This is a genomic window from Novosphingobium subterraneum (assembly GCF_000807925.1).
Lineage (GTDB): Bacteria > Pseudomonadota > Alphaproteobacteria > Sphingomonadales > Sphingomonadaceae > Novosphingobium > Novosphingobium subterraneum.
Genome location: NZ_JRVC01000028.1, coordinates 1 through 54,224 on the forward strand (window position 1 = coordinate 1; position 54,224 = coordinate 54,224).

A 54,224-nucleotide genomic window follows, 5' to 3' on the forward strand; every position below is an offset into this window, starting at 1 on the left:
AACCCCCACACCGGGGAAAAAAGACCCCCCGCCGGGCCGCGCGCCGCCTCCGCCGCCATCGGCCAGCCGCGAAACCCGCCAGGAAATGCAGGCTCGCCTGCTGCGCGAAGCCGAGGAAGCCCGCCTCGCTGCGCTGGAAGCGGCGAACCGTCGCGAGCAGGAAGAAAAGCTCAAGGCGATCGAGGAAGAGCGTCGCCGCGCCGAGGAAAAGGCCAAGGCTGAAGCGGCACCCGCACCTGCGCCAGAGCCGACCCCGGAACCGGAAGCTGCGCCTACTCCTGCGCCCACGCCAGTGGCGACGCCTGAAGTGGCCAAGCAGCCGGAAGCCGCGCCTGCTCCGGTCGAAGCCAAGGCTGCCGAGCCGAAGGCAGAGGAAGCCGCGCCGGTAATCCCGGCACCGCGCCGCTTTACCCCGGTTGCCTCGCCCGCGCCGATCAAGCGTCCCGAGCCTGCTGCGAAGAAGCCCGCCGCCAATCCGCGCGATCGCAAGACCGAGGACCGTCGTGGCGGCAAGCTGACCGTTACGCGCGCGCTCAACGAGGACGAAGGTGCACGCGCCCGTTCGCTCGCTGCGCTGAAGCGTGCCCGAGAAAAGGAACGCCGTGCGCACTTCGCCGGCCAGTCGCAGCCGCGGGAAAAGCAGGTTCGCGACGTGGTCGTGCCTGATGCGATCACCGTGCAGGAGCTGGCGAACCGCATGGCCGAAAAGGCTGCGGACCTCGTCAAGGCGCTGTTCAAGATGGGCATGATGGTCACCATCAACCAGACCATCGACCAGGATACCGCCGAACTGCTCGTCACCGAATTCGGCCACAACATCCAGCGCGTGAGCGACAGCGACGCCGATATCGATACGTCCTCGGACGTTGACGCCGAGGACACGCTGCAGGCGCGTCCGCCGGTGGTGACGATCATGGGTCACGTCGACCACGGCAAGACCTCGCTGCTCGACGCCTTGCGCGGCACCGACGTGGTGCGCGGCGAAGCCGGCGGCATCACGCAGCACATCGGTGCATACCAGATCAAGACCAAGGGCGGTGAGTTCATCACCTTCCTCGACACCCCGGGCCACGAGGCCTTCACTGAAATGCGCATGCGCGGCGCCAATGTCACCGACATCGTCATTCTGGTGGTTGCTGGTGACGATGGGCTCATGCCGCAGACGATCGAGGCGATCAACCACACCAAGGCGGCCGGCGTGCCGATGATTGTGGCGATCACCAAGTCGGACAAGCCCGAATTCAATCCGCAGAAGATCCGCGAGCGCCTGCTCGAGCACGAGATCATCGTCGAGGCGATGTCGGGCGACGTGCAGGACGTGGAAGTGTCGGCCAAGTCCGGCGCGGGCCTTGACGAGCTGATCGAGAAGATCCTGCTGCAGGCAGAACTGCTCGAACTGAAGGCGAACCCGGATCGCGCAGCGGAAGCCACCGTGATCGAGGCCAAGCTGGACAAGGGCAAGGGTCCGCTTGCGACCGTGCTGGTCAATCGCGGCACGCTCAAGGTCGGGGACATCCTCGTGGTCGGCACCCAGTCGGGCCGCGTCCGCGCCATGCTGGACGACAAGGGTCGTCAGGTGAAGGCGGCGGGCCCGTCGCTGCCGGTCGAAGTGCTCGGCATCGGCGGCGTGCCGATGGCCGGTGACACGCTGACCGTGGTCGAAAGCGAAGCCCGTGCCCGTGAAGTGGCGGCGTACCGCCAGGAACGCGCTACCGCCAAGCGCACCGTGCAGGCGCCTGCCAGCCTCGAAAATATGTTCTCTGCGCTGGCCGCGAAGAACACGGTCATCGAGTATCCGCTGGTTGTCCGTGCCGACGTGCAGGGTTCGGTCGAAGCAATTGTCAACGCGCTGAACAAGATCTCGACCGACGAGATCAAGGTGCGCATCCTGCAGTCCGGCGTGGGCGCCATCACCGAAGGCGACGTCAACCTGGCGCAGGCCAGCGGCGCGCCGATCGTGGGCTTCAACGTCCGTCCGAACGCCAAGGCGCGCGAGCTGATCGAGCGCAACAAGGTGCGGATGAAGTACTTCGACGTGATCTATCAGCTCACCGACGACATTCGTTCGGAAATGGCGGGCGAGTTGGGTCCGGAGGCGATCGAAACGGTCGTCGGCCGCGCCGAGGTCAAGGAAGTCTTCCCGGCGGGCAAGAAGGACAAGGCAGCCGGTCTGCTCGTGGTCGAAGGCGTCATCCGCAAGGGTCTGCATGCACGCCTCACGCGCAGCGACGTCATTGTCAGCCGCACGACCATCGCCTCGCTGCGCCGCTTCAAGGACGACGTGCCGGAAGTCCGCGCAGGCCTGGAATGCGGCGTGCTGTTGCAGGACACGAACGACATCAAGGCTGGCGACCAGCTGGAAGTCTTCGAAGTCGAGATGCGCGATCGTACGCTCTGATGATGTAAGGGGATGCTTCGTCCGCCTTCAGGGGTGGCGGGGCATCCTGCCATTCTGGCGGCAGTCTGACTAGTCAATAGTTTCGAAAGCACAAGACTAGGGTCACACAGGTCTTGTTCCAAAAACGCCTTTCCGAGGTCGCTACCGGCGACAGAACGGGAGGTGATGTTTTTGAAATTGGATACCGTAGTGATTCTGGTTCTCGGCGTGGCCACGTTGATCGTGGGGCTCGTCGGACTGGTGATCAAGCTCATCGAGCTTGGCCGCAAGTAAAACCAGTGCGGGGGTGCTGTAGCAGCGGCACCCCCAATACAGAAAGAACCCGGACGTAGCAGCGTCCGGGTTCCGGGATGGTGATTGTGAAATCAGCAACCGTAGTGATCCGCTGCTGATAGCACATTTGCTCTAAATTGCAAGAACGGCCCCCTGCCATGACCCGCTATGTCGCCCTGTTCGGATCCATCAACGTCGGCGGTAATCGCGTGACGATGGCGGATCTGCGCTGGGCGTTCGAGCGGGAAGGGCTGACCGGGCTGGAGACCGTGGTCGCCAGTGGCAACCTGCTGTTCGACTATGACGATCGTCCGCTGGATGGCCTTGAAGACCTGTTCGCGCACGTCATGCTGGAGCGGTTCGACATCAAGAGCTTTGTCGCGGTGCGCGATCGGGCAGCAATCGCACAAGCGGTGGAGGGCAATCCCTTTACCGGCATCGGCAAGGACAATCTGGTCCACACGCTGTTCCTCGAACGTCAGCCCGACCAGGCAGCTTTCGACAAGCTGGCAGCCGACCAGGCGATGCGCGGTCTCGAGAAACTGGCAATCGGCGAGCGCAGCATCTATATCGATTTCGTAAGCAGCGTGGCCGAAAGCAAGCTGACGAGCGCCTTCATCGAGCGCCGTCTTGGTTGCCGGGGCACCGCGCGCAACGTGCGATCGATTGCACGCATCCTTTCGAAGATGAGTTAGAATTGGCCAAGTTTCAAACCTCCCCAGAAACCCGTTCCGTCCGCCTGCTGAAGGTGGGTGAGCAGGTGCGCCATATCCTGTCGGAGCTGCTGACGCGGCAGGAAGTGCATGACGACGTTCTTTCGGCGCATACCGTTTCGGTCACCGAAGTGCGCATGTCGCCTGACTTGCGCCATGCCACGGTGTTCATCAAGGCGCTGCTGGGTGAGGACGAGGAGATCGTCCTCAAGGCACTGCGCACCAATACCGCGTTCTTCCAGCGCGAAGTGGCGCAGCGGCTGCGGCTAAAGTACGCGGCGCGACTGAAGTTCCTGCCTGACGAGAGTTTTGACGAAGCAAGCCGGATCGAGCAGCTGCTGAGCGACCCGAAAGTGCGGCGCGATCTCGACGCCGAGGATTGAGCTTCAGGCCGGGACCATCTGCGCATTGATGGTGATCGTGACGGACTTCGACACGATCAGGCGATAGGCATTCATTCCGAAATCCGTGCGGTCGATCCTGGTCCGCCCCGAAAGGCGGATTGCCTCGCGCCTGGTGGCCTTGGCAGGTGGTGCGGCGAAACTCACGTTCAGCGTGGTCGGGCGGGTGACGCCCTTTGCGGTCAGTTCGCCACTGACGACCGCCGTGACCGGCCCGGTCATCGCCATCGAACGGCCGATGAAACGGACCTGCGGGTGTTGTTCGACATCGAAGAAGTCCGGCCCTTTCAGACGTTTGAGCGTGACGGAATCTCCGGCCTGTAGCGCCGTCGCATCGAGCGTCACATCGAGCTTCACGTTGTCGAGATGCGCTGGGTCCAGTTCGATCCCGCCGGTGATGGCGGGAAAACGCGCGGTCTTGCTGGCGATGCCGAAGAAGCCGACGCGGGCGTGGACTTCGCTGTGTGGGGCGTCGATGCGGTAGCGCAGCTTCTGCGGTGGGGCGTTGCCGAGCAGGACCAATGTCGCGGCGGCGCTGGCCAGTGCGCTGATGATCCGTCGAGTTTTCCTGCGCATTGGTCGGCGATCCCTCTGGCAATCCAGAACGTGGTGCTTATGGCTGTGCGCGATGGCCAAGCTCTATTTCTACTACGCCAGCATGAACGCCGGCAAATCGACCAATCTTCTGCAGGCGGACTTCAACTACCGCGAGCGAGGGATGGCCACGATGCTGTGGACTGCGGCATTGGATGACCGGGGCGGCGCCAAGGGGCAAGACTTTGCCATCGAAAGCCGCATCGGCCTTCATGCCGAGGCCCATCGTTTCGATCATGCTACCGACCTGTGGGGAGCGGTGAAAGCTGCCCATGTGGTACAGCCGCTGTCTTGCGTGCTGGTGGACGAGGCGCAGTTCCTGTCCAAGGCACAGGTCTGGCAACTGGCGCGGATTGCCGACGAGGCAGGGGTGCCGGTGCTGTGCTATGGCCTGCGCACCGATTTTCAGGGCGAGTTGTTCGAAGGGGCGGCAGCGCTGCTCGGCATTGCGGACTCGCTGGTGGAATTGAAAGCGGTCTGCCACTGCGGGCGCAAGGCGACAATGAACCTGCGCGTGGACGAAAGCGGTGCAGCGGTGCGGGCAGGGGCGCAGACGGAGATCGGCGGGAACGACCGCTATGTTGCGCTGTGTCGCAAGCACTTTTCGGAGGCGATGGGGGCATGAGCGGAGATGGACTGTACGTGAGGCTCGCCGATGGCGACTTGCGGCTCGAGCCGCTGCGCGAGGATCATCGCGAGGGCCTGCGGCGGGCTTGTGCTCAGGATGACGAGATCTGGGACGTCTATCCTTTCAGCTATCGGGGCGATGCTTTCGATCCGCAATTCGATAGCCTGCTGAACTCTGCGCCGCAGCGGCGGCCCTATGCTGTCTTTTCGGGCGAGGTGCTGGTCGGCATGACGGCGTGGATCGAACATGGCGCGCCGGGTTGGTCGATCGAGATCGGCAACAGCTATATCGTGCCGTCGGTTCGCGGCACCGGCCTCAACGGACGGCTTAAGCGGCTGATGATTGACCACGCCTTTGCTTGTGGGCTGGAGCGCGTGGCGTTCAAGGTGGATACGATGAACCTGCGCAGTCAGGCTGCGGTCAGGAAGGTTGGCGGAGTGCAGGAAGGCGTGATGCGGCACGAGCGTCGGACGTGGACGGGCCGTTTGCGCGATACCGTGCTGTTTTCGATCCTGCGTCACGACTGGATGAGCAAGACGAAATGAACCCCGAAGGTCTGGTCTGGCAGATTGCCACGATCGCAATTCCCATGATCCTGGCGATCGTGTTCCACGAGGTGGCCCATGGCTGGGTGGCGCGGGCGTTGGGCGATCCGACGGCGGCGGAGCAGAAGCGGCTGAGCCTCAATCCGCTGCGCCATGTCGATCCATTCGGGACGATCATTCTGCCCGGGCTGCTGAAGCTGAGCGGGGCGCCGGTATTCGGCTGGGCCAAGCCGGTGCCTGTGGACTTTCGCCGCTTGCGCAATCCGCGCTGGGGCATGGTGCTGGTGGCGGCTGCGGGGCCGCTCACCAATTTCGTGCTTGCCTTGATTGCCGCCATCGGGCTGGGCCTGCTGGTGCGGGCAACGGACGGCATGGCCGAGCCGGGGCTGGGGGCGCTGTTCCTTTCGGACAACCTGCGCAACTTCCTGATCGTGAATCTTTTCCTCGGCGCGTTCAATTTGCTGCCTATTCCGCCGTTCGATGGGTCGCGCATCGTGATGGGCGTGCTGCCCGCCCCACTGGCACGCGTCTATGGCAAGATTGAGCCTTACGGTTTGCTGGTGGTGTTCGCGTTCCTCGTGATCCTGCCGTACTTCTGGCCGGAGCTGCATCTGGTGCAGCGGCTGATCGGGCCACCGGTGGAATGGTTCGGACAGCACCTTGCCAGACTGGCGACGCTGGTTGCCGGGCCTGAGCCGCTCTGACCATGGTTGATGGCTGGATCATTCTCGACAAGCCGCTCGAACTCGGCTCGACGCAGGGCGTGGCGGCGGTGAAGCGCAACCTGCGGGCGGCGGGGTTCGGCAAGTGCAAGGTGGGCCATGGCGGCACGCTTGACCCGCTGGCGACCGGCGTTTTGCCCATTGCCATCGGCGAGGCTACCAAGCTGTGCGGCCGAATGCTCGATGCGAGCAAGGTCTATGCCTTCACGGTGCGTTTCGGTGAGGAATCGGACACGCTCGACCTTGAGGGCAAGATCGTGGCGACAAGCGACGTCCGGCCTTCCTGGCAACAGATCAAGGCAGTGCTGCCGCGCTTTACCGGCCCGATTTCGCAGGTTCCGCCCGCCTATTCAGCGCTGATGGTCGATGGTGAACGTGCCTATGACCTTGCGCGCAAGGGCGAGACGTTCGAGCTGAAATCGCGTGATGTGGTGATCCGCTCGCTGGTTGCCGAACCTGTTGCAGATCCGGCGCGGGTTGAAGAACTGACCCTGACTGCCCATGTATCGAAAGGAACGTACATCCGCAGTCTGGCGCGCGACATTGCCCGCGCGCTCGGCACCGTGGGGCATGTTACCATGCTGCGCCGCCTGAAGGCCGGGCCGTTCGAAATTGCCCAGGCGATTTCGCTGGACAAATTGAACGATGTGGGTAAAGGCGCGCCCCTTGAACACATACTCTTGCCGCTGGAGGCAGGGCTGGTCGACATCCCGGCTCTCTCCCTCGATCCCGAGCAGGCAAGGGCGGTCCGCCAGGGCCGCGTTCTGGCGGGATTGCCCTTCGAGGACGGGCTTTACTGGGCGAGGGCCGGATCTGTTCCGGTCGCGCTGGTGGAGCTTTCGGGCGGAAGCCTGAAGGTCCAGAGGGGCTTCAATCTGAAGGATGTCGCGGAGTAGAATACATGTCGATTACCGCAGAAAAGAAGCAGGAAGTCATTGCCGCTCACGCTCGCGCCGAAGGCGACACCGGTTCGCCGGAAGTCCAGGTCGCGATCCTGACCAGCCGCATCCAGACGCTGACCGAGCACTTCAAGTCCAACCACAAGGACAACCACTCGCGTCGCGGCTTGCTGATGATGGTCAACAAGCGTCGTTCGCTGCTCGACTACCTGAAGAAGAAGGACGTGGGTCGTTACAACGACCTGATCCAGAAGCTCGGTCTTCGCAAGTAACCAAGCGGAGCGGCCCCAAGCGGGCCGCTTTTGCTTTCTGGCGTCCTCGCAATTCGGCGAGGTGCCTCCGGGGCAAGACAAACGGCCCCACACCGGACCGGGACGGCATTCCCCGGCAGCAAACCCCGTTCGCAATAGGGCGCGCGGGCTGAAGGATGTAAAATGTTCGACGTCAAAACCGTATCGCTGGAGTGGGGCGGAAAGACCCTCACCCTCGAAACCGGCCGCATTGCCCGTCAGGCTGACGGCGCGGTCCTCGCCACTTACGGCGAAACTGTAGTCCTTTGCGCGGTCACCGCGGCAAAGTCGGTCAAGGAAGGCCAGGACTTCTTCCCGCTGACCGTCCACTACCAGGAAAAGTATTCGGCAGCTGGCCGCATTCCGGGCGGTTTCTTCAAGCGCGAGCGCGGCGCGACGGAAAAGGAAACGCTGGTTTCCCGCCTGATCGACCGTCCGGTTCGCCCGCTGTTCCCCGAAGGTTTCTACAACGAAATCAACGTCATCGCCCAGGTTCTGAGCTATGACGGCGAGACCGAACCCGATATCGTCGCGATGATTGCGGCCTCGGCTGCGCTGACCATCTCGGGCGTTCCGTTCATGGGCCCGATCGGCGCTGCGCGCGTCGGCTTCGTCGATGGCGAATACGTGCTGAACCCGAAGCAGGACGCCGCGCTGACCGATGGCCGCCTCGACCTCGTGGTCGCCGCGACCGACTCTGCCGTGATGATGGTGGAATCGGAAGCCAAGGAACTGAGCGAAGACGAAATGCTCGGTGCCGTGCTGTTCGCGCATGACGAGTGCCGCAAGGTCATCGGTGCGATCATCGAACTGGCCGAGAAGGCTGCGAAGGATCCCTGGGAAATCGACCTGTCGGACAACACCGCCGACATCAAGAAGAAGCTCAAGGACCTCGTCGGCGCGGACATCGCCGCTGCCTACAAGCTGACCAACAAGTCGGCCCGTTCCGACGCGCTGAACGCCGCCCGCGCCAAGGCCAAGGAAGCGTTCGCCGGTGAAACGCCGCAGACCCAGATGGTCGCCATCAAGACCATGAAGAAGGTCGAGGCCGACATCGTGCGCGGCGCCATCCTCAAGGACGGCACCCGCATCGACGGTCGTTCAGTCACGCAGGTCCGCCCGATCGAATCGATGGTCGGCTTCCTGCCGCGCACCCACGGTTCGGCGCTGTTCACGCGCGGTGAAACGCAGACCATCTGCACCACCACGCTGGGCACCAAGGACGCCGAGCAGATGATCGATGGCCTTGAAGGCCTGCGCTACGAAAACTTCATGCTCCACTACAATTTCCCGCCGTACTCGGTTGGCGAAGTTGGCCGTTTCGGCGCTCCGGGCCGTCGTGAAGTGGGCCATGGCAAGCTGGCATGGCGCGCACTGCACCCGGTGCTGCCGACCAAGGACGAGTTCCCCTACACCATCCGCGTCCTTTCGGACGTGACCGAGTCGAACGGCTCGTCGTCGATGGCCACCGTCTGCGGCGGCTGCCTTTCGATGATGGACGCGGGCGTGCCGATCAAGCGCCCGGTTTCGGGCATCGCCATGGGCCTCATCCTTGAAGGCAGCGAGTTCGCCGTCCTCTCGGACATCCTGGGCGACGAGGACCACCTCGGCGACATGGACTTCAAGGTGGCAGGCACGTCCGAAGGCATCACCACGATGCAGATGGACATCAAGGTCGCCGGCATCACGCGCGAAATCTTTGAGGTTGCCCTCAAGCAGGCTTCGGAAGGCCGCGCGCACATCCTGAACGAGATGACCAAGGCGCTGGGCGAAGCACGCACCGAGCTTTCGGCACACGCGCCGCGCATCGAGACGCTGCAGATCGACAAGTCGAAGATCCGCGACGTCATCGGCACCGGCGGCAAGGTGATCCGCGAGATCGTGGCCACCACCGGTGCAAAGGTCGACATCGACGACGAAGGCCTGATCAAGATCTCGTCTTCGGACCTGACCCAGATCGAAGCCGCCAAGAACTGGATCCTCGGCATCGTCGAGGAAGCCGAGGTCGGCAAGATCTACAAGGGCAAGGTCGTCAACATCGTCGACTTCGGCGCTTTCGTGAACTTCATGGGCGGCAAGGACGGCCTCGTCCACGTCTCCGAAATGAAGAACGAGCGCGTGGAAAAGCCGACCGACGTGGTGAAGGAAGGCCAGGACGTTTACGTCAAGGTCCTCGAGATCGACCAGCGCGGCAAGGTTCGCCTGTCGATGCGCGTCGTCGATCAGGAAACTGGCGCGGAGTTGGAGGACACCCGCCCCGCCCGTGAACCGCGTGAACCGCGCGGCGATCGTGGTGATCGCGGCGACCGTCGTGGCCCGCGCGGCAATGATCGTGGTGGCCGTGGTGACCGTAGCCCCAGAGGCGATCGGGGCCGTGAAGGCGGTGATCGTCCTCGCCGTGACCGTGAAGACGGTCCGGCTCCGGATCACATGCCGGCGTTCCTCAAGTCCGACGACTGAGGAACGGCCAGCAGGCCAGACAGAAAGGGGCTCCACCGCAAGGTGGGGCCTTTTTCATTTGCAAAACGGTCATCATTCGCTGGCAGACACGGAGACATGGCAAGGCCGTCACACAATATCGTGGTTTTCGAATGCAGTGCGCGGCGCGATCCACGCTGGTGGCTGATGGGAGTGCTGGGCGCCGCCTTCGTGTCGGCGTCGCTGATGGTAAACCCCAAGGATAATTGCAGCGAAGGTGGCGAGTGTGCGCCTTGGCTGGTGCCCGTTGCAGGCGCGGTCGGTGCGCTTGGCCTCGTGGGTGCGGCGGGTCAACTTGTGGCCAACACCCGGCGGGGGAGCCGACTGGATCTCGAGGCTGGTACGCTGGAGTGGTGGCAGGGGCGCACGCGCCGACGGCCGGGCAATCATGGTTTCATCGCGCTTGCCGACATTTCGCGCATCGTCGTCCGTCGGGGCGATGATAGCAGCGATCTCATCAGCCTTTACGACCAGCAGGGTGAGCGCCTGCGGCTTTTCGACAGCGAGGTAATCGGTGAAACTCCCGAAGAGTGGGCGCGCAAGCTTGTCTTGTTTGCACCCCGGATCGTGTTCGATCTGCAGGATTGAGACGCTTTAAGTTTGCTATTCCCGCGCCAACGGTCCACAGCGGGGGCATCGGTGAGATGACCATTGTAGGCATCACCGGCTGAGAGACCTGTCGCGCTCCCGCTTACGCAATGGGAGTCTGTCGTGGACCTCAACCAACAATATGGAAAGCACCAGAGGTTGGTGATGGGCGCTGTGGCCAGCGCTTGCGGGCAGGACCGCGCTAACAAGCTTGTGCTTGCGCAAGACTGCGCCAGCAACATCTCCACCTGTCGAAGATCCGAGCGCGCGCCTGCAGCGGCAGGGTGGGCGCGACCGAGCACACAGAACACGATCGCAGACGTGTTCGCAACGGAGTACCTAGCATGAGCCGAGCCATGAATACCACACTGAACGAAGCCCGCGTCCGAGCACTTTGCGAGAAATCCGGCGTCGCTATCAGCGCGCTCGAAGTCCTGCCTTCGGGTGGAACGCGGCTTGTCTGCACGCGCGAGGAGGGCGCTGACGAAATGCGGATCGTGCTGAAGACGACCATGATCGAAGGACGCGTCCCGAGATTTGCCTTCCAACGCAGCCAGAACTCGCAGTACGGCTGATCGCGAACAGGGTCAGGCCTCGAGGCGGCTAGGCCGCGTCGCGCAAGGGTGGCGGTTCCTGTCCGGCCACCAGGATACAGTTCCGACCCGACTGCTTTGCCGCATAGAGGGCTTCGTCGGCCGCCCGCAGCGCATCGCTGCGGGTCTTGTAGGCGAAGACGTCGGCGATCCCGCCGGAGAACGTGACACGGCCGAACGGCATGTCGGTGGCGCGATTGACGAGGCGTCGTTCCGCTATGCTTTCGCGCGCCTGATCCAGACGGTCCCACGCCTTCTCGGGCGGGAGGGCGCGGAACAGCACGGCGAACTCTTCGCCCCCGTGCCGCGCCACATGGCAGCGGGCGTCTGAAATCTGGCTGAGGGTCTCGGCAACCACTTTGAGTACCCGGTCGCCTGCGGCGTGGCCATGGCAGTCATTGATGCGCTTGAAGTGATCGATGTCGCAAAACGCCACGCAGAGCGGTTCGCCGGAAGCCTTGGCTGCGGCATATTCCTTTTCGAACAGGGTTTCGAACGCGCGGCGGTTGGGAAGACCCGTGAGGTGATCCTCGTCGGCTACCCGACGCGCTTCGTCGAGGCTTTTCTGGAGTTCCATTGCTCGCCGCTCGGACTCGCAGAGGTTGTGTTCGATCTCGCGCGTGCGATGCATCATTGCCTTGGCGAGCGCGGCAAGCTCTGTGATCACCGCCCCGGCACGACCGACCTGTTCGAGATCATCGACGTGTTGCTGCAACGCGGCGCCATATTCGGTCGTCGCCGACCTCGCGTGGGTCGTGGCGCTGGCGAACTCCTCGAGCGTGTCTTCCAACCGTGACATGAGGGCGGCGAGGAGTTCGGATGAGGTTTCACCTTCCTCCTCACGAACGACTTGTTCGAGCCAGACAATCGTAATCGGCTGACCCGCTTCAGTACGTTCGAGAATCATCTGGGCTAGCTTCGGCTTGGCACCGGTGACACAGTCGTAAGCGATCTCGAGCGTCCACGGCATCACCTCGAGATCGTGATCGATCAGGAAGTCCGCCACTTTCGCGAGAAGTCGGCGCTTGGCCGGTAGCCAGATTTCGCGCGCAGTCACGTCACGGATGAGGCCGATGCTGTCGAGTGTTTCCTCCCCGGACTCCGCTTCTCCGGCAAGGCCGAGCCATCTGAGCAGGCGCGACCGGGACCCGCGCGAGGAAGGATCATTTGTCATGTCTGCCAGAACGGCCAACGCCGCGTGAGATTAACCACGCGGCGCCGCAGTATTCCGGGAATACGTGTTCGTCCTGAGGTGGATCTCAGCGAACGCGAGGTCCGCCAAAAGGCATCGGCGGGGGAGGCCGACGATGGCCGCGCGGGAGCTGCGCCTGATAGGCGCGGCCGCAATGCTCCACACAGTAGGGGAAGCCCGGATTCACCTTCTCGCCGCAGAAATGGAAATCAGGCTCGCCGGGGTGGCCCATCGGCCAGCGGCAGATGCGATCGTTGAGATCGAGCAGGCTGGTCTTGTCGGCGATTTCCGGGCTTGGGCGTGCGGGCACAAGGCGACGTGGCGGCGCGGGCGGGATAGGCGCCTGCTGATCGCCGGGACCCTGACGCAAAAAGCCGCCGGGCCCAACCGAGACGATTCGCGGTTGGGGTGCAGCGGGTGCAGCATCGCTGGCAGGCTTTGCTTCGGGGGCTGGTGAGGGAGCAACGCGAGGTGCCGGCGCCGGAGCTGGCGGTGCCGCCGCCACGACCGGGCGCGGCGCGGCGACCTTGGGTTCTGGAGCCGGGGTGGCCGGCTTGGCAACCTTGGGCGCTGCCGGAGAAGCCGACACATCCGTCTTGTCGTTGGCCTTTACCGGGGAAGGGCGCGCCTTGAGCCCAAGGCGGTGTGCCTTGCCGATCACCGCATTGCGGCTGACGCCACCGAGTTCATCGGCGATCTGGCTGGCGGTTGACCCGCCCTCCCACATCTTGGTCAGCTTTTCGATCCGCTCTTCGGTCCAGCTCATGCCTTCACGTTTCCTTCCGTGCCGGAATGGTCCGGCCGTTAAAATCTGCCCGGTCGGCAAGTTCCGACACGTGCTTGCCATCGGCGTGCCAGCGCGATACCGCGATGGCCATGGCCAATCAACCGCTACCCCGTGAAGGGGCGACAACCCGCAACGCCGGAACCTTTGCCCCGCCCGGACAACCGGTGTTCCGCGGCTTCAACAGGCTGGGGCTGTGGACTCTCTATATGAAGGAGGTCCGCCGTTTCTTCAAGGTCCAGACCCAGACGATCTGGGCTCCAGCGGTCACCACGCTGCTTTATCTGATGATATTCACGCTCGCGCTTGGCGGCGGTGCCAATGGTGGGCGCATGGTTCTTGGCGTGAACTTTGCCAGCTTCGTCGCGCCGGGCCTGATCGCGATGGGCATGATCAACAATGCCTTTGCCAATTCCAGTTTCAGTCTTCTTGGCGGAAAGATCCAGGGGACCATTGTTGATTACCTGATGCCGCCAATCTCCACCGGCGAACTGATGACGGCATTGGTGGGCGCGGCAGTCACGCGCGCGGTTCTGGTCGGTCTTGCCGTGGCAGGGGCAATGCTGCTTTGGCCGGGAGTGTCGCTGAAGATCGCCCATCCCTGGGCAGTCGTCTGGTTTGGCCTGATGGGTTCGATCCTGCTTGCCATCGTCGGTGTGCTGACGTCGATCTGGGCCGAGAAGTTCGATCACAACGCAGCCGTCACCAACTTCGTCATCACGCCCCTCTCGATGCTGTCGGGCACGTTCTACGTGATCGACAATCTTGCTCCGGCGTTTCAGGCAGTGAGTCGACTGAACCCGATCTTCTACGTGATCTCGGGCTTCCGCTTCGGCTTTCTCGGGCAAAGCGACATCGGCGACACGAACATGGCCGTGCTGCACGGCGCAATCGGCCTTGGTGTCGTGAATGTCGCTCTGGGTGCGTTGCTGTATTGGCTGCTCAAGTCCGGCTGGAAGCTCAAGAACTGACGAGCACAATTCGGGCCACAAGGGAGAGCCGGGTCTCCCTTGGGCGTCAGTGCGACAGGCAGCGCCTCAGCCGATAGCGGCCATTGCGGAAACCCTCGAACATCTCGTCCAGCGAAGGGTGGTCAACCGGCCCGGCCTCTGCATCAGACTGGAGGTTTTGCTGGCTGACATAGGCGACATAGCTGTTCTCGTCGTTCTCGGCGAGAAGGTGATAGAACGGCTGGTCACGCGGGGGACGGATGTCCTCGGGGATAGATTGGTACCATTCCTCGCTGTTGGCGAAGACCGGGTCGATATCGAACACGACGCCGCGGAAGCCGAACATGCGATGGCGAACAACGTCGCCAATCGAGAAGCGCGCCGATGAGACGGGGGGGGCCGAAATATCGCGTCCAGCTTGTGGCGAAAAGAAACTCGCACGATCCATGCCCAAGGATATAGGGTTTCGCCGCGGTGCAAACAAGCCGCTTGCCAACAAAGGTTCATCCCAAAGGCCGCCTGTGGAAAAAGCTTTCCGCTTTCTACTTGGCAAGCCGGTTTGCATGCGCTAACGGCGCGCTTCCTCGACCGGGAACGCCCCTTGCGGCACCCTGATTGGCACCATGGAGAGGTGGCAGAGTGGTCGAATGCGCCGCACTCGAAATGCGGTGTACGGGCAACCGTACCGTGGGTTCGAATCCCACCCTCTCCGCCAGCCACCTGTCTACAGGCTTCCATAAATGCTCAGAAAACCTTGATTTTCTGCGCTTTTTAAGCTATAAAGTTCCCTGTTTGTTCTCATGCTTCCGTATGCCTCCAAAGAAAAGTGGGGGCATTTTGGGGGCAGCGAAAATCAGAATTGGGGGCATCCATGCTCAACGATATGGCAGTTCGCAACGCGAAACCCAAAGACCGTGATTACAAGCTTGCGGATTCGGAAGGGCTCTACCTTTTTGTATCGAAATCTGGCCACAAAAGTTGGCGTTTGAAATATCGTTTTGCAGGCAAAGAGCGGCGATTGGTTTTTGGCCCTTATCCGGAGGTCACTTTAGCCCAAGCGCGAGATCGCAAAGCTGACGCTAGAAAGCTTCTGAGAGAAGGGAGAGACCCTGGTCTGGAAGCGAAGAAGGAAATTCTTCGAAATGCAGCAGCAGCGGCGAACACTTTTGAGGCGATGGCGCGAACGTGGTTTGGGTTGCAGGAGAAGCGCTGGACAGCAGTACATGCCAAGGATGTCATCACCAGCCTTGAAAAGGAGGTGTTCCCGTGGCTCGGCAATGTCCCCGTCACGCAGATCGACGAACCGCTTGTACTCGCAGTACTCCGAAAAATTGAGAAGCGTGGCGCAATCGAGACTGCACATCGTGTAAGGCAGCGCATGTCCGCTGTTTTCGTTCACTCGATTGCGGAGGGAGCCTCCAATCGCGACCCGGCCGCGATTGTTGCCAAAGCGTTGAAACCAGTGCCACGATCGCGGAAGCGGCCGGCCTTTTTAACTCTCGCCGAGCTTCATGATATGATCCGGAAGACGGAAGTGGAGCCTGCCTCGCCACTCACGAAGCTAGCATCGCGCTTTCTTGCCCTCACAGCGCAAAGACCTGGCATGATCCGCAGCATGCCTTGGTCCGAACTGGAAGGCATTGACTGGTCCGATGCAGAGACAATTCACCCGGACGCAATTTGGCGCGTCCCGGCAGCACGGATGAAGCTGGTTACCGAATTAAAGGGGGACATGGCATATGATCATATCGTTCCTCTCGGAAAAGCAGCGGTAGAGGTCCTTCAGGCAGCTCATTCTATTTCGGGTGACGGACCACTGGTTTTTCCGACCAACCGGAATGCGCGTAAACCCATGAGTGAAAACACCCTCAGCTACTTCTACAATCGCTGCGGGTACCAAGGCCGCCACGTGCCGCACGGATGGCGCGCGTCCTTCTCGACCATTATGAACGAATGGGCAGAGAGGAACGGTACGCCTGCCGATCGACATATCATCGATCTCATGCTTGCCCATGTGCCGGACGGTGTGTCCGGTTCCGAAAGTGTTTATAACCGAGCCGGGTATCTGAACAGGCGACGAGAGATTGCCGAGGCATGGTCAGAAATGCTCATTAAGGATTTTTGTCATCCTTCGAAGCTGCTCGCATATCCATCTCGGTGACAAATGTGCGACCTAGATGGCGTTTTCTGCGGGTTGTTTAAATTGCCGTTCTGAGCGCGTAAGCCTGCGATTCAGCAAACTTTTTCCTGCGGACCGATCCAATCGACGCGCAAGCGATCTAGACCGAAGATCTGACCTTCGACGATTACCCTGAGATTTGCGGCGAAGTCCTGTTCGTGCTCATGATCGAGGACCCAGACGGCTTCATCGTCCGTCTTCAACAGCCAACCACGACGACTCTCTAGCAAAATTCCTGATGCTCGAAGCCGTCGTGTCACTATACTCTCCTGGCGCGCGAGTGGGTGCTTGCGCACTACGTCCATGCCAACCAAACCCCCGTGTCCACGTGTAAATACCGAACGCTCTGTGGGCATCTATCCGGCTTAGGCGTGAAATGTAAGACGCAGGAATCAGATGGAAAGTCGCAAGCTGATCTGACCTAAGTTTCGGTGAGAGAAATTGCGCCAAGACCGCCGAGTCAAAGTGGCGTCACGCTATCGGCCCTCCATAAACTAGCGATTGCTGTTGCGGCAACGTCAACAACATCGTCCGCGCTCTTCCGTCACCAACCCTGCCGAACGAGTTTGTAGCCGGTTTTGTCCAACGGCAACACCGCTGGAGGCGCAACGCTACCGTATCCAATGTCATCCCATTAAAGCTTTGTCGTTGCATTTGAAACCGCAACGTCATAGTTTTCAATTGCGTAGTGAAATTGTGCTGCGTCGAGGCCTGAGAACCTTGCTCTGGTATCTTTGCTGTTTCTGTCGCTGCGTGCGGCCGGATCGCCCTTGTCCATGTCCAAGTCCTTCGGGGCCAAAGGCAAAGGCGCATGTCTCCAGACGTGTTCTCAGGATCCGGCCAACCGCCGGAATGCCTCGCGGGCTGGGGCTTGGCGATTGACGAAAATTCTTGCAGCACAGGCAGGTCATGACAGCCATGGCCAGAACACCGCAGAAGCGCTGCCACCTGACTTGGCGGCTATCGAGGCCGAGTTCCGCCGCTCCCGCCTCTCGCTACTGCGCAAGCTTGCTCACAAGACCGGGATGACCCTGGCGGAGGATCTCGTCCAGCAAGTGTTCGTGCGCCTGATGACGAGCCGCCAGCGTCAGATCGAGAACCTTACCGGCTATGTGCGGGTTGCGGCAGACAACGCGCGCAAGGACCTGATCAGGCAGGAGTTGCGCCAGCACCAATGCAGCCACGAGCCGTTCGAGGACATTCATCCGGGATGCGATCTGCAGGCACAACTTGAAGCGCGCGATCGCCTTGCACGGCTTGAGCAGGCACTCGCCCGTCTCAAGCCGCTCACGCGAAACATCTTCCTTGCCCGTCGGCTCGATGGTTATAGCTATGCCGAGATCGCAGAACAGACGGGGTTGAGCGTGCGGGGCGTGGAGAAACAGATGAGCCGGGCGCTCAGGGCCCTGGCGCGGCATCTCGCCGAGGATTGACCACTCGTGACGAGACAGCCCATTCCCGGGAAGATCCGCGATGAAGCGGCAGAGTGGCTGGCGCGCAACGAGAACGCCGGTCAATCGCGTGCGCCGGGCTTCGAGGCGTGGCTTGCGAGCGACCTGCGACATCGTCTCGCGTATGCAGAAGTGGAGCGCGCGTGGCGCGATAGCCTTGCCCTGGATCAGAGGCCCCTTGGCCAGCAGCGCAAGCTGACCCGTGCACCGTTGCACCTGCAACGCAGCACACAGCTTGCCGCAGTCGGCGCATGCCTGTTGCTTGGCATGGGATTGCTGACATTGCGGTTTTCAGGGGACCATCCGCTAATCGGCGTTGGAACCACCGTCGAGGCCAGGACATACACCACGGCCGCAGGTGAAACGCGGACATGGCAGCTTGTCGATGGAAGCTTCCTGACACTCAACGGGACAAGCAAGGCACGAACCGACATCACTTCAACTAGCCGCCAGATTGCGATTATTGCCGGTCGCGTTCGCATCCGTGTGGCCCGGCGCGGCACGGATGCCATGCAGATCTTGGGAGCAGGCACCAAGATCGACAGTGCACCAGGCACTGTGGATATTGCGCTCGCCGCAAATGGTCTGCGCGTCGAAGTCGTAGATGGCCAAGTGCAGGTGCAGAACGCCGATGGCGCTCGGCACACCCTCGGTCGCGGGGCTCACATGATCGAAGCGGGGCCATCCGGGGCCGAGCATCGCTCCGAGCAAAACTCTTCTGCACAACCGCCAATGACGACCGGTGACCGCATATCCCTGGGAGAGGCGGTCAGCCTGCTCAACGCGCGCAATGCTGTTCAACTTCGCCTCGCAAGTCCTGCGCTGGCCAACAGGACTCTGGCAGGTGCGATCCGCCTCGACGATCCAGAAGGCTTTGCGAGGATTCTCGAGGCCTTGGGCGGAATCACGGTGACGCAGCGCCCCGGCATGCTGGTGATCGACACGGCCTGAAGCTTCCTGCCCCCTCGCGGACCGTGTGAATGATCCGCGTGCCGTCCGACCCGCAGCTCCTCTGGATGCAAGAGACCTCATTCGCTTTCCGGACAGAGGAAAGGAGGCGGTGGATCGGTGCGCGCTGACGGCTCGGCATGATCTCCACAATCACGGGGTGAACGGCTGACCGGCTGCGGGCCGTCCGCGACCATGCCTACCGAAAAGAAATCTGGCGGGTGTTCTCGCGCGACGTCGTCCCAACCGATGCGCGTCCCCTGAGATGGACGCGAGGGAGGCAAACATGACGTTCAAAACAACAACACATGCCATCGTGATCGCAATGCTGGCCGCACCTTTGGTGGCGGCAGCACCTGCGAGCGCGCAGGAGGCCGATACCCTTGCGCTGGACCTGCCGGCGCAGGCCATGGCACGGTCGCTGCACGATCTTGCCGCCAAGGCCGGTGCGACAATCGTCGCAGACGACAAGTTGGTGGCGGGTCGCACCGCTCCTGCAGTGCAGGGGACCTACACTCTCGCAGGTGCGCTGGGCAAAATCCTCGAAGGCTCGGGACTTCAGGGGATCGCGACGAGCCAAGGCTACGCAATCCGCTCTGCAGGATCGTCAACGCCAATGCGTGGCGCATCCGCAGACAGCGCGACTGACGATATCGTGGTAACCGGCACGCGCATTCGCGGTTCGGCGCCAGCGGGCGCTGCCGTCATCGCGATCGACCGAAAGGCGATCGAGGAAAGCGGCAGGGCCACAGTGCAGGACCTGGTATCGGTCCTTCCGCAGAACTTCGGTGGGGGCCCCAATGAAGGCACGCTCGGCTTTACCCAGCGGAACAATGCCAATGCCAATATCGGTTCGGGTGCCAGCATCAACCTGCGCGGCCTTGGCACGACATCGACCCTGACGCTCGTCGATGGCAATCGCCTGGCGCTGGGAGCCGCGAGTTCGATCGTCGACATTTCACTGATCCCGGCCAGTGCCATCGAACGCATCGAAGTCCTCGCAGATGGTGCGTCAGCCATCTACGGCTCCGATGCTGTTGCAGGCGTGGTCAACGTACGCTTGCGGCGCGGCTACGAAGGGGCCGAGACATCGTTTCGGGTCGGCATGGCTGACGGCTTCAGCGAGGTCCAGGCAAGTCAGCTGGCAGGTCTGCGCTGGAACAGCGGCAGCCTGATGGCGGCTTACGAGTTCTACCGGCGCGACCGCCTCGCGGCCCAGGACCGTGATTACGCAACAGAGGACCTTACCCGCTTCGGTGGACCTGACTATCGCCAGGCCTTCGCCAATCCCGGCACGATCACTGCAGCCAACGGCGCAATCTTCGGAATACCGGCCAGACAGGATGGCAGGGCGCTTGCACCAAGCGATCTGCTTGCCGGAGTGCGCAATCTTGGCGACGGTCGGCGCCTGACCGACATCCTGCCACGCACACGCCGCCACGCAGGGCTTATCGCGCTTGAACAGGACCTGTCGTCGTGGCTGACGATGCGGCTTCAGGGTTTTGCTGCCGACCGTCGCTCTGACCAGCGTTACATCGTCTTCGGATCGCAAGTTACCGTGCCCGTGAGCAACCCGTTCTATGTCGATCCGATCGGAACGGGTCAGCCCATCCGCGTCGGTTATGATTTCCGGGACGACCTCGGGGCCACCGTCAATCGTTCGCATGTCACCAACTGGACGGTCGCGGGCGTACTGGAAGCCCGCTTCGGGGCATGGCGGGCTGAGGCTTACGGCAATCGCGGCATCCAGCATGAAGAGCTGCTACGGGACAATCTCGTCAATCGCGCCCGGCTTGCGCAGGCTCTCGCTGATCCTGATCCGGCCAAGGCTTTCAATGTATTCGGTGATGGCTCTCACACCAGTGCGGCCACGATCGACTATGTGCGCGGATCATCGCTAACCAGTGCTCGGTCGCGCCAGACGACCGCTGGTCTCAAGTTCGACGGGCCGCTCCTGACGCTTCCAGGGGGAGCGCTGACACTGGCATTCGGGGGAGAGTATCGCGAGGAGGGCTACGGCTCGCGCAGCCTTGCGGATGAAACGACGCTCGTTCCTGTCGCGAGTGGCGACAATGGATATCCGCTTGCGCGTAACGTGCTTGCGGGATTTGCCGAACTTCGTGCACCGCTGGTTGGCCCCGAGCAGGGCATTGCGGGCGTGTATCGGCTCGACCTGTCGGTCGCAGGACGAATTGAGCACTACTCGGATTTCGGGACGACGACCAACCCCAAGGTTGGACTGACGTGGGAACCCGTGCAAGGCCTTGCGCTGCGAGGGTCATATGGCACCTCGTTTCGTGCACCCGGCTTCTTTGACGTGCGCCAGGGCCCGGGGCTCAGCCAGGTCGTGCCGATACCCGTTACAGACCCCGGTTCGCCCTCGGGCAGTAGCAATGTCATTGCCTTGTTCGGCAATGACCCGGGGATCGGACCGGAACGCGCGCGGACCTGGACGGCAGGTTTTGACTTCAAACCGCCTGCGATCCCTGGGCTTTCGATGAGCGCGACATGGTTCGACATTTTCTACAAGGATCGCATCTTCAATCCCGCGGTCGATGCTTTCACGTTCCTGGCCCAGCGGTCGCGTTACGAGCCGCTGATCACGGCCAATCCGTCGCCAGCGCAAGTGGCAAGCTTCTATGCGAGCCCCGATTTCAGTAATCCTTTCGGCATTGCTGCAGGCTCGATCCGCTACGTGATTGACGCGCGCAACGCCAACCTGGCACGCAACCATCTCGACGGGATCGATTTTGATCTCAATTATCGTCACGAGACAGCGCGAGGTGCGCTTTCGCTTGGTGCATCGGGGAGCTGGCTGTTCCACCTGACGCAGCAGTTGACGTCCGCTGCTCCGCGCACGCAGGCCCTGGGGACGATTGGCAACCCGGTGCGCTATCGTTTGCGCGGGCGCGCCGGGTTCGAACAGGACGGTTTCGGGGCCACAGCCTTCGTCAATCACATGGCAGGCTATCGAAACACGGCGGTGGCACCGGTCGAGCCGGTTGCAAGCTGGACGACAGTCGATCTTACGCTTTCCAAACGGTTCGGAGAGGAAGCCGGGGCCTTGGCGGGCACGCGCTTTGCCTTGAGCATCACGAACCTGTTCGATCGCGACCCGCCTTACGTAAACAATCGCACCCCGTTCAGCGCAGCCGGCTTCGATCCCGAGCAGGCAAGCGCGGTCGGACGACTTGTCGCAGTGCAGGTGACCAAGTCATGGTGAAGCGATGGCATCCAGCCCCGCTGTCGCTTGCCCTGGCCGCCCTGGTCCCGTTCGCAGCGCAGGCTGCGGACGGGGCCGGGATCCGGCCCGCCATAGAAATCACGCGGATCGACAGCCCGTCCATCTCGCCGGATGGCACGCTTGCCCTCTGGCGCGAGTACCGCGCCTCGGTCGACCGCAACGACTATGACGTCGCATGGCTTGTGGCGCCGTCTGACGGTTCAGCGCCTGCCAGACGCATCGCTGCTGCTGGGGAAATCGAATGGCTCAACGGCTTTCCCCTGACTTCAGGCGCGCAGTGGACGCGCGATGGCAGAACCGTGCTGTTTCGCAAGATCGCAGGCGGGCAAGTCCAGGTCTGGAGGGCAGCGACCGATGGTTCAGGCGCTGCGCAAGTTACCAGCGAGGCTGGCAATGTCAGGGACATGATCCCGCTTGCAGGCGGCAAGGCATGGTTGCTTGGGTTTGGCCCGAAGCGCGCCGCGATCGAAGCTGCCGAGCAGGCCGAGTACGATAGCGGAACGCGGATCGATGCGTCGGTCGACCCGCAAAGGCCACTGTATCGTGGCGATCGCATCGATGGCCGCTGGGCCAGCGGACGTCTCCAGGGTGCCTGGTTCGAGCAAGGCGGCGTCATCGCCGCGGGCAAGCCCAGGCTCAAGGTGCTTGGGCAAAACCTCGCGACAATCCGCGATGCAACAGCCGAAGAAGCTCGCAATTACGCCTCCCGCCCGCGCTCGCTCGAACGATTGCAGGACTGGTACGTCGCCCTGCGCCAGCCCTCGGGCGATGCCAGAGGCATTGCGGTTGTCCTGTCCAAAGGCCTGTCGTGGCGTTTGGCCGTGATCAATGCCGAGGGGCAGGAACTGGCGCGCTGCGAAGCCGTGCAATGCAAAGCCGCCCGGGCGCGCTCAGTCGTCTGGGCTGGCACGGACAATGCCCTGATTTTCGAAAGCCGCAACGGCGACGGTGGCAGCACTCTGGCAAGATGGGACCCGGCCAGTGGGCAGGTCGAGGAGGTGTTCCAGAGTTCGGGCGAACGCAATGGCGGAGACAACGGCAAGGCCTGCGCAGCTTCGACCCGGAGGCTCATCTGCGTCGCGTCCTCGGCCAACGAGCCTCCACGCGTGGTGGCGATTGATCTGGCATCACGCCATGAGCAGGTCCTCAGGGCCCCTAACGCGCCGCTTGAGAACCCCGCTATCCGCTTCGACAGGCAGGTCTGGCAAGACGGCTCAGGGCGAACGTTCTCGGGATATCTGGCTTTACCGCCGGGCCAGAACGGGCCGGTGCCGCTATTCATTACCTACTATTCCTGCGAGGGGTATCTGCGCGGTGGGACGGGGGACGAGTATCCCTTGCGCGATCTCGCGGCATCGGGAATCGGGGCCTTGTGCATCAATCGTCAACCCGGCGTGGCGGGCGGCGGAGACAACGTCGAAGCCTACAGGGTGGCTGCCAGCGGGATTGCGGCGATCATCGCAGAGCTGTCCGGGCAGGGCAAGATCGATTCCTCGCGCGTCGGCATGGGCGGGGTAAGCTTCGGCGGCGAAGTCACGGCCTGGCTCGCCATGCACAGCAGGTTGTTGAAGGCCGCAGCGGTAGCCAACGTCATGGTGACGCCAACCTACTACTGGTTCAATGCCGTCGCGGGGCGCGACGTGCCCGCCATGCTCAAATCAGCCTGGGACCTGGGTAATCCCGACACGGATCATGCCGGGTGGAGGCGCGTATCCCCTTCCTTCAATGCCGACCGCATCTCGGTGCCCTTGCTGATGCAATTGCCCGAGCAGGAGTATCGCGCCAATGTCGAGCTACTTGCGCGGCTGCAGCGCGCCCGGAAACCTGTCGAACTCTGGGCTTTTCCCTGTGAAATGCACCTAAAGTGGCAACCGCGTCACCAACTGGCGGCCAACGTGCGCAACTTCGACTGGTTCAGGTTCTGGCTGTTGGGTGACGCAGGCGGCAAGCCCGCTGATCCGGCATCCTGGCAACGCTGGCGGGATATGACGCCCTGAGCGCTCGTCGGTCCGCCGTCGCCATGGCAGGTCGATTGCGTCGGTCAGCAACTCAAGGATCGCCAAGCCAGGCGCGAAGCCAGTTCTCGGTGTCGATCAGCGGCAGGAGAAGATGAGCCCGGGGATCGGCGCGCCTTACCCTCTCCCGCAACGCGCTTCTCACTCTGGCCAGATCGAGCAGGCCCTGGCGCGCGAGATGACCATCGAGCAGGAACGGCCTAAGCTCGTCCGCCTGCTGCTCTATCGCAGCCAGGGCATAGCCATCGAGCGCCCCTTTGCTGCGTCGATCGCGGATCAGGTCTGGCAGGCGGTTAGCAAATGCGGCTCGGGCCACGGCCCGATCCTGCCCGCCCTCGACCCAAAGCCAGCTTGGTATGCGCAAGGCGCTCTCGACGACGGGCTGGCTGAGCAGCGGAAACCGCGTCGGGGCAATGGCGTGGCGAGGATAACCATCGATGTGGGCGAGGCTGGCGAGAATGGCATGAACGTGGTCCCGCTTTCCGGGCAACATGCTGCTCGTTTCCGAGAGCCAGGGGTGTAGCGGTGCATCGGGGAGGGGCACAGCATCGGTGAGATATCCGCGTGTGCGCCGCCAACTGCCCGGATCGCTCGCGCCTCGTGCCAGCTGCCAGGCCCTGCCAGCGACTGACCAGACACTTGCGTTGTGATAGCGGGCCAGCGCCTCGATGGTGCGCCAGGTGGACCTTGCCGCCCAACCCGAGCGGATGGCGGCATCCGCTGCGGGCCCGGCAGCGTTGGGCGTTGCGAAAACGCAATCACCACCCGCACCGCTGAAGAATGCCGTGATCGCTTGCGCCGTGCCTTCCTGCGCCAGCACTGCATCGGCAGCGCCGAGGATCACTGGCAGGCCCGGGCGGGCTTCGCGGCTGCGGGCCCGCTTAATCAGGTTGGATTTCCCCACTTCGCGCAGTGTGAGCGCGATGCCTGCAGCATCGGCTGCTGCCTGAGCATAGTTTCGCTCATCGCTCTCCGCCGAGCCCGTTGAAAGGCTGACCGCTTGTGCCTTGGCCTTAGACAGTGCCAGGGCCGCTGCGATGATCGAGGAATCGAGTCCGCCCGACAATTCGAGGAGGACCTTGCCATCACCCGCCAGGCAACGGACAGCCTCGTCTATGCTCCCGGCAAGGCGCCTGCTGGCGTCAGCGAAGTCCGCGATCCCGATATCTGTCCGCACGAACATTCCCGGAGACCAAGCCGTTGTCCGCCGCGTCGGTTCCGCGGAGAGATCGAGCCATTGCCCGCCCAGAAGTTCTTCGATGCCGACAAGGCCGGTCCGTGCAGTCTTGAGATGCAGGAAAGCAAGATGGTTCGCGACGAAAGACCAGTCGATCTGCGGCCTTACAGCGCGCGCAGCCGCAAGCTCTGGAACATGCGAGGAGATCCACAGTTTCCCGGCCACAGCAGCCGTGTAGACTGGGAGATGGCCAAGCGGCGCTCGCAGCAACCACGATGGACGCCCGCTCTTGAACATGTGCAGGGCAAGGTAGTTGCCCCAGCAATGCGCCACGAGCAGGTCGGGATGAAGATCAGCGCGCTGCAACACCGCAAGATCGCCGAAGATCTGTCCGATGATCACAGTCCTGCCGATTTGCCGCAGTTCGGTCGATGGCGAGACATGAATGGTCAGCCCTTCGAACCTTCGTGCGCGCCATGGACCGGGCAGCCGGTGAACGAGATTTTCGGCCGATCGCGAATCCGATCGCAGATCCGGCTGCCCATCGAGGGCGCATGCGACGAGATAGCCTTCGGTCACAGTGCCAGTACCACTTCGAAGCGGCGCACCTTGTCCAGCGGATCGGTCAGGACGAGACTGCCCGATTGCACCCAGCAATGGGCTTCGAAGGGATGAAGTTTCACCCCGAATACCAGATCGACTGCAAAACCTTCGCGCCGTGCCACGCGCGCATAGGCCAGCGCGTCGGGAAGGCATCTTGGCCGAACCGGCACCCAGCGTCGCGCCCGGTCGAACGCTCGGGCGTGAGTCACAAGGTCACGTGTCGTACGCCCCCGAGACGCAGCAGGCAGGTCGATCAGGACCTGGTGGAGCGGTGCCGCGCGTAAATCCATTCTGGCGCGGATGCAGCTCCAGACGCTCGCTACCAAATGCAGCGGCCGTAACCGACCGGCTTCGGGACCTTCCACTGCGCTGGCAGTCGGCGTCCGGATATCTGTTGCCGTGAGCCAGGGTCCTGCGTCCCGTTCTCCCTTCGTCAGCAGGCCGTTTCTTTCGAGTGTGCGGCAGTCGTCCGGAGACAATGGACACGGCTTGCCACAGCGCAGGTCCAGCAACGCTGATGCGCAAGACCCGCTCCACATCGTGTAGCGATCATGCCGGACATCGAGCACGACTGCCTTGTCGCCGATCCGCGCAACACCGACCCCGGCTGCGATCCGACATGAGGAAAGATAGGACCCAGGCGCTGTCATGTCCGCCTCGCACAAGCACAAGGCAGGTGCGCCGGGCCAGCAAGGCCTTGCGCACCTGCCAGTGGATCAGTCGCGATCAAGGCCCGGCAGCTGCGCGAGCACACCGAACTCGATCCGGTCTCCCGGAGGGCCGAGCGTTTCGATGCTGGCGGTGCCCAAGTCTTCGACGTCCTCGACGAGATCGAACGTGCGTTCCATCGGTCTTCTCCTTTTCACCTCGCCGCGTGATTGCGGCAGGATCAGACTATGGACGGTGCCGGATGATCTGAAATTTATACGAATTCTATATGCCGATTGTTGGCGCGGACGGACTCGCCGGACGATGCAGAGCGTGCAGGATCTCGGCAGAGCTGCGAATGCGCCGACGGTGGTAGGCGCCCAGCAACCGTCGCAGCTGATCCTTGTCACCACTGTCCAGCGCGCATTCGATATCGCGCACTTCTGCGATGGAGCCTTCCAGCACGGCCGATTCAATCATGCGAACGGCGTGAAGGCGTGCGTTGAGGAGGGCCATGACCCGACCATGCTCCGAGTTGACCGAAGCGCGTGCCACTCCCTCGAATGCTTCAGCGACGCGTTCGGCATAAGCCGTCCGACGCTCGGCAATCCGGTCCCAGTCCACGATCGTCCATGGCCGCCAGAGGCGGAGCGCAAGGCCCAGCACTTCGTTACTGAATGTGTACATGTCCTTGAGCCTTGGCTCGTCCAGCGTCGGAAGAAAGAAGCCGCCGGCGCGATGGGTCACGACAAGCTGCTCGCCGCACAGCACATGCAGAGCCTCGCGCACGGGCGTGACGCTTGCACAGAGCTGTTCGCCAATGACTGCGGGATCGAGCCTGTCACCCGGCATGAATGCGCGGGACAGGATCATGGCGCGCAAGGCGTCATAGATGCGTTCTGCTATGGGGCCGGCGCTCATCCGCTCCTCCCATGCGCAAAGGCACGGGCCTGCTGCACCTGGTCTGGACGCAGGGCATCGATCGCTCCGAGGGGCTCGCCCTTGTAGTCTCCGAGCAGGATCGAGGGACATTGCCCTTCGAAGTTCCCGAGGTTCGGTCGGTGCTGCACGTAACCTGCAAGTGCCGCGAGCTCGGGGGGAAATGTCCCGGCAATGTCCGGGGGGTAGGCGAGCCACGGGTTCTCGTAGGGCTTGAGCCAGCCCAGCGAATAGCCGATCACGATGCCGCGCCGCTCTTGCGCACTCGCGTTGGCGCCCGCGCCATGCAGCGTCGAGCCGAGGAAAAGCAGGGCGGATCCCGGGACAAGCTCGGGCGCGATGAAATCGTCCTTGGCCACGGCCGTCAGGGCGTTGCTGCCATGGCTTTGCGGCCAGATCCGCGTACCTCCGTTCTTTTTCGAAAAGGGAGTGAGCGGCCACATGACGTTGACGAGGTACTCGCGTTTGCCGAAATCGGCCTGCCACATGTCCTGGTCGCGATGGGGCAACTGCGCGGGGGCGCCGGGATGGACCGCGATGGCCTGGGTCGTGTTGAGCTGGACGCGCTCGCACCAGGACCCAAGAATCCGCCTTACGACATCCTGAATGACCGGATGCAGGACCAGGCACTGCGTGGCAGCGGACCGTCGAAGAAGCCTGCCGAACCGCTTGGTGCGTTCCCCGTAGAACATCCCAGTTCCGTATGGCGTCAATGCAAAGTCGTCCTGGAGATCTTCATGGAGCTGCTCGATCACGGAAACGGGCAGGGCTTCATGCAGGATCGCGTAGCCATCAGTCTGCAACTGACGGACGGCCATGCCGATCTGGTCTGCCGGTTCCATCAGTGCCACTCCTTGTGCCCGGCGGGCAGGGAGCCGGGTTTGGCCTTGGCACGATTGTCGCCGTGGCCGCAATGGATCCCGGCCGCTTCGAGCAGCTGCGGTGTGTCGGCAGTTATGCCAATTTCAAGGCCGACCAGCTCCTGGCCTCCTGTCCGGATGGGCGCTCCCAGGGCCCGGCAGCTCCAGCCGAACCGTTCGATCTGCCTGAACCAGCCAAGGCCTGCGACTGCGCAGTACCGTGAAATCCCGGCCTCGATTGCAAAGGTGGCAAGCGCGTGGACAAGCGAGTTGCGAACGTCCCGCCGTTCGCGGGCATTCAGCGACCGGTCGAGGCAGAAACGGGTGATTTCGAAGGTATCGGGTGCGCAAGGTACGGGCCCGGCACAGAGCATCGGGAAAAGGCCCGACAGGATTCCTTGCCGTGTAGTCGGCAGGAGCCTGGCAGACGCGAGATGATCGCCGTTGTCACTGAGGATCAGGTAGCGTGCGTGCTCATCATCGAACTGGTCCATTTCGTATTGCCCAGCAAGGACCGGAAGGTCCCACCCAAGCAGATCGATGAAGACTGCCTTTCGTGCGGCAAACATAGCGCGCAGCAGCGCAGCGTCCGGCTCTGTGCCGGGCGTGGTGACTTTCAACATGACGGATTGCTCCTCAACCGAACTGGTCAGCCAAGGATCAGGCGACGGTGACGTCCTCGCTACCCCCAGAAATGGGGGTATCTCCAGGGCCGGACATCCCCGAACGTGAGCGTTCCGTCATACAGGGTCAGGGTGATCAGCAATTGTCTCTTGTATATCCCGTAGCGCTGACACGCCGTGCGAACATGCTCGGTCACGGTTTCGCGCGATATGCCCAGAATTGTCGAGATTTCCGGATCAGTCTTGCCCTGGGCCATGAGAAGCACGCAGTCGCGCTGGCGATCGGTCAGAACCGGTTTGCGCAAGGCAAGGCTATGACCTCTCTTCAGCCAGAGACGCCGCGCGGTTTCGAAGGCGAATGTCCCAGCGCAATGGGCGATGAGCGAAATCGGGGCACCTTCTCGCGGATTGCGGCATGCAAACGAGCAGGATCCGCGCGCTTCGCCCGGCACATGCGCTGGTACTGTAAAGCCACTACGCAAGCCCTGCTCTTCACCAAGAGCAAGCATTCTGTGGTCTTGGGCCGTGAGCGGAATGAGGCGACCGATGTCAGACCAGGAGAAGCCCTTGGCCGTTACGTGGCTGGCCCGATGCACCGGATCAACCATGCCCAGCGCATGGGAGTCGTAACTTTCTGCCCAGCTCTGCGGGTAATTGTGCAGCCTGATCGCTCCATCATCCTTGCTCGCAAGCTGACAATGATGGGTGAGAGCATAGTAGTCGAAGCCAAGTCTGTTGGTTATTTCGCCGAGCAGTTCGTCGAGTTCGATAATCGAACCCACCCGGTCAGACATCTCTTCCAGAAGTTCCCCAAGCGCCCGAGCCGCCATGAGGTACCATTGCGCCCACCGGCAGTTTTACTTGCCGGACTCCAGCAGGGCGCCCTTTCTCCTGCCTGTGGACCGCGATCCAACTTCTCAAGATCGGAGGCGATCCGGTTGAAACTGTCCAACCTGTATCATGGTTCAGTCCCGCTTCAATACCGTGAACTGCCAAATTCGATCAATATGTCAGAAGATTATTTGCCTTGCAGGAAGGTGCGCTGCTTCGATTGCAGACAATACACAAGCTCGGCTAGCAGCGAGACAGGCACATGAGCGCTCGTCCGGTTTGCACTCGACCTCGCCGGATTCACGGGTTTCGCAAGCCAGCTCGGCAAAGTGCCGTAGCTTTACGGCGCTACGCCCAGGCCGAATTGGGCGATCACACATGCCGCTGGACCAGCATGGCAACAGCGCTCGCGGCATTTGCCGAGTTCGACGGGCGCGTTCAATCGGAACGCCACATACTTCCCTTGCACTGGTATGTGGCGTGCCGGCTTGTCGTGGAAGGTGGCTTCGATCCTGATGATATCATTCCGCGGCCACCATTTCGTGTGGAGCGTCGTAAACGCAAGCCGCCACTGCTCTACTTCGATCCGACCCTTGGCGGATGTGGGGAAGGGACTGTTCTCGGAGGGATCAGAGCCAAGCATGTCGACGTTCTGGTTTCGCTTGCCCGGATCGGGCCTGTGCTTTCGGTGTCGTGCAAGGGCGTCACCGGGGCCTTTCGCAATCTCGGCAACCGCCTCGAGGAAATTGTCGGCGAATGCACTAATCTCCACATGGTGCATCCGGCACTGGTTATCGGACATCTGGTGCTGTTGCGCGGCAACCGAGCTACGGACCAGAACTCGGCAGCACACAACAGTGCCGCACCGGACTGGCGGCGAGGTGGCGGCAATGCCGCTTTAGCGCAGGATGGGGCGCCGGTGTCGCCAGTGCGGCGGTTTCATGATGCCCTGCAGGTTTTGGGGCGGCGCCGTGACCTCATGGATCAAGCCGGACAATGCGAGGCGGCGGCACTTGCCATGGTTGCCATGGAAGAGGAATGCCGGACAAGATTGGTACCGGGCTTTCCAAGCGATGAGAGCGGGCTGCACTTCGACACATTCTTTGCCGCGCTATACGCCCGATATGACGAAAGGTTTGTTATCCGTTGCCCGGTGATGGCCGCGATAACCCGACGTCATTGCTGGGATCGATCATCTCCGGGGCTCCGTCTGTTCGGCTTGGATTACCAGCCGAGAGTAGCGCTGCTACCGACGAGTGACTTATCTTAGCCTTCCTGATGCCTTGTTCATTTTGCCCTTGGCACGAGAAGCAAAACCGTCGAATCTGCATTCCATGAACTCCGGCCTCGATCACCTGCCCGAAGGCAAGCGGCGCGAACTTGCACATGTGGTCGAGACCGTGCGCACGGGCTTTGCCGAAGCAATTTCCACGCGTACGCAGCCACGCTTCCGCGCAGGCAAGTTGCTCAAGATAGTCCTGTTCGGCTCCTATGCCCGTGGTGATTGGGTCGAGGACCCGGTGGGACGCTATTTCTCCGACTACGATCTTCTCGTCGTGGTGAACCACGACGATCTCACGGATATTGCCGAATTCTGGGAGGCGACCGAGAACAGGCTGCTTGCCGATCTTTCCGCTGGGACCGTCCTGCGTACACCGGTCAGCCTGATCTACCACAGCCTTGAAGACGTGAACGACAAGCTGCGGCTCGGTCGCTACTTCTTCATGGACATTCTCAAGGATGGCATTGTCCTGTTCGAAGAGCCCGGCTTTCACTTCGTCGAGCCGATGCCGTTGTCGCCCGAGCAAGCTCTCAAGGAAACACGAGACTACTTCGATGACTGGTTCAGCAGCGCGTCGAACTTCAAAGATCTAGCCGCAAATGCTCAGGCCAGTGGCATGCCGAAGGAAGCTGCGTTCCTTTTCCATCAGGCGGTCGAGAGACTTTACCATTGCCTTTTCCTCACCCGGACGCTCTGGAGTCCGAAATCCCACAATCTTAATCGTCTGCGCGACATGGCCGAGGAACTTGAGCCCTCGCTAAAGGACGTCTGGCCGCGTACCGGGCGCTTCGAAAAGCGCTGCTACGCCCTCCTGCGAGATGCTTACGTCAAAGCCCGCTATTCACCTTCATACCGGATCTCCGCCGACGAACTCACATGGATCGCCGGGCGTGTGAAAGAGCTGCAGATTTTGGTGAAGAGCACGTGCGAAGCGCGCATCGATGACCTCGCTAAAGCCGCCTGACGCCAGTTGACCGTTCCGCCGAAAGAGTACCGGCGCTGCGATCTCATCACCTAAGCTTCCGCTTCCAGTTCTGTCGCGCAAGAGGCTTCGTGGAAGCTAGAACTTCCAACTTTGCAGTACATTGCGAACATACTCCGGCGTCTCGCCATTGCGGGGAATGCCGCCTGCGCGCTCCACCGCCCTTGGGCCGGCATTGTAAGCGGCCACCGCGAGGTGAACCACGCCGAACCTGTCGAGCATCTGCCGCAGATACCGCGCAGCACCGAAGATGTTGGCCATTGGATCGAAGCGGTTGAAGACCCCAAGCTGCTTTGCCGTAGCGGGCATCAGCTGCCCAAGGCCCGCAGCACCCGCTGGACTGACAGCCAAAGGGTTGTACCGAGATTCTGTCCATACGAGCGCATCAAGCAGGCCCGCGGGCAATGAGTACTTCGCCTCTGCGGCATAGATGTGAGGCAAGTAGGTTGCTCGCCGAAACCCGGATGGGGCCGGCTTGGCATTGGGTTCGTATCTGTATGGCAGGTTGACCCGGCCATCGTCCGCCACTGACAGGCGCGGTGCTGGGGCGGTCTGCGAGGAACGCCAGAGCCCATGCTCGACCAGTTGAAAGCCGTTTGATGCTTCCGCAATCCGAATGCCTTCGGAGTGGGTGGCCGCAGCGCCGTTCGTGGCTGGCGCTGCTATGTCCTGAGCACTGGCCGGGATAGCAGAAGTGATCGCAATGCCCGCGATCAAGAGAGTTCTGATTGTCATTTCTCGATCCTTGTCTAGCCGAATCGAGTGAGAACATATAAAGAACAAGCGATGTAGGAAAATTGGATTGACGCGAGGGCAGAGCGGAGGCTGCGCGGGGAGGGCACCTCAACCGGAGAAGGTCGATGCCCCCGTTAGACAAAGTTCATCAACTCAAACGCCGCGCCCGCACGATCGTCGAAAGCCTTCAGGGTACATGGAGTCGGGGCAAAGGCATGTGCTGCTGCCCCGCACACGACGACCGAATTCCGTCGCTGAGCGTGACACTGGGTCGCAAAGCGATCCTGTTTCATTGCTTCGCGGGATGCTCGAACGAGGAGGTCATAGCAGCACTTGACCGCCAGGGTGTTCGCAGCCGTGATCTGTTCGATGGCTCTAGTGCCGTGGCCGCTGATCGACTGGAAAAAAGGACCTTCAATTCCAACGCGCGGCGTTTGTGGCACTCGGCGACGGCGATCTCCGACAGCCCTGCCGAAGGATACCTCGCGCTGCGCGGGATCCTGCGTGCCTCTGATCAGCTCCGTTATCTCGAGCGTACGCCGCTCGGACCACGTGGTGCAGTCCAGTTCCTCCCTGCAATGTTGGCGGCCGTCACGACTGACATGGGCATAATCGCGATTCACAGGACATTTCTCGACGCGCCGAGCGCAAAGCTCGCCGCTTTCGATCGGCCGAAGCGTGCATTGGGAAGCCTCGGCTGCGGTGCAGTCAGACTTGCCCGGCCGGCCGCAGGCCGGTTGGGCCTTGCCGAAGGTATCGAAAGCGCCCTTTCGGCCATGCAGATGTTTGGCGTCCCTTGCTGGGCAACGCTTGGTAACGAGCGGTTCGGCCTCGTCGCGATTCCAGAGAGTGTGCGCGAACTCCACTTGTTCATCGACAATGATCCCGCAGGCGAACTCGCAGATCAGCGTGCGCGAAAGGCTTATTCTGCATCGGGCCGTGTGATCCGCTCGCGAGCGCCAGCATCGACCGGTTTCGACTGGAACGATGAACTCAAGGCGAGGCTCGCTCGGAAAACCTGATCAGCGAGCCAGAGGGGAGGGGGCCTTCGGCTGATTGAGGCCTGCGAGACGCAGGACCTCGTCAGGAGGTTTCCCATGTCCAACACTTCCCTCGCCTTCGCATTCGATCCACCATCTCCGCCGCTTGTCGTGACGGCAGCCAAAGCAATGGCGTTGCAATTGGCAGCAGGCAGCGCGCTTTCGCGCAGCGACATCAACCGCATCATGACGGACCACTTCGGCGAAACCGATGCACTCGGGGCATGGTCAGTCCGTGATGCTCACGCTGCGCTCGAGCTGGCGCAGGTTCAACACCTGCAAGCATCAGATCAAGTCCAGCCCACGAGCCCGATCGACGAGGCGGAACAGTTCTTCTGCGGTCTCGATGCCCGAGTTCCGACCCAGACCAATCGCAGCGACGAGCAGATCGAATGGCAGCAATTCGCAACGCCGCCACGCCTCGCTTGGCTCGCTGCCCGGGCTTGCGCGCTGGGTGCCGACGAGCTTGTGCTCGAACCCTCGGCCGGAACGGGGATGCTCGCGGTCTGGGCTGCCAAACCCGGCACTCGCCTTGCCCTCAACGAAATCTCGCCGCTTCGCCGCGACTGCCTGAGCGCCTTATTCCCTGCGGCCCGAGTGACCGGCCATGACGCCGAGCTGATCGACGAATTGCTCGATCCGGCCATCGTCCCCAGCGTCGTGCTGATGAACCCGCCGTATTCTCACGGGATCGAGCGGGGCCACGATGGTCGCACCGGGGCAAGGCATCTGCGATCGGCCTGGAACCGGCTTGCGCCCGGCGGGCGGCTTGTGGCGATCATGCCTGAATGGTTCGACTGCGTGCGGTTTTTGGCCGGGGCGAAAGGGCCAGTTTCGCTGAGGCTCAATGCCGCCGTCGAACGCGCATTCGTCAGGCAGGGCACTGGCATCACCACGCGACTGCTGGTTTTCGATAAGGTTGAAGGCGCCAACGAGCGCGTCGCTATTCGTACAAACGCGTTCCGCCAGCTGGCCGATCTCGTCGATGCCTTGCCGGCTCGCGCCAGCCTTGAGGCTGCGCGCGAGAAATCCAGCCTTCCGGCTCGTTCGCCGCTCCTTTTGGTCGCCGCGCCGCGCAGGCCGCTGCCGATACCAACAAGGATCACTCCTGCAGCCTCCGCCATCCAGCCGCTCAACTACGTGCCGCTTGCAACCCCTGCGCCGGTCGCCCCTCAGGTCGGCCACTATCTGCCCTATCGCCCGAGCAGGATCGCCATCGATGGCGCGGCCGGGCATCCGACGCCGCTCGTCGAGTCCGTCGCCATGGGGTCGATCGCCGCTCCGATGCCTGACGCAGTGCCGCAGCTTCCTGAGGGGCTGATTGCCAAGGGACTGCTGTCGGCTGCCCAGGCAGAGACCCTGATCTACGCGGCAAGCGCCCATGCGCGCGATCTACCCGGCCGGTTCGAGCCCGAGGACAAGGGCTGTTCGCTCAAGGCCTCGGCGGAAGGTCAGGTCTACCGACAGGGCTATTTCCTTGGGGACGGCACCGGCGCTGGTAAAGGACGCCAGGTCGCAAGCGTCATTCTCGATCGCTGGGTGCGCGGCGAGCGCCGCCATATCTGGATTTCGAAGAACGAGGCGCTGCTCGAAGATGCCCGGCGCGACTGGGCCGCGCTCGGCGGTCTCCCGATCGACATTCAGCCGCTTGCTTCCTGGAAACTCGGCACCCCCATCGCCATGCGCGACGGGATTCTCTTCGTGACCTATCCGACGCTGCGTTCGGGCCGGAGCGACGCAACGCGGCTCGACCAGATCCTCGCCTGGGTCGGTGAAGACTTCGACGGCGTGATCGTGTTCGACGAAGCACATGCCATGGCAAATGCCGCTGGCGGCGAAGGATCGCGGGGTAAGGTCAAGGGCTCGGAGCAGGGCATTGCCGGGGTGCGTCTGCAGAACCTCCTACCTCGCGCACACGTGCTCTACGCCTCGGCCACCGGCGCATCCGACGTCAACAACCTGGCCTATGCCACGCGCCTTGGGCTCTGGGGTCCGGAGACCGCCTTCGCTAATCGCGAGGCTTTCGTTGCCGACATTCGCGACGGCGGCATCGCCGCGATGGAACTGGTCGCGCGGGATCTCAAGTCGCTCGGGCTCTACACAGCCCGGGCCCTTTCATTCGCCGGTGTCGAGTACGAGATCCTCGAGCATTGCCTGACCGAGGATCAGATCGCGGTCTACGATGCCTATGCCGAGGCCTGGGCGATTATCCACGCTAACCTGCGCGAAGCGCTGGAGGCCACGCGCATCGTCGACGGCGAAACCGGCGGGACGCTCAACTCGGGTGCCAAGTCCGCAGCGCTGTCGATCTTCGAGGGGACCAAGCAGCGCTTCTTCGCGCAGCTGCTTCTGTCGATGAAGCTCCCCAGCTTGCTGCCCGCGATCGATACGGCGATCGCCGATGGGCATGCCGTTATCGTGCAACTCGTCTCGACGGCAGAGGCCATGCTCGACCGGCGACTGGCCGACCTGTCTGACGAGGAGCGCGAAGCTCTCGAGATCGACCTCTCCCCACGGGAATACGTGTAATGTTGAGCTCAACATTACACGTATTCTTTGCAGTCGCAGTTTATGTCGAGCGTGGCGGCGGGAGGCGCAGGTTTCCTTCGATTTTCCATGATTTCACTCCAGATAGTTGCCTGGCAAGGTTGAATGCTGGGGCCGTTAGGATTGTCGGCACCGCTGGAATGGTGCAGGTTGTAGAAGATCCCCGAGGCAGTCGTTTCGTCGCTTTCAATCGAGGTCCCGAAGCAAGGCTGTCCGCCATGGAGATATGCCATGCCGAGCAAACTGCCCAAGCGCCCCATTATCGTTTTTCTCGCAGGGATTTTTCTGGGCTTGCCCGGCATCGCAGGCGCAGTGACATTGACGTCATTAAAAGGCATGGATCTCGAAGGAAGCTATGGCTCGTATGCGCCGCGTGGCGATTGCTCCCGAGGGGCGAGCCTTGAGATCAACGAAACCGGTTTTACTTTCAAAGCGTCTGGTCAGACTGTAAAAAGCACCCGGTTTGAGTACGCGGCTTCGTTTCTTGGCCCGACCTATGAAGGCATTAGCGCGGTCTTTTTTCCTTTTCCTGTCAATGCCAACGATTTCGGACGCGTGATCTTGACGGTCAATGACGACGAAAAGCGAGGCGTAGTCCGCCTTGAAGCGGACGTCGTGCCGGGACAGCGCCTGGATCCGTTCAAGTCAGCGCTCGTGTCGCAATCCCCATTGCTCTTGTGCAAGGGGTCTGGGCCGGCATCTGCTGCTTCAAAAGCACAGCTGCAAGCAGGGCCAGTCTTGGGAAAACCGACGCCGCTAACCTGGACCAATCTTGCCAGTTCCGTAGGGAAATTCCAAAGTGATTCCGATCCCAACGGAATAGATTTTTTGACAAGTGGTCCGATAGCTGACGCGATACGTTCGCGTTTGGGCCGCAAAAAAGACCTGCTGGCCAGCAATCTTTCGGCGATATCCGGTCTCCAACGACAAGGGTCTCTCTATTGGGTTACGGGAAATGCGCCGCATCAAGGCGGTGTAGAGCAAGCCTATGTTTTGCTTGATGCAAATCGCCGTGCTGTTCAAATTGGCCTTTGGGAAAAGGGAAAGTTGACGGTCTATGCGCCTCAAGGAGGCCGCTTGCCCGTGCCCCAGGACATTGCTCGCCTGCTTATGGACAGCCCACCTGAGGACGCAGTGCCGCTGCCTGGGACTGCTTGGGAGGTCGTGCCGGTCCAAGGTCGCGCCCCAATGGCCTATGTCGATGTAGCTGCTTCGCCAAACATCAAGTCGTTTAGCCTGTTTTGTGAAGGCAACCGCCCCATGATGGCCATGCTCCTTAACAAGCCCGCGACGGTGCCGCGCGTTACGGTTACATGGAATTTTGCTGGTCGATTAATTGACATTCCGACCGGTCGCGCGAACGCTCAGAGCACGTTTTGGCAAGCCAACCTCACTGGTTCCCAGCTCATTCCGATGCTTCTCCGTCAAAACGGTTCGGTTATGCTGCGCATCAACGGCCGCCTCGAAGGCGAAGCTTTGTTGGCGGGAGCGCCACTGGCGCTTCGGACTGCGATGCGGAGCTGTGTCAAATTTTGACATGACCTCCTGCACGTATTTCCTGAAGCATTGATAGTAGATCGTCGCTTTGCGGCTTGAAGCGCCCGGGCCTGATGGCAGGGGCGCCGTGCGCCGCGAGAATTTGCAGCTTTTCCTCGGGATCGGCGCGCAAATAGGTCTCGGTGCTCTGGATGCTGGCATGCCCGAGCCATAATGCGACCTTGCGAATGTCCCCGGTCGCCGCGAGCGTGTGCATTGCGCAGGAATGGCGCAGCACGTGCGGTGTTACGCGCTTTCCAAGGATCGACGGCTGCTTCTCTGCCGCGGTCTTGACGTGCTCGGCCAAACGGAACGCAAATCCGTCGCGGGTCATGGGTTGCCCGCTGGCATTTAGGAATATCTCGGCAGCTTGCGCATCGGGGCGGGTCGCAAGCCACGCGCGCAATGCGAACTGAGTCTCCTTCCAGAGCGGGAGGACCCGTTCACGCCGACCCTTGCCCATGATGTGCACGGTGGACAGGGAGCGGTCCGGGAAATCGCGCAGTTGTAGCGTTACAAGTTCCGACACCCTCAGCCCGCCAGCATAGGCCAGATGCAGCATTGCGCGATCGCGGGTGCCAAGGCGTGTCCGGGGATCCGGGGCGTCGAGCAAAGCCTTGATCTCTGCCCGGTCAAGGTAGTCGATCAGCGCCTTGTCGGTCTTCTTGGTAGGGATTGATCTGACGCGAAGGGCCTGATCCAGGCAGGCCGGAATACGATACTCGATGTAGCGGAAGAAGGACCGGATCGCGGCGAGCCTGCCATTGCGGGTCCGAACACAGCTGCCGCGACCGTTCTCGACATGGTCAAGGAAAGCCATGATCATGTCGGTGCCGAGATCCTCGATCTCGAGATCGGTCGGCCGACGCTTCAGCCGATCGGCAGCGAACTGGACCAGGAGGACGAAGCAGTTGGCATAGGTCTTCACCGTGTGCGGACTGACAGCACGTTCGCGCGGCAGATGTTCACGCAGGTAGGTTGAGAGATGCGGAGCGAGAGCCGTCATGCCGTTTCTCCCAGGTAAAGTTGCTCGCTGGCGGCAGCGATATCGCGCAGCAGCACCGGAGTGGCCTCGAGATACCAATAGGAGTTGGCGACCGACGCATGCCCCAGATAGACGCTGAGTCCGGCCATGTGGTGTGCGATGGCTTCCCTGTCGTGCGGACAGGACTCAAGGGAACGCACGGCGAAAGTGTGCCGCAGGTCGTGTAACCGCATCCCGGCCGTTCCGGTCGGTCCGCGGTATCCGAGCTGCCGAGCCAGCCTGACGAATACCACGTGGGCGCGCACCTTGTGTGGTGCTCTCCCCCGAATGGTCACGAACAGGTCATTGCCCGTGGCACCAAGCCTTGCTCGGGCGGCGAGATATGCTTCGAGCGCCTGACGGGTCGATTGCTGCAGGGTAATCAGCCGCTGCTTGCCGAACTTGCCGTTGCGGACGATCAGGCCATCCTCGACCAGATCGTTGCATTGAAGAGCGAGGGCCTCGGAAACCCGGAGACCTGTCGCCGCCAGCAGGCCGAACAGATAATGGTACGTGTATGGGCTGATCGTGCCTTTGGGTGGCACGTCCAATGCCGCCGCCATGATCGCCCGGACCTGTTCCGGCTCGATGATGGTCGGGGTCGGGCGTGGCCGCTTGCCCCGACCGAAGACGCCGGCAGGCGGAACCTCGTGAGCTGGATCCTCAGCATGAGCGAAAAGGCTGAAGTTGCGCGCGGCGTCGAACCTATGGCGGGCCACGTTCTGCGAGCTTGCCGTGTGGCACCAGTCGTAGATGCGCTGCACTTGGGTGTGCCGGTCACCGGCGCGGACCGCGAAATCGGCGTATTGGCGCAGCAAGCGTTCCTGTTCGGAGAACTTCCGTCCCAAGCTGCGATGGAGCGAGACGTATCTGGAAATGTGCATGTTCAGCATGACGGCTCTCCCGGCCACGGCTGCGCGATCTTCATGAGCATCGGCAGATCGACCTTGGCGTAGATGGCAGTGGTCTCAGGCGAGCTGTGACGCAGGATGGTCCCAACGGACTCCAGGCCTGCGCCCGCTCGCAGCAGGTTGGTGGCAAGCGAATGCCGGAATATGTGCGACCCTGTCGGCACTCCTTCGATCCCACCGCGGTCGCACGTACGAGCGACGATGCCGGCGATCTCGGCGGAAGAGCGGAATGGCCGAAACGGTGCTTGTGCACGCAGGAACAGATGCTCTTCGGCGGTCTTCGGGCGGGCTGCCGCAAGATATGCCAGGATCGCGTCGCCGACATCCTGCGGCAACGGCAGACGGTCCGGTCGACGCGTCTTGCCCTTGACCGTCAAATGGCCGGATCGCCAATCGATGTCGTTGAGACGCATGTCCTGAATATCGGCAGCCCGCAGGCCGAGCCTGGCGAGCAGGAGAATGATGGCCTTGTCCCGGACTTCCACCGGACGACCTGTCGGACAGGCCGCAATGATCCTCTCGATCGTATCCGGATCGACGTGGCGGGGCAGCGTCGATAGGCGGTAGCGTTGCACCGATGGGACCGCATACAACAATGCAGGCCGACACTTGCCTTGCACGACCAGAAACCGAATGTAGCTCCTCATAATCGTGACGAGCAGCGATGCCGAGCCCGGCGTCTCCTTGCTTCGTCGTTGGAATGCGCTCCTGAGCGCGGTGGCATCCCACTGCGAAGGCTCGCCCAGCATCGGCATGAGTCGTCTGATATCGGTCCGATAGCGCCGGATAGTCTCGTCCGTGGCGCCGCGATGTCGCTTGAGCCATGCCAGGTAAGCCGACATGTGCGGGTCATCGTTGGCCACCGGTTCAACCGACGGGATGACACCCCGACCGCGCAGGAACTCGACGAAGTGCCGTGCGCATCGCCGCCGCCGCTTGGTGCCCGTGGCGACCAGCTTGCCCCGTTTGCGCCAGACCGGGCATCGGCAATCATGCGCGGCGTACTGGTCGATGATCGTGTCGTCGATCTCGATCCATTGGCGCCGCGCCATGCGAAGCCAGGCCACGAAATGCTCGGCCTCGGATCGATAGGCCTGCGCCGGGCCGTCGGCGAGTTGCAGGCGATCGATCGCATCGGAATAGTCAGCGAGGTGCCGTGGCAAATCGTCGATCCCGTCGTCGACTTCGACGTAGCCCTGATCCTCCAGGAAGCGGACGAAGCGCCTGACCCTTGCTGCTTGGTCAGCCTTGTAGTGCGCTTGCTGTGCCGAATACCGGTGGCACCGGCACCGGTGCTTCTCGAACCGCCGGACAGCCTGATCGTCGATGGTGCGGATCGCGATCCCGTGCAGGTCCAGCCAATGCAGGAAATGGCGGACTGCCGCGCCAAACAGAACCGCACAGCCTGACTTCTCGTCGAGCGACAGAAAGGAGAGGAATGTGGTGAGAAGGGTGCCGTGACTGGGCGGGTCTTCGACCCGGAGCGGGGCAGCTCGAAACGGCAATGATGATCTTGTTCGCATGTTGGTTCCTTCGACTTGCTGAGGTCGAGGGAACCGTAATTATCTGGAGTGAAATCATGGAAAACCGATGGAAACCTGCGCCTCCCGCCACCACGCTCGACATAAACTGCGACTGCAAAGAATACGTGATCGACTACCTCGCCAAGAGCTTTCCTGTTCGTTTGATGGCGGTGTTCACCGACGAAAATGGCAGCCCTCGCTCCGAGCCGATGAGCGATGAGAACGGCGCACCTGTACTGTGCCGCTCCGCGCTGGCCGCGCGCGACCGGATGATCGAGCAGCTCTGTGCATTGCCGCCGATTGCCACAGCCCTCGATGCCATCATCGAACGCTTCGGGGTCGACCAGGTGGCGGAAGTCACTGGCCGCACGCGCCGGCTCATCGTTGGGCGCGACGGTCGTCAGAAACTCCAATCCCGGTCGCCCCGCGCCAACGTCGCTGAGACCCAGGCGTTTATGGACGGTGCCAAGCGTATCCTGGTGTTCTCCGATGCCGGGGGAACCGGGCGCAGCTACCATGCCGATCTGGCCGCGAAGAACCAGGCCCGCCGCGTACACTTCCTGCTCGAGCCGGGCTGGCGGGCTGACGCCGCAATCCAGGGGCTTGGCCGCACCAATCGCACCAATCAAGCATCGGCCCCGCTGTTCAGGCCCGTGACGACAGATGTGCGCGGCGAGCGCCGGTTCATCTCAACGATCGCGCGGCGTCTGGACAGTCTTGGCGCTCTGACGCGCGGGCAGCGCCAGACTGGCGGCCAGAACCTGTTCGATCCGGCCGACAATCTCGAAAGCATCTATGCCAAGGAGGCGCTTCATCGCTGGTTCGGCCTGTTGTTCACGGGAAAGCTCGAAGCGGTAAGCCTCGGACGCTTTCAGGAGCTGACGGGCCTTCGGATCGAAGCACCCGACGGTTCAATGGTCGATGACCTGCCGTCGATCCAGCGTTGGCTCAATCGCATCCTTGCACTTCCTATCGCCCTGCAGAACGCCATCTTCGACGAGTTCATGGGTCTGGTCGAAGCGCGCATCGATGCCGCCCGGCAGGCCGGCACAATCGATCTCGGCCTCGAGACGATCGCAGTCGAGGACTTCGCGGTCCTGTCGGACACGTTGCTGCGCACCGATCCGGCATCGGGCGCGACCACCCATCTGCTGGAACTGGAAATTGCCCGAGCCCTGAAGCCGCTCACGCTGAAGCGGCTCGAGGAGCTTCACGGCCTTAATGGCCAGCGACAGCGGCCGGTTCGGAACGCCCGCTCAAGTCGGGTCGCCTTGCTTGTGCCCGCCCGAAGCATCCTTGCCGATGACGGTACGCGCGTGGCCCGCTTCGAATTGCTGCGTCCGCTCAAGCGCAGTCACATCACCGAGGATCAGCTGGCGGAAAGCAGCTGGGAGGACATTGCCATCGGCGCTTTCCGCGAGGCGTGGGCCGCCGAGGTGGAAGAGGCGAGGACGAGCCACAAGCGCGAGCGCCTCTATCTGGCGACCGGTCTCCTGCTTCCGGTCTGGGACAAGCTCCCTTCGGATTTCGTGAGGGTGAGCCGCATCTCGGCAGCAGATGGCCGTTCGCTCCTCGGCCGCGAGGTTCCCGCCCATTGTGTGCCCGAACTGTGCCGAGCGCTGGGTCTGGAACGCGAGCAAACGCTGTCCGCCGATGACATTGTCCAAACCGTCCTCGCGACGGGCCGGGCCATGGAATTTGCGGGACGCGAGCAGCTCATGGTCAAACGCAGCCTGGTCAATGGCTCACAGCGAATTGAGCTCACCGGTTGGAGCGTAGCCCGCCTCGACTGGTACAAGGCCCAAGGCTGCTTCACCGAGATCATCCGCTACCAGACCCGGCTTTTCGTGCCGATCGAAGGCGCAGCGAGCGTGATTGCCAGACTGGCATCATCGGCATAGTTTCTTGCCAAATGGCATTGGTTATCGTATATGATGCCATATGGAGAAATGCCATGCTGGCTCTGCAACCCGTTGATACTGCCGTTACCGCGTTCCGGCCCGATCCGATTACCCAGGGCGAGGCAGCGGCCATGTTCCGGGCAGTCCTCAATCTGTTCGGCAAATGGGAACTGACCGACGAGCAGGCAGCAACGCTGCTCGACATGCCGGTTCGATCCTATCGGCGATGGAAGGCGGAAGGCCCCGGGCGCATCTCGCGCGATGGGCGCGCGCGTCTTTCCAACCTCATGGGGATCCACAAGGCGCTTCGCATCATCTTCTCGGAGGCGACCCGCGGGTACACCTGGATCAAGGCAGCGAATGAAGCGTTTGGCGGAGCCAGTGCGCTCGACGTGATGCTGGGAGGTGAGCTTACCGACATCATGCGGGTGCGTCGCTACCTCGACGCCGAGCGCGGTGGCTGGTGAGCGAAGCAGCAGAAATCCCCGTTTCTAGAGTTGAGTGGAAGGGCGCTGTCAGGATCATCCGCAGCGCCTTTCCGCCGATAGACCTGTTCGAGGACATCGCTGATCCCGCGGACTGGCCGCTGCTGATTTCGGCCGAGCAGAAGACCAATCCTCGCATCATGGCGACGATCGGCAATCTCGACCTCGTTCCGGTTGGCCGCCGCGTCGGCGGCAACGGCGCCTCCTACCTCATGGCGCCATTCACCCATGTCAGCACCGATCGACCGAGCCGCTTTGCCGATGGCAGTTATGGCGTGCTCTATGTCGGCGACCGGTTTGAGACCGCGCTGTTCGAGACGATCCACCACCATGCCCGCTTCATGGCACGAACCAAGGAAGCGCCTGGCTGGACCTCGCAATTCCGGGAAATCGTCATGTCAGTCGATGTAGACTTACATGATCTCCGAACTCTGGCGGGGAAGCCGGTTCCGGCGCTCTATCCTGACAGCTACGCTGCATCTCAAGCGCTCGCGCAGTCCCTCAGGACAGCAGGATCGGACGGGATTGCTTACCCGAGCATCCGGCACCCCGGCGGGGAATGCGTCGTGCTATTCTACCCGGACTGCGCATCAAATCCGCTTCAGGGGCGGCACCTCGACTATCACTGGGATGGCGCGCGGGTTGATCTGGTTCGTGATGCGGGATCGGGCGCTGTCTTCCGGATTGTCGATTTGCCGCCCCATCCCGCCTGACCGAACGAGCTGGGTTTCCGGCCGAGTGCGGTAGGTTCTTCGAGCGCAGCTGGCGGCCAGAGCGTTCATGCCTGCGCACCAGCCTTCACGAGTTCATGAAGCGCTCTGTCCGGCGAAACTGGTCCCTTGTACAGCGGGCTACAGGGTGTCTCCGCGAGCTTGGCGGAAATCGCCAGAAGGTCGTCGTCATCACCCTTCTCATAGGCATAGGCAGCCAGCCAGAATTCTGCCTGCTTAACGAACTCAATGAGGATGCCAACAACGCTCCGATTCGCAGTCTTTGCGTACCGGACCTGGTCCATCCGCCAGACTTCTTGCGCGATGAATTCAGAAGGGACGCCTTGCTCCTTCAGAACCAGCGCCAATTGTGAAGGGAATCTTCGAGCGAGCGTGGCTGCTGGGGCCAGCGGCATAAGCACGGGAAGCAGCGTCTGTTCGGAAACCATCAAAGCTACTTGCGGCTTCCAGAACAGGATGGTGGCGTACCAATTTCCCAGCGAAGTGTCGCTTTGTTCGGGCGCAACGATTTCCGGCTTTATCCGATCAAGCAGCTTCTTGGTGCAGTGAAGTTTGAACATCATTGCAAAGGATAGTGTTGGGTGCTGAGCGAGTCCATTGGCGCTACCGACCTCGCCCCAGAGATGGCAAGTGCAGCCGTCATGCGGTCATTGCCAAGTCAAAATTGGCTCGTCAAACGCCGTCATACGTTCAGCACAGTTCGGCGACGGCAGCGGGCCGGGGTCGGCCTGTCCGGTTTCGGCCGAGCCTTCGGCTAATCCGGAATTGGCACAGGCCGTCAGATGCTCAGTTTGCATAGCGCTTGAGGCGAAGCTCAATTTCTCTGCGCGGCAAGCGACAACGGGGATGGGCTGCAGTCTTCGACAGGCAGCCATGCAATGTTGCAGCATCACATATGCCGGCTGCCTCGATGCGGTCGAATATCCATAGAACGCCGTGGACGGCGACCCCTTCCGCCTCCGCGACAGACCGGAGCACGCTGTCGCCGGTCAGAAGCGTCCATTGCCGCCCCTGCGCCAAGGCGAAAGCGAACGTATCGGCTACGGACAGTCGTTCCTCGGCGCGGCGCAGCTGCGTAGCGCGACGGACTTCATTGCCATCGAGGGATTCGATGATGATGCCAAGTGCGCGAAGCCGCGCGCCGAATTCGGCGTCAAGCTCGCGTTCGAAGAGGAGGTCAGGGACTACCAGGCTGTCATCGAGCTTGAACGCAGCTTCGAGCAGATCGCCGCGATCAAGGTCGATGATGACCGAAGTGTCCGAAACGAGAAACGGCACGCGTTCACGCTGCCTCGGCCAAACGCTTGTCTAGCGCCTGCAAGGTGATCCCGAGCATTTCGGCGGCGCGGCTCTCGCCGATCACGCCTTCGGCCAGCGCGCGGTAGCAAAGCCGCTCGAAACGCTTAGGCTCCTCATATTCGGGCGGGATGCGTGCGGGTTCCTCGAAAGGTTTCTTGCGCCACCCGCGCTTCGTGAATTCCTTGAAAAGAAACGAGAATGCCTTCCTATCGATAATGCCGAGGTCAAGACAGCGATAAGCGATTGCCTGGACGCTTACGCCAAACCGCTCCTTGATCGCCACAAGCTCACCGATGCTGATGGCCGAGCGCTGTGCGCCGACCTCGGCGCGCACGACATCGGCCGGCATCAGGAAAGCGCCGGCAAAGCGGTTGGCGGCGCTTTCATCATCGACCCCTGCCGTGGGCGTCATCACCATGTGGCCAAGCTCATGCGCGAGAGTGAAGCGCTTGCGTTCGGACCAGATGTCTTTGCGCACTACGATCACGCGCGCCGCGTCACGCTCCTTGCGCATTACCCGCGCTGCGAGACCGTCGATGTCTTCAAGATCGATCGAGAGCACTTTGATACCCCGTTCCTCGAGCAGTTCGGCGAGCTTTGGCACTGGGTCATGGCCGAGCCCCCATTCCTCGCGCACTGAGCGGGCTGCATCTTCGGCATCGCGAACGTCGTGCAGCGGATAGGGCGCGCTACGCGGCTGCTCCCATTCAACGCTCTTGAGACCGAGCATATCCTCTACCGCGAGATAGCGCTCGAGCAGCTGTAGCGTCTGCGCCTCGATCGTCGCCTCTTCCTTGGCGGTGCGCTTTTTGCGAAAATCGACGCCTTCGAGCGTCAGCTCCTCATCGCTGAGCAGATAGGATTCGCTGACGCCCAGCGCCGTCGCAAGCGCCATCAGTGCGCGCGAACCCGGCATATCCTCGTTCCGCTCATATTTTCCGATCGCCTGCGCACTGACGACGTTGCCCATGCGCTCGGCGAGGTCGCGCAGCGACAATCCAGAGGATGCGCGGGCGAGCTTCAGTCTCGTGCCGATCATGGCTTGGCTACCTTTCGTCTCCTTGGTTTACAAAAAATCTATATAGTGCCATTCTTGTAAACCGATACCCCTTGAAACACCATCAATATGGCCCCAGATGTGGTTTCGTGGTGGCATTATAACGAAATTTTGTAAACCGGAGTTTCACGGATGGCCTCAAATATCTTTCGCGGCGACGGCAGGCCGAATGATCCATTCGGAGATCCTCTTGATGCGATCCTCGCCGAGATTGCGCTCAATCTGCAGTTGCCGCCTGGTCTCCATGCCATGGCGGTTGATAGATACGGGGCAGTCTGCCGGTATATCGATCGTCCCGGGAGCCCGCTCGAAGGACGGGTGTCGAGCTTCTATCCGCAAGGGTCGATGGCCATCGACGCAACGATTTCGACGCGCGGCACCGACGACGAATATGACCTCGACGCGGTCGTAGAAATCATCGGCGGCAGCGAGGGGCCGGAGGAACTGCTCGATCTTCTGGAGGCCGCACTGAAAGGCTATCCGGTCTCGCGGATCGAACGCAAGACCCGCTGCATCACCCTTTATTACGCGGACGGCATGCACCTCGACGTGACGCCAGCGCGGCGGCTCGCCCACAAGGAAAAGGAGGGCGTGATCGCCCATGCCAAGAAGGGCAAGCCGCAAGAGCACCGCTACGTTCCGATGAACGCTTATGGCTTTTGCGCTTGGTACAATGATCGGACGCCGGTCGAAGAGCGTTTCGCGCTGGCGCTCAACCGCGAACTCTACGCCAAGCACGGCTTCACCTTCGATGCCGCCGAAGTGGAGGAGGTGCCGGAGCAGACGCCGCTGCTGATTAAGAGCGTAACCACCGTCGCGCTCCAACTCATCAAGCGCCATCGCAACATTCTCTATGCCGATGAGGCCGGCCGGATGCCGCCTTCGGTCGTGCTGTCGTGCCATGCTGGTCACGCCGCGGTACCGGGCATGGGGCTGGCAGATATGGTGATGCGCCAGGCGCGCTGGACCGCGCGTGCGATTGATCAGGCTGCACGCCAGAACAAGCTGCTCGACGTCGCCAATCCTGAGTTTCTCGAGGAGCGGTTCACCGACCGCTGGCCGGAAAACCAGTCGCAGCAGCAGCATTATGCCCGGGCACTCCATGGTCTGGCCGATGGCCTTCAGATGGCGCGTGAGCGCGGCGTGCAACTCGAGAACCTGCAGGATTGGCTGCGCGATCTGTTTGGCCAGCGTGTCGTCACGCGTTCGATTGACCTTTTCAACAAGCGCCTCGGCCAGCAGGTACAGGCGCGCCAGCATGGGTATACGCGCACAGGCGGCCTGTTTACGCCGGCAGCGCCTGCGATCATCACCGGGGCAAGCGCGCTAGCGCCGGTTGCCGCCAGGGCGCACACGAACATGGGTGAGCGTCGCTGAGCATGATCCATGGCATCGAAGCGCAGATTGAAGCGATGCGGGCGATCTGGCCCGATTTCGCCATGGTCGAACGAGATGGAGATGCCGCAGCTTGGGAGGGGCCAGTTCGCCCGCTTCTGCAGACGTACCGCGTCGGCATCTTTTACCGCGCGCCGCTGCTTATTGAAAATCTGGACCCGCGCCGTTTGCAGCCGCGCGTTTCGGTCCTGAATCCGCAGCTCCGACCGCGACCCGGCGACCGCGAAGGGCGGTTGCCACACGTCTATTACGGACCCAACGGCGGAGTGACGCTTTGCCTCCTCGACCCTGAGGCAGGCGATTGGTCGCCTGCCGACCTACTTGCCGAAACGACGATCCCTTGGACCATCGAATGGCTGGCCGCTTATGAAGGCTGGCGCGCTACCGGCGAATGGACGGCGAGCGGCCGCCATGTGGAGGTGGCCCGTGGCTAAGACGAAAGTTCCGCAAAAGGTTCAGTCAGCTCTCTGGGCACGATCCGCCGGGCGCTGCCAGTACCGGGGATGCAATCATGACCTTGTTGGCGATCTCATCTCTGGCAATGAGAACGCACTGTTCGGCTTCATCGCGCACATCGTCGCGGACAGCGCCGATGGGCCGCGGGGTGATCCAATAAGGTCTCCGCTACTTGCAAAGAGCCTCGACAATCTCATGCTGATGTGCGCGGTCCATCACAAGCTGATCGATGTCGACGGTCTGGTCGATCATCCCGAGGCCCTTCTCGTCGAAATGAAGGCTGAGCATGAGGCTCGCGTCGCGATGCTCGCCGGGATCGACAAGGATCGGGCCTCGCATGTGCTGCGGTTCGGCGCCAGCATCGGCGCGAATGAAGCACTGGTTTCAACCAGGGCCATTTTCGCTGCCATGCCGCCCGATCACCATCCAGCGAGCGCGCAGACGATCGACCTGGAAATGACCGGCCATGCGTTCGCCGACAGTGATCCGGCCTTCTGGGCCATGCAGCAGACCAACCTCCAGCGCAGTTTCGCAGCACGGGTTGGCGGTAGGATCGAGCGCCAGGACATCCGCCATCTCAGCGTGTTCGCTTTGGCGCCGCAGCCGCTGCTCATCGAACTCGGCCGTTTGCTCTGCGACATAGTGCCGATGGTCGTCCATCAACGGCACCGTGAGCCTTCGACTTGGACCTGGCAGCGCGACGGCGTGCGCGTGCGCTATCAGACGACCGAACCGGCATCAGGGCGAAGCGGCGTAGTTGCCCTCAAGCTGGGCGTGAGCGCGACGATCACCGATGATCGTATTGAGCGTGTCGTCGGCAACGATGCCGCGATCTGGAGCCTGTGTGCCGAAGCTCCCCATAACGACATCGTTCGCAGCCCCGAAGATCAGGCTGCCTATCGCACGGCGCTGCGCCGGCTGCTCGATGCGATCAAAGCCCGACACGGCGACCAAGTCGTCATTCATGTGTTTCCAGCCCTGCCGGCGTCGCTTGCCGTGGAAACCGGCAGGGTATGGATGCCCAAGGCCGATCCCGAACTCCGAATCTATGATCAACAGCGGGATCGCGGCTTTGTCTACGCGCTGACGGTCGGTCAGCCGGGATCGGTGTGATGCGCTGCTCGGAAGCCCATGGATATACCAAGGAAGGAATGCCTCGGTGCCAAAGAATATCGTGATCTATTCCGATGGTACCGGCCAGGACGGAGGCGTTCGGCCGGAACAGCGGATGAGCAACATCTTCAAGATGTATCGCGCGACGCGGCCCGGTCCCGACAGCGCGATCGATCCCACCGAGCAGGTGGCCTTTTACGATCCCGGCCTCGGTACCGAAGCCGGGGCTTCAGGCCTCACCTCGATCCGGCGCTGGTTCGCCAAGCTGCTGTCTTCAGTGACGGGGCGCGGCATTACCACCAATATCGCCGACTGTTACGAGTTCATCATCAATCACTACCGGCCGGGCGACCGCATCTGGCTGTTTGGGTTCAGCCGCGGGGCCTACACCGCGCGCAGCCTTGCGAACGTGATCAGGCTGTGCGGCGTCCCGACGAAATCGCCCGACGGCGAACTGCCGCGGTTTCGTCTCGGCGCGCGCGAGATCGCTGAGCGCGCCGTGTTTCGGGTTGCCGAGCATGGCGCCGGCCAGGACCGCGCCAAATACGAAGATGAGCGCGAAGAACTTGGTCGTCGATTTCGCGTGGCGCATGGGTCGGACGACGATGGCGAGGCGAACGTCGCGCCCTATTTTATTGGCGTCTTTGATACCGTGGCTTCGCTCGGCGCCAAAGGCCCGCTTCGCTTGGCGCTCATATTCGCCCTCGGCTTGCTTATCGTTAGCGCCGCAGCGATCAACGCCATGGCTCTGCGCTGGGCATTCGAGCTCGATTGGGGCTTGTCGTTCCTTGTCGCGACTGGCCTGTTCGGCATCTATGCGCTTTGGCGCTATCTGCGCACGTCGCTGAAAGTGATGTGGCCTCCGCTTGAAGGCCGCCGTTTCCCGAGCATTCACGTTGCGCAGTGGAGCGGAAAGTATTTTGACCGTTTGCTGGGCCGGGCGGTCAGCTATGCCCGCCACGCAATCGCCATCGATGAAAACCGCGCCGACTTTCCGCGATTGCCCTCGGGTCCAGGCAAGGGCATTGAGACCAGACCCGAAATCGACGGTGAAGCCAAGCCTTTCGTGCAGATGTGGTTCGCAGGCAACCATTCGGACATTGGCGGAAGCTACCCGGAGCCAGAATCGCGCCTGTCGGACATCGCCTTGCAATGGATGATCAATGAGGCTCGATCGGTTCCCGACCCATTGGCCATCGATTACAGTCGTCTGCGAGTTTTTCCTTCGGCCGCCGGTGTTCAGCACGACGAGATTGCAGGTATGGCCGACTTGATAAGGCAGCGGACACCTGCCTTGCTGCGTTGCTTGACCCAGCGACTAACCTGGAAAGCGGAGTTGCGCGATCCCATCGCGGCGGCCACGCTTCACCCGTCCGTCGAGGAAAGGTTTGGGCTTGGAAGCGTAGTTAGGCAAGGCGGAGAGGGCCCATATCGGCCCGAAGCACTTCGAAGTCACGAACGCTTCCGCCACCTCTATAAGTAACAACAGTTGGTCGGTCCGGTGCCGTTCGATCGAGGAGATGACTGAAGGGCGGACGCTCAGATGATCTATGAGTCAGGTCAACGCCAACTTTGGAGATGCTAAGCGCCAGCACCGGCCTTGCCGATGGCAGCTTATCGCCATGCGTTTCCTGATTCCGGCAAGCCCGTTCGGCCGAACGGCTCGGCCAATCTCTCAAGCTGGCTCCCGATAGATTTGTCCCGACCGAGCAATAGAGTGGAGTGGGCTTTCCCCTGATTGAGCCATTTGGGCGTCGATGGTCGATGCACCGGGCTCACAATCAGGAGTGTGTCCCATGATCAAGTCGATCCCGCTGAACAAGCTCGTCCAGTCTCCCCGCAATGTCCGCCGTCACGGCGATCCAGCCGCCGATGCCGAGCTCAAGGCCAGCATCGCTGCCCATGGGCTGCTGCAGAATCTCATTGTCCGGCCTGCCGCGAAGGGCAAGTTCGAGGTCGAAGCCGGCGAGCGCCGCCGCCGCGCAATGCTGGCGCTCACGGATGAAAAGATCCTCGCCCGCGATCACGAAGTCACCTGCCTCGTGCTTGAAGACAGCGCGGAAGCCGCCGTTGAGACTAGCCTCGCGGAGAACTTCCACCGCCTAGCCATGAACCCTGCCGATGAATCCCAGGCCTTTGCCGCACTCGTGACAGGCGGTGCGACTGTCGAAGAGGTTGCCCGCCGCTTCGGTCTGACCGTCCGCTTCGTCGAGGGGCGTTTGCGTCTCGCGACGCTTGCGCCAGTCGTGTTCGAGGCTCTGGCCTCGGGCCAAATCACTCTCGACATCGCCAAAGCGTTCGGTGCGACTTCGGACCAGGAAATCCAGGCCCGCGTATTTGAGCAGGTTTCCTCAGCCTACTATGCCCCCAATCCGGACAGCATCCGGCGCATGGTTTTGTCCGGGACTATCCGGGGCAGCGATCCGCGCGCCCGTCTCGTTGGCCGCGATGCCTACATCGCAGCCGGTGGCCGGATCGAGCGCGAGCTGTTCGACAACGACGACAGCGAATCCTGGGTCGATGTTGCGCTGCTAGAAAGCCTCGCGGCGGCAAAGATGGAAGAGCAGGCCAAAGCTCTGGCCGCCGAGCAGGGTCTCGCCTGGGTGAAGCCAACGCTAGATCCCTATGCCAGCCACGATCTGGTCGAAGGGCTGGTCCGGCTTCCCGCCGAACCGGCGCCACTGACCGAAGCCGAATTGGCGAGGCTCGACGAACTCGATGCCTCCTATGACGAGCATGCGGCGATCCTCGAAGATGAGGATAGCGCCGAGGAAGCCGTGGCGGCAGCCGAAGCGGCTATCGAGGCCATCGAACGCGAATGCCAGGAAATTCGTGCCCGTCCGCCCGTCATCGCGCCGGAACTGAAAGCCGAAGCGGGCATGGTTTTGGTGCTCTCGCGCGATGGTGCGCCAGTTCTCCAGCCGGTGTTCTACGGCGAGCGTCAGGCTGATCCCGACAAGGCCGATGATGGGATCGAAGTCGTTGCTGGCGAAGAAGGTTCGGACAAGCGCCGGACCACCTTGTCCAAGCGCCTGGTCGATGAGCTCGCCATGCAGCGTCGCGACGTCATTGCGCTGCATGTTGCCTCTGACCCGGGGCTTGCGCTCGACATAATGGTCTTCACGCTGGCCGATGCCGATACGCACGACTGGCGGGCGCGGGCCGCAACCACACTGCGTGCGCCTCTTCCGGCAGGGCCGATCATCGGCTTCGAAGCCAAGGATGCTTCGGCCAGCAGCGCGCTCGCTGAGCTCAGGTCCAATCTCGACGAAAGCTGGCGCGCGGGCACCGATGCGACTTCCCGCTTCGACTTGTTTTGCGCGCTATCCGATGACAGCCGCGCCGCTTGGCTCGGCTTTGTCGTTGCCCGGTCGCTCGAGGCGAGCCTTAACATGACCGGCGAACGTCAGCTGCCGTTCCAGGACCACCTCGGCCGTCTGATCGGCATCGACATGGCGCAGTGGTGGCGACCGACTGCGGCCAACTATTTCGACCGGGTGTCAAAGCAGGTTATCCTCGACGCGCTGACCGATGTCGGCGGCCTCGAGCTTTCCTCGCGCTTTGCCTCGGTCAAGAAAGGCGATCTCGCGATGAGTGCCGAGCGTGTCTTCGCCGGCACCTACATCACAGAAGTCGAAGTGCGCGAGAAGGCTCTGTCCTGGGTGCCTGAGGTCATGCGCTTCGCTGCTGCTGCGCCGGATGCTGGCGAGCCCGAGATTGACGCCACTGACGCTGGGCCAGGCGTCGATACCGAACATCAGTCCCCCCGCGAGCTGGCCGCCTGACCTCCTCCTGACAGGCCAGGCCACTCGCACCTCGAGAAGCGGTCCTTCGGCTTACGCCGGAGGGCCGCTTCCTTTTTGGAAGCAGAGCAGAGGGGGCTCGGGACCCTGTGGCACTGACCGGCGAACCCGTTGCCGACTGACCAGATGCCAAGATCAGGAGAACCAGCATGGCCTATCACAAGGGGCAGAGCGGCGGTCTGTCGCCCGCTACCCGCATCACCCAGGAAATCATCGCGCGTCTGGAAGCCGGCACGAAGCCGTGGATCAAGCCGTGGCGCGGCGTGCCCGTTTCGCGGCCCCTGCGGGCCTGCGGGATTCCGTACCGCGGCATGAATGTGTTCTGGCTGTGGATGGTCGCTGACATGTGCGGCTACGCCTCGCCGTTCTGGATGACCTACAATCAGGCAAAATCGCTCGGCGCCCAAGTCCGCAAGGGTGAGAAGTCAACCATAGCGATCTTCTACAAGAGCTACACCAAGGAGGTGGAAGCTCCCGATACCGGTGAAAAGACTGACGAGGCCCGCCGGGTGCTCAAGGCCTATCCGGTCTTCAATGCCGATCAGGTCGAAGGTCTGCCCGAGCGCTTCCATCCGGCTGCAACGCTGGAGCTGGTCCAGCCTGAAGGGCGCGAGGCCGAACTCGACGCCTTCTTCGCCGCCATCCCCGTCAATCTGCGCCACCAGGGCTGCGAGGCCTATTACGAACCGACTGCGGATCGTGTCACGATGCCGCCGACGAGCCTGTTTTCAGGCTTCGACCACTACTATGCCACGCTCGCCCACGAGGTATGTAACATCGCAAGTGTCCTCATTTCGAGGACAGTCGATGGCCTTTGCGCGCTGCTGTTTCCCAACCA

The 54,224-nt window shown here is 62.0% G+C and carries 51 protein-coding genes and 1 tRNA gene; 32 read left to right on the plus strand and 20 right to left on the minus strand.

Annotated elements, in window-relative coordinates; translation table 11 throughout:
• The 3 genes from infB to rbfA all read left to right on the plus strand — a co-directional run.
• The coding region (infB, locus tag NJ75_RS20350) for a translation initiation factor IF-2 (protein ID WP_052242707.1) at nucleotides 1–2,398 on the plus strand (2,398 nt) is incomplete at its 5' end.
• A 431-nt stretch (nucleotides 2,399–2,829) separates the two neighbouring features.
• Nucleotides 2,830–3,366, plus strand: coding sequence for a DUF1697 domain-containing protein (locus tag NJ75_RS20355; RefSeq protein WP_039337759.1), 537 nt, complete (start codon nucleotides 2,830–2,832; stop codon nucleotides 3,364–3,366).
• A gap of 2 nt (nucleotides 3,367–3,368) precedes the next feature.
• A complete protein-coding gene (rbfA, locus tag NJ75_RS20360; protein ID WP_039337760.1) occupies nucleotides 3,369–3,767 on the plus strand; it encodes a 30S ribosome-binding factor RbfA in 399 nt (132 codons plus the stop codon).
• A gap of 3 nt (nucleotides 3,768–3,770) precedes the next feature.
• On the opposite strand, the gene NJ75_RS20365 is transcribed toward rbfA, so the two are convergent.
• Nucleotides 3,771–4,361 (minus strand): YceI family protein, encoded by a 591-nt coding sequence (locus NJ75_RS20365; protein ID WP_052242699.1) that lies wholly within the window; start codon nucleotides 4,359–4,361, stop codon nucleotides 3,771–3,773.
• A gap of 52 nt (nucleotides 4,362–4,413) precedes the next feature.
• On the opposite strand from NJ75_RS20365, the gene NJ75_RS20370 reads away from it, so the two are divergent.
• The 8 genes from NJ75_RS20370 to NJ75_RS20410 all read left to right on the plus strand — a co-directional run bounded on the left by NJ75_RS20370 (nucleotide 4,414) and on the right by NJ75_RS20410 (nucleotide 11,104).
• The gene (locus NJ75_RS20370) at nucleotides 4,414–5,004 is read left to right on the plus strand and encodes a thymidine kinase (protein ID WP_039337761.1); all 591 of its coding nucleotides are present in this window, start codon (nucleotides 4,414–4,416) and stop codon (nucleotides 5,002–5,004) included.
• Nucleotides 5,001–5,552, plus strand: coding sequence for a GNAT family N-acetyltransferase (locus NJ75_RS20375; protein WP_039337762.1), 552 nt, complete (start codon nucleotides 5,001–5,003; stop codon nucleotides 5,550–5,552). Before NJ75_RS20370 ends, NJ75_RS20375 begins: the two co-directional genes overlap by 4 nt.
• On the plus strand, nucleotides 5,549–6,256 hold the full coding sequence (locus NJ75_RS20380) for a site-2 protease family protein (protein WP_039337763.1): 708 nt from the start codon (nucleotides 5,549–5,551) through the stop codon (nucleotides 6,254–6,256). The genes NJ75_RS20375 and NJ75_RS20380 overlap by 4 nt, the downstream gene beginning before the upstream one ends.
• 2 nt (nucleotides 6,257–6,258) lie before the next feature.
• Nucleotides 6,259–7,170 (plus strand): tRNA pseudouridine(55) synthase TruB, encoded by a 912-nt coding sequence (truB, locus tag NJ75_RS20385; protein WP_039337764.1) that lies wholly within the window; start codon nucleotides 6,259–6,261, stop codon nucleotides 7,168–7,170.
• Between the two features lie 5 nt (nucleotides 7,171–7,175).
• The gene (rpsO, locus tag NJ75_RS20390; RefSeq protein ID WP_039337765.1) at nucleotides 7,176–7,445 is read left to right on the plus strand and encodes a 30S ribosomal protein S15; all 270 of its coding nucleotides are present in this window, start codon (nucleotides 7,176–7,178) and stop codon (nucleotides 7,443–7,445) included.
• A gap of 162 nt (nucleotides 7,446–7,607) precedes the next feature.
• On the plus strand, nucleotides 7,608–9,923 hold the full coding sequence (pnp, locus tag NJ75_RS20395; RefSeq protein ID WP_039337766.1) for a polyribonucleotide nucleotidyltransferase: 2,316 nt from the start codon (nucleotides 7,608–7,610) through the stop codon (nucleotides 9,921–9,923).
• A 96-nt stretch (nucleotides 9,924–10,019) separates the two neighbouring features.
• A complete protein-coding gene (locus NJ75_RS20400; RefSeq protein WP_039337767.1) occupies nucleotides 10,020–10,529 on the plus strand; it encodes a hypothetical protein in 510 nt (169 codons plus the stop codon).
• Nucleotides 10,530–10,885: 356 nt separating this feature from the next.
• Complete coding sequence (locus NJ75_RS20410) at nucleotides 10,886–11,104, plus strand: hypothetical protein (protein WP_322788221.1); 219 nt, start codon at nucleotides 10,886–10,888, stop codon at nucleotides 11,102–11,104.
• A 28-nt stretch (nucleotides 11,105–11,132) separates the two neighbouring features.
• Here the strand turns inward: NJ75_RS20410 and NJ75_RS20415 are convergent, their stop codons facing one another.
• Nucleotides 11,133–12,296, minus strand: a complete 1,164-nt coding sequence (locus tag NJ75_RS20415) for a GGDEF domain-containing protein (protein ID WP_231735576.1) — start codon at nucleotides 12,294–12,296, stop codon at nucleotides 11,133–11,135.
• A gap of 85 nt (nucleotides 12,297–12,381) precedes the next feature.
• Nucleotides 12,382–13,080 (minus strand): GcrA family cell cycle regulator, encoded by a 699-nt coding sequence (locus tag NJ75_RS20420; RefSeq protein WP_039337771.1) that lies wholly within the window; start codon nucleotides 13,078–13,080, stop codon nucleotides 12,382–12,384.
• Between the two features lie 110 nt (nucleotides 13,081–13,190).
• Here NJ75_RS20420 and NJ75_RS20425 point away from each other — a divergent pair, with 110 nt between their 5' ends.
• The gene (locus NJ75_RS20425) at nucleotides 13,191–14,069 is read left to right on the plus strand and encodes an ABC transporter permease (RefSeq protein WP_039337772.1); all 879 of its coding nucleotides are present in this window, start codon (nucleotides 13,191–13,193) and stop codon (nucleotides 14,067–14,069) included.
• A 46-nt stretch (nucleotides 14,070–14,115) separates the two neighbouring features.
• Here the strand turns inward: NJ75_RS20425 and hspQ are convergent, their stop codons facing one another.
• Nucleotides 14,116–14,496 carry a heat shock protein HspQ gene (gene hspQ / locus NJ75_RS20430; protein WP_039337773.1) on the minus strand — a complete coding sequence of 127 codons (381 nt, stop codon included), beginning with the start codon at nucleotides 14,494–14,496 and terminating at the stop codon, nucleotides 14,116–14,118.
• A 177-nt stretch (nucleotides 14,497–14,673) separates the two neighbouring features.
• On the opposite strand from hspQ, the gene NJ75_RS20435 reads away from it, so the two are divergent.
• Together NJ75_RS20435 and NJ75_RS20440 are read left to right on the plus strand one after the other, a co-directional pair.
• Nucleotides 14,674–14,763 (plus strand) — tRNA-Ser (locus tag NJ75_RS20435).
• Between the two features lie 156 nt (nucleotides 14,764–14,919).
• Nucleotides 14,920–16,209 carry a tyrosine-type recombinase/integrase gene (locus NJ75_RS20440; RefSeq protein WP_052242700.1) on the plus strand — a complete coding sequence of 430 codons (1,290 nt, stop codon included), beginning with the start codon at nucleotides 14,920–14,922 and terminating at the stop codon, nucleotides 16,207–16,209.
• Nucleotides 16,210–16,280: 71 nt separating this feature from the next.
• Here the strand turns inward: NJ75_RS20440 and NJ75_RS25345 are convergent, their stop codons facing one another.
• Both NJ75_RS25345 and NJ75_RS24525 read right to left on the minus strand, forming a co-directional pair.
• Nucleotides 16,281–16,583, minus strand: coding sequence for a DUF5818 domain-containing protein (locus NJ75_RS25345; RefSeq protein WP_330217064.1), 303 nt, complete (start codon nucleotides 16,581–16,583; stop codon nucleotides 16,281–16,283).
• Nucleotides 16,584–16,861: 278 nt separating this feature from the next.
• Nucleotides 16,862–17,005, minus strand: a complete 144-nt coding sequence (locus NJ75_RS24525) for a hypothetical protein (RefSeq protein ID WP_156135899.1) — start codon at nucleotides 17,003–17,005, stop codon at nucleotides 16,862–16,864.
• 100 nt (nucleotides 17,006–17,105) lie between these two features.
• Between NJ75_RS24525 and NJ75_RS20445 the strand changes: the two genes are divergently transcribed.
• From NJ75_RS20445 to NJ75_RS20460, 4 genes are all read left to right on the plus strand, one after another.
• A complete protein-coding gene (locus NJ75_RS20445; RefSeq protein WP_052242701.1) occupies nucleotides 17,106–17,660 on the plus strand; it encodes an RNA polymerase sigma factor in 555 nt (184 codons plus the stop codon).
• Between the two features lie 6 nt (nucleotides 17,661–17,666).
• Nucleotides 17,667–18,629, plus strand: a complete 963-nt coding sequence (locus NJ75_RS20450; protein ID WP_039337774.1) for a FecR family protein — start codon at nucleotides 17,667–17,669, stop codon at nucleotides 18,627–18,629.
• A 283-nt stretch (nucleotides 18,630–18,912) separates the two neighbouring features.
• On the plus strand, nucleotides 18,913–21,849 hold the full coding sequence (locus NJ75_RS20455; protein ID WP_039337775.1) for a TonB-dependent receptor: 2,937 nt from the start codon (nucleotides 18,913–18,915) through the stop codon (nucleotides 21,847–21,849).
• Complete coding sequence (locus NJ75_RS20460; RefSeq protein ID WP_211257962.1) at nucleotides 21,846–23,867, plus strand: Atxe2 family lasso peptide isopeptidase; 2,022 nt, start codon at nucleotides 21,846–21,848, stop codon at nucleotides 23,865–23,867. The genes NJ75_RS20455 and NJ75_RS20460 overlap by 4 nt, the downstream gene beginning before the upstream one ends.
• Before the next feature lie 52 nt (nucleotides 23,868–23,919).
• Here NJ75_RS20460 and NJ75_RS20465 read toward each other — a convergent pair whose 3' ends face one another.
• From NJ75_RS20465 to NJ75_RS20490, 7 genes are all read right to left on the minus strand, one after another.
• Entirely contained in the window at nucleotides 23,920–25,641 is a 1,722-nt protein-coding gene (locus tag NJ75_RS20465; RefSeq protein WP_052242702.1) for an asparagine synthase-related protein, read from the minus strand.
• A complete protein-coding gene (locus tag NJ75_RS25350; RefSeq protein WP_082013502.1) occupies nucleotides 25,638–26,315 on the minus strand; it encodes a lasso peptide biosynthesis B2 protein in 678 nt (225 codons plus the stop codon). The genes NJ75_RS20465 and NJ75_RS25350 overlap by 4 nt, the downstream gene beginning before the upstream one ends.
• Nucleotides 26,316–26,381: 66 nt before the next feature.
• On the minus strand, nucleotides 26,382–26,513 hold the full coding sequence (locus tag NJ75_RS24530) for a benenodin family lasso peptide (protein ID WP_118074434.1): 132 nt from the start codon (nucleotides 26,511–26,513) through the stop codon (nucleotides 26,382–26,384).
• A gap of 85 nt (nucleotides 26,514–26,598) precedes the next feature.
• Entirely contained in the window at nucleotides 26,599–27,234 is a 636-nt protein-coding gene (locus NJ75_RS23535; RefSeq protein ID WP_052242704.1) for a GntR family transcriptional regulator, read from the minus strand.
• On the minus strand, nucleotides 27,231–28,094 hold the full coding sequence (locus NJ75_RS20480; RefSeq protein WP_039337777.1) for a phytanoyl-CoA dioxygenase family protein: 864 nt from the start codon (nucleotides 28,092–28,094) through the stop codon (nucleotides 27,231–27,233). The genes NJ75_RS23535 and NJ75_RS20480 overlap by 4 nt, the downstream gene beginning before the upstream one ends.
• Nucleotides 28,094–28,735, minus strand: a complete 642-nt coding sequence (locus NJ75_RS20485) for an acyl-homoserine-lactone synthase (protein ID WP_052242705.1) — start codon at nucleotides 28,733–28,735, stop codon at nucleotides 28,094–28,096. Before NJ75_RS20485 ends, NJ75_RS20480 begins: the two co-directional genes overlap by 1 nt.
• 59 nt (nucleotides 28,736–28,794) lie before the next feature.
• Nucleotides 28,795–29,565 (minus strand): helix-turn-helix transcriptional regulator, encoded by a 771-nt coding sequence (locus NJ75_RS20490; protein ID WP_039337778.1) that lies wholly within the window; start codon nucleotides 29,563–29,565, stop codon nucleotides 28,795–28,797.
• 395 nt (nucleotides 29,566–29,960) lie between these two features.
• On the opposite strand from NJ75_RS20490, the gene NJ75_RS23960 reads away from it, so the two are divergent.
• Complete coding sequence (locus tag NJ75_RS23960; RefSeq protein ID WP_082013504.1) at nucleotides 29,961–30,836, plus strand: hypothetical protein; 876 nt, start codon at nucleotides 29,961–29,963, stop codon at nucleotides 30,834–30,836.
• A 64-nt stretch (nucleotides 30,837–30,900) separates the two neighbouring features.
• A complete protein-coding gene (locus NJ75_RS20500) occupies nucleotides 30,901–31,812 on the plus strand; it encodes a HEPN domain-containing protein (protein WP_039337781.1) in 912 nt (303 codons plus the stop codon).
• 96 nt (nucleotides 31,813–31,908) lie between these two features.
• On the opposite strand, the gene NJ75_RS20505 is transcribed toward NJ75_RS20500, so the two are convergent.
• Nucleotides 31,909–32,565 (minus strand): lytic transglycosylase domain-containing protein, encoded by a 657-nt coding sequence (locus NJ75_RS20505; protein ID WP_039337782.1) that lies wholly within the window; start codon nucleotides 32,563–32,565, stop codon nucleotides 31,909–31,911.
• A gap of 125 nt (nucleotides 32,566–32,690) precedes the next feature.
• Here NJ75_RS20505 and NJ75_RS20510 point away from each other — a divergent pair, with 125 nt between their 5' ends.
• The 3 genes from NJ75_RS20510 to NJ75_RS20520 all read left to right on the plus strand — a co-directional run bounded on the left by NJ75_RS20510 (nucleotide 32,691) and on the right by NJ75_RS20520 (nucleotide 37,688).
• The gene (locus NJ75_RS20510) at nucleotides 32,691–33,587 is read left to right on the plus strand and encodes a DUF7146 domain-containing protein (RefSeq protein ID WP_039337783.1); all 897 of its coding nucleotides are present in this window, start codon (nucleotides 32,691–32,693) and stop codon (nucleotides 33,585–33,587) included.
• Between the two features lie 75 nt (nucleotides 33,588–33,662).
• Nucleotides 33,663–36,134, plus strand: a complete 2,472-nt coding sequence (locus tag NJ75_RS20515) for a strawberry notch-like NTP hydrolase domain-containing protein (RefSeq protein WP_039337784.1) — start codon at nucleotides 33,663–33,665, stop codon at nucleotides 36,132–36,134.
• Nucleotides 36,135–36,383: 249 nt separating this feature from the next.
• The gene (locus NJ75_RS20520) at nucleotides 36,384–37,688 is read left to right on the plus strand and encodes a hypothetical protein (protein WP_236727210.1); all 1,305 of its coding nucleotides are present in this window, start codon (nucleotides 36,384–36,386) and stop codon (nucleotides 37,686–37,688) included.
• Here the strand turns inward: NJ75_RS20520 and NJ75_RS20525 are convergent.
• Genes NJ75_RS20525 through NJ75_RS20535 form a run of 3 tightly spaced genes read right to left on the minus strand, consistent with a single transcriptional unit; the run spans nucleotide 37,678 to nucleotide 41,146 of the window.
• Complete coding sequence (locus tag NJ75_RS20525) at nucleotides 37,678–38,694, minus strand: tyrosine-type recombinase/integrase (protein WP_039337786.1); 1,017 nt, start codon at nucleotides 38,692–38,694, stop codon at nucleotides 37,678–37,680. The genes NJ75_RS20520 and NJ75_RS20525 overlap by 11 nt on opposite strands.
• The gene (locus NJ75_RS20530) at nucleotides 38,691–39,605 is read right to left on the minus strand and encodes a tyrosine-type recombinase/integrase (protein WP_039337787.1); all 915 of its coding nucleotides are present in this window, start codon (nucleotides 39,603–39,605) and stop codon (nucleotides 38,691–38,693) included. Before NJ75_RS20530 ends, NJ75_RS20525 begins: the two co-directional genes overlap by 4 nt.
• Entirely contained in the window at nucleotides 39,599–41,146 is a 1,548-nt protein-coding gene (locus NJ75_RS20535) for a tyrosine-type recombinase/integrase (RefSeq protein WP_039337788.1), read from the minus strand. The genes NJ75_RS20530 and NJ75_RS20535 overlap by 7 nt, the downstream gene beginning before the upstream one ends.
• A gap of 209 nt (nucleotides 41,147–41,355) precedes the next feature.
• Between NJ75_RS20535 and NJ75_RS20540 the strand changes: the two genes are divergently transcribed.
• The 3 genes from NJ75_RS20540 to NJ75_RS20550 are packed head-to-tail and all read left to right on the plus strand — an operon-like array spanning nucleotide 41,356 to nucleotide 44,245.
• Nucleotides 41,356–43,047 carry a strawberry notch C-terminal domain-containing protein gene (locus NJ75_RS20540; protein WP_236727214.1) on the plus strand — a complete coding sequence of 564 codons (1,692 nt, stop codon included), beginning with the start codon at nucleotides 41,356–41,358 and terminating at the stop codon, nucleotides 43,045–43,047.
• A 53-nt stretch (nucleotides 43,048–43,100) separates the two neighbouring features.
• Nucleotides 43,101–43,514, plus strand: a complete 414-nt coding sequence (locus NJ75_RS20545) for an MbcA/ParS/Xre antitoxin family protein (RefSeq protein WP_039337791.1) — start codon at nucleotides 43,101–43,103, stop codon at nucleotides 43,512–43,514.
• Nucleotides 43,511–44,245: an RES family NAD+ phosphorylase gene (locus NJ75_RS20550; protein ID WP_039337792.1), complete on the plus strand. Its 735-nt coding sequence runs from the start codon at nucleotides 43,511–43,513 to the stop codon at nucleotides 44,243–44,245. The genes NJ75_RS20545 and NJ75_RS20550 overlap by 4 nt, the downstream gene beginning before the upstream one ends.
• A gap of 65 nt (nucleotides 44,246–44,310) precedes the next feature.
• Here the strand turns inward: NJ75_RS20550 and NJ75_RS20555 are convergent, their stop codons facing one another.
• The 3 genes from NJ75_RS20555 to NJ75_RS20565 form a co-directional block, all read right to left on the minus strand.
• Nucleotides 44,311–44,826 carry a DUF6933 domain-containing protein gene (locus tag NJ75_RS20555; RefSeq protein ID WP_236727211.1) on the minus strand — a complete coding sequence of 172 codons (516 nt, stop codon included), beginning with the start codon at nucleotides 44,824–44,826 and terminating at the stop codon, nucleotides 44,311–44,313.
• Between the two features lie 223 nt (nucleotides 44,827–45,049).
• Complete coding sequence (locus NJ75_RS20560) at nucleotides 45,050–45,541, minus strand: PIN domain-containing protein (protein ID WP_039337794.1); 492 nt, start codon at nucleotides 45,539–45,541, stop codon at nucleotides 45,050–45,052.
• Nucleotides 45,542–45,545: 4 nt separating this feature from the next.
• Nucleotides 45,546–46,601 (minus strand): helix-turn-helix domain-containing protein, encoded by a 1,056-nt coding sequence (locus tag NJ75_RS20565; RefSeq protein ID WP_039337795.1) that lies wholly within the window; start codon nucleotides 46,599–46,601, stop codon nucleotides 45,546–45,548.
• A gap of 267 nt (nucleotides 46,602–46,868) precedes the next feature.
• Here NJ75_RS20565 and NJ75_RS20570 point away from each other — a divergent pair, with 267 nt between their 5' ends.
• The 6 genes from NJ75_RS20570 to NJ75_RS20595 form a co-directional block, all read left to right on the plus strand.
• Nucleotides 46,869–47,996, plus strand: a complete 1,128-nt coding sequence (locus tag NJ75_RS20570; RefSeq protein ID WP_236727212.1) for a nucleotidyltransferase domain-containing protein — start codon at nucleotides 46,869–46,871, stop codon at nucleotides 47,994–47,996.
• Nucleotides 47,997–47,998: 2 nt separating this feature from the next.
• Entirely contained in the window at nucleotides 47,999–48,448 is a 450-nt protein-coding gene (locus NJ75_RS20575) for a hypothetical protein (protein WP_039337797.1), read from the plus strand.
• Nucleotides 48,441–49,583 (plus strand): SAVED domain-containing protein, encoded by a 1,143-nt coding sequence (locus NJ75_RS20580; RefSeq protein ID WP_211257963.1) that lies wholly within the window; start codon nucleotides 48,441–48,443, stop codon nucleotides 49,581–49,583. The genes NJ75_RS20575 and NJ75_RS20580 overlap by 8 nt, the downstream gene beginning before the upstream one ends.
• Nucleotides 49,584–49,644: 61 nt before the next feature.
• Nucleotides 49,645–51,066, plus strand: coding sequence for a DUF2235 domain-containing protein (locus NJ75_RS20585; protein ID WP_236727215.1), 1,422 nt, complete (start codon nucleotides 49,645–49,647; stop codon nucleotides 51,064–51,066).
• Between the two features lie 313 nt (nucleotides 51,067–51,379).
• Complete coding sequence (locus tag NJ75_RS20590) at nucleotides 51,380–53,368, plus strand: ParB/RepB/Spo0J family partition protein (RefSeq protein ID WP_039337801.1); 1,989 nt, start codon at nucleotides 51,380–51,382, stop codon at nucleotides 53,366–53,368.
• A gap of 167 nt (nucleotides 53,369–53,535) precedes the next feature.
• Nucleotides 53,536–54,224: ArdC family protein (locus tag NJ75_RS20595; RefSeq protein WP_236727213.1), on the plus strand; the 689-nt coding region annotated here is incomplete at its 3' end.

What these genes read in the sequence shown, in the direction of transcription:
- NJ75_RS20355 (WP_039337759.1), top strand. Translation starts at nt 2,830, where the DNA reads ATGACCCGCTATGTCGCCCTGTTCGGATCCATCAACGTCGGCGGTAAT.
- NJ75_RS20365 (WP_052242699.1), bottom strand. Translation starts at nt 4,361, where the DNA reads ATGCGCAGGAAAACTCGACGGATCATCAGCGCACTGGCCAGCGCCGCC.
- NJ75_RS20370 (WP_039337761.1), top strand. Translation starts at nt 4,414, where the DNA reads ATGGCCAAGCTCTATTTCTACTACGCCAGCATGAACGCCGGCAAATCG.
- NJ75_RS20375 (WP_039337762.1), top strand. Translation starts at nt 5,001, where the DNA reads ATGAGCGGAGATGGACTGTACGTGAGGCTCGCCGATGGCGACTTGCGG.
- NJ75_RS20380 (WP_039337763.1), top strand. Translation starts at nt 5,549, where the DNA reads ATGAACCCCGAAGGTCTGGTCTGGCAGATTGCCACGATCGCAATTCCC.
- truB (WP_039337764.1), top strand. Translation starts at nt 6,259, where the DNA reads ATGGTTGATGGCTGGATCATTCTCGACAAGCCGCTCGAACTCGGCTCG.
- rpsO (WP_039337765.1), top strand. Translation starts at nt 7,176, where the DNA reads ATGTCGATTACCGCAGAAAAGAAGCAGGAAGTCATTGCCGCTCACGCT.
- pnp (WP_039337766.1), top strand. Translation starts at nt 7,608, where the DNA reads ATGTTCGACGTCAAAACCGTATCGCTGGAGTGGGGCGGAAAGACCCTC.
- NJ75_RS20400 (WP_039337767.1), top strand. Translation starts at nt 10,020, where the DNA reads ATGGCAAGGCCGTCACACAATATCGTGGTTTTCGAATGCAGTGCGCGG.
- NJ75_RS20410 (WP_322788221.1), top strand. Translation starts at nt 10,886, where the DNA reads ATGAATACCACACTGAACGAAGCCCGCGTCCGAGCACTTTGCGAGAAA.
- NJ75_RS20415 (WP_231735576.1), bottom strand. Translation starts at nt 12,296, where the DNA reads ATGACAAATGATCCTTCCTCGCGCGGGTCCCGGTCGCGCCTGCTCAGA.
- NJ75_RS20420 (WP_039337771.1), bottom strand. Translation starts at nt 13,080, where the DNA reads ATGAGCTGGACCGAAGAGCGGATCGAAAAGCTGACCAAGATGTGGGAG.
- NJ75_RS20425 (WP_039337772.1), top strand. Translation starts at nt 13,191, where the DNA reads ATGGCCAATCAACCGCTACCCCGTGAAGGGGCGACAACCCGCAACGCC.
- hspQ (WP_039337773.1), bottom strand. Translation starts at nt 14,496, where the DNA reads ATGGATCGTGCGAGTTTCTTTTCGCCACAAGCTGGACGCGATATTTCG.
- NJ75_RS20440 (WP_052242700.1), top strand. Translation starts at nt 14,920, where the DNA reads ATGCTCAACGATATGGCAGTTCGCAACGCGAAACCCAAAGACCGTGAT.
- NJ75_RS25345 (WP_330217064.1), bottom strand. Translation starts at nt 16,583, where the DNA reads ATGCCCACAGAGCGTTCGGTATTTACACGTGGACACGGGGGTTTGGTT.
- NJ75_RS24525 (WP_156135899.1), bottom strand. Translation starts at nt 17,005, where the DNA reads ATGGACAAGGGCGATCCGGCCGCACGCAGCGACAGAAACAGCAAAGAT.
- NJ75_RS20455 (WP_039337775.1), top strand. Translation starts at nt 18,913, where the DNA reads ATGACGTTCAAAACAACAACACATGCCATCGTGATCGCAATGCTGGCC.
- NJ75_RS25350 (WP_082013502.1), bottom strand. Translation starts at nt 26,315, where the DNA reads ATGACAGCGCCTGGGTCCTATCTTTCCTCATGTCGGATCGCAGCCGGG.
- NJ75_RS24530 (WP_118074434.1), bottom strand. Translation starts at nt 26,513, where the DNA reads ATGGAACGCACGTTCGATCTCGTCGAGGACGTCGAAGACTTGGGCACC.
- NJ75_RS23535 (WP_052242704.1), bottom strand. Translation starts at nt 27,234, where the DNA reads ATGAGCGCCGGCCCCATAGCAGAACGCATCTATGACGCCTTGCGCGCC.
- NJ75_RS20480 (WP_039337777.1), bottom strand. Translation starts at nt 28,094, where the DNA reads ATGGAACCGGCAGACCAGATCGGCATGGCCGTCCGTCAGTTGCAGACT.
- NJ75_RS20485 (WP_052242705.1), bottom strand. Translation starts at nt 28,735, where the DNA reads ATGTTGAAAGTCACCACGCCCGGCACAGAGCCGGACGCTGCGCTGCTG.
- NJ75_RS20490 (WP_039337778.1), bottom strand. Translation starts at nt 29,565, where the DNA reads ATGGCGGCTCGGGCGCTTGGGGAACTTCTGGAAGAGATGTCTGACCGG.
- NJ75_RS23960 (WP_082013504.1), top strand. Translation starts at nt 29,961, where the DNA reads ATGGCAACAGCGCTCGCGGCATTTGCCGAGTTCGACGGGCGCGTTCAA.
- NJ75_RS20500 (WP_039337781.1), top strand. Translation starts at nt 30,901, where the DNA reads ATGAACTCCGGCCTCGATCACCTGCCCGAAGGCAAGCGGCGCGAACTT.
- NJ75_RS20505 (WP_039337782.1), bottom strand. Translation starts at nt 32,565, where the DNA reads ATGACAATCAGAACTCTCTTGATCGCGGGCATTGCGATCACTTCTGCT.
- NJ75_RS20510 (WP_039337783.1), top strand. Translation starts at nt 32,691, where the DNA reads ATGCCCCCGTTAGACAAAGTTCATCAACTCAAACGCCGCGCCCGCACG.
- NJ75_RS20515 (WP_039337784.1), top strand. Translation starts at nt 33,663, where the DNA reads ATGTCCAACACTTCCCTCGCCTTCGCATTCGATCCACCATCTCCGCCG.
- NJ75_RS20520 (WP_236727210.1), top strand. Translation starts at nt 36,384, where the DNA reads ATGCCGAGCAAACTGCCCAAGCGCCCCATTATCGTTTTTCTCGCAGGG.
- NJ75_RS20525 (WP_039337786.1), bottom strand. Translation starts at nt 38,694, where the DNA reads ATGACGGCTCTCGCTCCGCATCTCTCAACCTACCTGCGTGAACATCTG.
- NJ75_RS20530 (WP_039337787.1), bottom strand. Translation starts at nt 39,605, where the DNA reads ATGCTGAACATGCACATTTCCAGATACGTCTCGCTCCATCGCAGCTTG.
- NJ75_RS20535 (WP_039337788.1), bottom strand. Translation starts at nt 41,146, where the DNA reads ATGCGAACAAGATCATCATTGCCGTTTCGAGCTGCCCCGCTCCGGGTC.
- NJ75_RS20540 (WP_236727214.1), top strand. Translation starts at nt 41,356, where the DNA reads ATGAGCGATGAGAACGGCGCACCTGTACTGTGCCGCTCCGCGCTGGCC.
- NJ75_RS20545 (WP_039337791.1), top strand. Translation starts at nt 43,101, where the DNA reads ATGCTGGCTCTGCAACCCGTTGATACTGCCGTTACCGCGTTCCGGCCC.
- NJ75_RS20555 (WP_236727211.1), bottom strand. Translation starts at nt 44,826, where the DNA reads ATGATGTTCAAACTTCACTGCACCAAGAAGCTGCTTGATCGGATAAAG.
- NJ75_RS20565 (WP_039337795.1), bottom strand. Translation starts at nt 46,601, where the DNA reads ATGATCGGCACGAGACTGAAGCTCGCCCGCGCATCCTCTGGATTGTCG.
- NJ75_RS20570 (WP_236727212.1), top strand. Translation starts at nt 46,869, where the DNA reads ATGGCGGTTGATAGATACGGGGCAGTCTGCCGGTATATCGATCGTCCC.
- NJ75_RS20575 (WP_039337797.1), top strand. Translation starts at nt 47,999, where the DNA reads ATGATCCATGGCATCGAAGCGCAGATTGAAGCGATGCGGGCGATCTGG.
- NJ75_RS20590 (WP_039337801.1), top strand. Translation starts at nt 51,380, where the DNA reads ATGATCAAGTCGATCCCGCTGAACAAGCTCGTCCAGTCTCCCCGCAAT.